This window comes from Leisingera sp. CC-HEC096, assembly GCF_059429235.1.
In genome coordinates this window covers 1778956-1835000 of sequence record NZ_JCAIJS010000001.1, presented here as the reverse complement: position 1 = coordinate 1835000, position 56045 = coordinate 1778956, and the positions used below count along the sequence as shown (strand labels likewise).

At 57.7% G+C, this 56045-nt stretch carries 55 protein-coding genes, 2 tRNA genes and 1 pseudogene (2 of these 58 only partly in view); 25 read left to right on the top strand and 33 right to left on the bottom strand.

All coding sequences use genetic code 11. The annotated features are described in order from the left end of the window. On the top strand, positions 1 to 750 hold the 3' end of the coding sequence (locus AC5STI_RS09015) for an alpha/beta hydrolase (RefSeq protein WP_495446429.1). It extends 936 nt beyond the left edge of the window; 750 of the gene's 1686 nt are visible here — the last part of the coding sequence; the start codon falls outside the window, past its left edge; it ends in the stop codon at positions 748 to 750. On the opposite strand, the gene lipB is transcribed toward AC5STI_RS09015, so the two are convergent. Next, on the bottom strand, positions 747 to 1442 hold the full coding sequence (gene lipB, locus AC5STI_RS09010) for a lipoyl(octanoyl) transferase LipB (RefSeq protein ID WP_495447749.1): 696 nt from the start codon (positions 1440 to 1442) through the stop codon (positions 747 to 749). The two genes, AC5STI_RS09015 and lipB, sit on opposite strands and share 4 nt — an antisense overlap. Positions 1443 to 1526: 84 nt before the next feature. Between lipB and AC5STI_RS09005 the strand changes: the two genes are divergently transcribed. Continuing rightward, entirely contained in the window at positions 1527 to 3143 is a 1617-nt protein-coding gene (locus tag AC5STI_RS09005) for a peptidoglycan-binding domain-containing protein (protein WP_495446428.1), read from the top strand. Positions 3144 to 3504: 361 nt separating this feature from the next. Continuing rightward, positions 3505 to 3591 (top strand) — tRNA-Leu (locus AC5STI_RS09000). Positions 3592 to 4085: 494 nt separating this feature from the next. Here AC5STI_RS09000 and AC5STI_RS08995 read toward each other — a convergent pair. Together AC5STI_RS08995 and AC5STI_RS08990 are read right to left on the bottom strand one after the other, a co-directional pair. Next, positions 4086 to 5114, bottom strand: a pseudogene (locus AC5STI_RS08995) (recombinase family protein); the annotation flags it as partial. Continuing rightward, a complete protein-coding gene (locus tag AC5STI_RS08990; protein ID WP_495446427.1) occupies positions 5111 to 5425 on the bottom strand; it encodes a hypothetical protein in 315 nt (104 codons plus the stop codon). The pseudogene AC5STI_RS08995 and the gene AC5STI_RS08990, both read right to left, overlap by 4 nt. Positions 5426 to 5643: 218 nt before the next feature. Between AC5STI_RS08990 and AC5STI_RS08985 the strand changes: the two genes are divergently transcribed. Beyond that, entirely contained in the window at positions 5644 to 6393 is a 750-nt protein-coding gene (locus AC5STI_RS08985) for a hypothetical protein (protein WP_495446426.1), read from the top strand. Between the two features lie 85 nt (positions 6394 to 6478). On the opposite strand, the gene AC5STI_RS08980 is transcribed toward AC5STI_RS08985, so the two are convergent. From AC5STI_RS08980 to AC5STI_RS08955, 6 genes are all read right to left on the bottom strand, one after another. Next, complete coding sequence (locus AC5STI_RS08980) at positions 6479 to 7396, bottom strand: Kiwa anti-phage protein KwaB-like domain-containing protein (protein ID WP_495446425.1); 918 nt, start codon at positions 7394 to 7396, stop codon at positions 6479 to 6481. A gap of 8 nt (positions 7397 to 7404) precedes the next feature. Next, positions 7405 to 8007 (bottom strand): KwaA family protein, encoded by a 603-nt coding sequence (locus tag AC5STI_RS08975; protein ID WP_495447748.1) that lies wholly within the window; start codon positions 8005 to 8007, stop codon positions 7405 to 7407. A 187-nt stretch (positions 8008 to 8194) separates the two neighbouring features. After that, positions 8195 to 9154 (bottom strand): hypothetical protein, encoded by a 960-nt coding sequence (locus tag AC5STI_RS08970; protein WP_495446424.1) that lies wholly within the window; start codon positions 9152 to 9154, stop codon positions 8195 to 8197. A 412-nt stretch (positions 9155 to 9566) separates the two neighbouring features. After that, entirely contained in the window at positions 9567 to 10589 is a 1023-nt protein-coding gene (locus AC5STI_RS08965) for an RES family NAD+ phosphorylase (protein ID WP_495446423.1), read from the bottom strand. 9 nt (positions 10590 to 10598) lie between these two features. Continuing rightward, complete coding sequence (locus tag AC5STI_RS08960; protein ID WP_495446422.1) at positions 10599 to 11537, bottom strand: sce7725 family protein; 939 nt, start codon at positions 11535 to 11537, stop codon at positions 10599 to 10601. Then, entirely contained in the window at positions 11538 to 12545 is a 1008-nt protein-coding gene (locus AC5STI_RS08955) for a sce7726 family protein (protein ID WP_495446421.1), read from the bottom strand. A gap of 741 nt (positions 12546 to 13286) precedes the next feature. On the opposite strand from AC5STI_RS08955, the gene AC5STI_RS08950 reads away from it, so the two are divergent. From AC5STI_RS08950 to AC5STI_RS08915, 8 genes are all read left to right on the top strand, one after another. Further along, complete coding sequence (locus AC5STI_RS08950) at positions 13287 to 13565, top strand: hypothetical protein (RefSeq protein WP_495446420.1); 279 nt, start codon at positions 13287 to 13289, stop codon at positions 13563 to 13565. Between the two features lie 64 nt (positions 13566 to 13629). Further along, positions 13630 to 14789 (top strand): IS3 family transposase gene (locus AC5STI_RS08945; protein ID WP_495445279.1). Its coding sequence is split into 2 segments (ribosomal slippage): positions 13630 to 13888 and positions 13888 to 14789, totalling 1161 coding nucleotides; the frame shifts between segments, so codons are not numbered across the junction. An 81-nt stretch (positions 14790 to 14870) separates the two neighbouring features. Continuing rightward, complete coding sequence (locus AC5STI_RS08940) at positions 14871 to 15050, top strand: antirestriction protein ArdA (RefSeq protein ID WP_495447747.1); 180 nt, start codon at positions 14871 to 14873, stop codon at positions 15048 to 15050. Between the two features lie 119 nt (positions 15051 to 15169). Then, on the top strand, positions 15170 to 15493 hold the full coding sequence (locus AC5STI_RS08935) for an H-NS histone family protein (protein WP_495446419.1): 324 nt from the start codon (positions 15170 to 15172) through the stop codon (positions 15491 to 15493). 127 nt (positions 15494 to 15620) lie between these two features. Then, a complete protein-coding gene (locus AC5STI_RS08930) occupies positions 15621 to 15836 on the top strand; it encodes a hypothetical protein (protein WP_495446418.1) in 216 nt (71 codons plus the stop codon). Between the two features lie 75 nt (positions 15837 to 15911). Then, the gene (locus AC5STI_RS08925; RefSeq protein ID WP_495446417.1) at positions 15912 to 16490 is read left to right on the top strand and encodes an SH3 domain-containing protein; all 579 of its coding nucleotides are present in this window, start codon (positions 15912 to 15914) and stop codon (positions 16488 to 16490) included. A 124-nt stretch (positions 16491 to 16614) separates the two neighbouring features. Further along, entirely contained in the window at positions 16615 to 17985 is a 1371-nt protein-coding gene (locus AC5STI_RS08920) for a DUF4123 domain-containing protein (RefSeq protein ID WP_495446416.1), read from the top strand. Next, positions 17972 to 19165, top strand: coding sequence for a hypothetical protein (locus tag AC5STI_RS08915; protein ID WP_495446415.1), 1194 nt, complete (start codon positions 17972 to 17974; stop codon positions 19163 to 19165). Before AC5STI_RS08920 ends, AC5STI_RS08915 begins: the two co-directional genes overlap by 14 nt. Before the next feature lie 406 nt (positions 19166 to 19571). On the opposite strand, the gene AC5STI_RS08910 is transcribed toward AC5STI_RS08915, so the two are convergent. Both AC5STI_RS08910 and AC5STI_RS08905 read right to left on the bottom strand, forming a co-directional pair. Continuing rightward, positions 19572 to 19745 (bottom strand): hypothetical protein, encoded by a 174-nt coding sequence (locus AC5STI_RS08910; RefSeq protein WP_162559189.1) that lies wholly within the window; start codon positions 19743 to 19745, stop codon positions 19572 to 19574. A gap of 27 nt (positions 19746 to 19772) precedes the next feature. Next, on the bottom strand, positions 19773 to 21047 hold the full coding sequence (locus AC5STI_RS08905; RefSeq protein WP_495446414.1) for a hypothetical protein: 1275 nt from the start codon (positions 21045 to 21047) through the stop codon (positions 19773 to 19775). Between the two features lie 230 nt (positions 21048 to 21277). On the opposite strand from AC5STI_RS08905, the gene AC5STI_RS08900 reads away from it, so the two are divergent. From AC5STI_RS08900 to AC5STI_RS08890, 3 genes are all read left to right on the top strand, one after another. Beyond that, positions 21278 to 21736 carry a recombinase family protein gene (locus AC5STI_RS08900; RefSeq protein WP_495446413.1) on the top strand — a complete coding sequence of 153 codons (459 nt, stop codon included), beginning with the start codon at positions 21278 to 21280 and terminating at the stop codon, positions 21734 to 21736. A gap of 103 nt (positions 21737 to 21839) precedes the next feature. Next, positions 21840 to 22403, top strand: coding sequence for an ureidoglycolate lyase (locus tag AC5STI_RS08895; protein WP_495446412.1), 564 nt, complete (start codon positions 21840 to 21842; stop codon positions 22401 to 22403). Between the two features lie 3 nt (positions 22404 to 22406). After that, positions 22407 to 22874, top strand: a complete 468-nt coding sequence (locus tag AC5STI_RS08890; protein ID WP_495446411.1) for a nucleoside deaminase — start codon at positions 22407 to 22409, stop codon at positions 22872 to 22874. 89 nt (positions 22875 to 22963) lie between these two features. On the opposite strand, the gene AC5STI_RS08885 is transcribed toward AC5STI_RS08890, so the two are convergent. The 5 genes from AC5STI_RS08885 to mobC all read right to left on the bottom strand — a co-directional run bounded on the left by AC5STI_RS08885 (position 22964) and on the right by mobC (position 28018). After that, positions 22964 to 24037 carry a hypothetical protein gene (locus tag AC5STI_RS08885; RefSeq protein WP_495446410.1) on the bottom strand — a complete coding sequence of 358 codons (1074 nt, stop codon included), beginning with the start codon at positions 24035 to 24037 and terminating at the stop codon, positions 22964 to 22966. Between the two features lie 129 nt (positions 24038 to 24166). Continuing rightward, complete coding sequence (locus tag AC5STI_RS08880; RefSeq protein WP_495446409.1) at positions 24167 to 24427, bottom strand: hypothetical protein; 261 nt, start codon at positions 24425 to 24427, stop codon at positions 24167 to 24169. Between the two features lie 70 nt (positions 24428 to 24497). Next, positions 24498 to 26294, bottom strand: coding sequence for a type IV secretory system conjugative DNA transfer family protein (locus AC5STI_RS08875; protein ID WP_495446408.1), 1797 nt, complete (start codon positions 26292 to 26294; stop codon positions 24498 to 24500). A 96-nt stretch (positions 26295 to 26390) separates the two neighbouring features. After that, the gene (locus AC5STI_RS08870; protein ID WP_495446407.1) at positions 26391 to 27665 is read right to left on the bottom strand and encodes a relaxase/mobilization nuclease domain-containing protein; all 1275 of its coding nucleotides are present in this window, start codon (positions 27663 to 27665) and stop codon (positions 26391 to 26393) included. After that, on the bottom strand, positions 27662 to 28018 hold the full coding sequence (gene mobC, locus AC5STI_RS08865; protein ID WP_065328048.1) for a plasmid mobilization relaxosome protein MobC: 357 nt from the start codon (positions 28016 to 28018) through the stop codon (positions 27662 to 27664). The genes AC5STI_RS08870 and mobC overlap by 4 nt, the downstream gene beginning before the upstream one ends. A gap of 385 nt (positions 28019 to 28403) precedes the next feature. Between mobC and AC5STI_RS08860 the strand changes: the two genes are divergently transcribed. The 5 genes from AC5STI_RS08860 (at position 28404) to AC5STI_RS08840 (ending at position 35398) form a co-directional block, all read left to right on the top strand. Further along, on the top strand, positions 28404 to 30680 hold the full coding sequence (locus AC5STI_RS08860) for a glycosyltransferase family 2 protein (RefSeq protein ID WP_495446406.1): 2277 nt from the start codon (positions 28404 to 28406) through the stop codon (positions 30678 to 30680). A gap of 111 nt (positions 30681 to 30791) precedes the next feature. Further along, complete coding sequence (locus tag AC5STI_RS08855) at positions 30792 to 32360, top strand: class I SAM-dependent methyltransferase (RefSeq protein WP_495446405.1); 1569 nt, start codon at positions 30792 to 30794, stop codon at positions 32358 to 32360. Further along, positions 32357 to 33058 (top strand): FkbM family methyltransferase, encoded by a 702-nt coding sequence (locus AC5STI_RS08850; protein ID WP_495446404.1) that lies wholly within the window; start codon positions 32357 to 32359, stop codon positions 33056 to 33058. Before AC5STI_RS08855 ends, AC5STI_RS08850 begins: the two co-directional genes overlap by 4 nt. After that, positions 33048 to 34421, top strand: coding sequence for a hypothetical protein (locus tag AC5STI_RS08845; RefSeq protein ID WP_495446403.1), 1374 nt, complete (start codon positions 33048 to 33050; stop codon positions 34419 to 34421). The genes AC5STI_RS08850 and AC5STI_RS08845 overlap by 11 nt, the downstream gene beginning before the upstream one ends. A 74-nt stretch (positions 34422 to 34495) precedes the next feature. Continuing rightward, positions 34496 to 35398 (top strand): hypothetical protein, encoded by a 903-nt coding sequence (locus AC5STI_RS08840; protein WP_475046799.1) that lies wholly within the window; start codon positions 34496 to 34498, stop codon positions 35396 to 35398. On the opposite strand, the gene AC5STI_RS08835 is transcribed toward AC5STI_RS08840, so the two are convergent. From AC5STI_RS08835 to AC5STI_RS08810, 6 genes are all read right to left on the bottom strand, one after another. Continuing rightward, the gene (locus AC5STI_RS08835; RefSeq protein WP_495446402.1) at positions 35382 to 36320 is read right to left on the bottom strand and encodes a hypothetical protein; all 939 of its coding nucleotides are present in this window, start codon (positions 36318 to 36320) and stop codon (positions 35382 to 35384) included. The two genes, AC5STI_RS08840 and AC5STI_RS08835, sit on opposite strands and share 17 nt — an antisense overlap. A 4-nt stretch (positions 36321 to 36324) precedes the next feature. After that, positions 36325 to 37635 (bottom strand): TRAP transporter large permease, encoded by a 1311-nt coding sequence (locus AC5STI_RS08830; protein ID WP_495446401.1) that lies wholly within the window; start codon positions 37633 to 37635, stop codon positions 36325 to 36327. Between the two features lie 6 nt (positions 37636 to 37641). Further along, positions 37642 to 38175 carry a TRAP transporter small permease gene (locus tag AC5STI_RS08825; protein WP_475046794.1) on the bottom strand — a complete coding sequence of 178 codons (534 nt, stop codon included), beginning with the start codon at positions 38173 to 38175 and terminating at the stop codon, positions 37642 to 37644. A gap of 72 nt (positions 38176 to 38247) precedes the next feature. Next, positions 38248 to 39222: a TRAP transporter substrate-binding protein gene (locus AC5STI_RS08820; protein WP_495446400.1), complete on the bottom strand. Its 975-nt coding sequence runs from the start codon at positions 39220 to 39222 to the stop codon at positions 38248 to 38250. A 48-nt stretch (positions 39223 to 39270) separates the two neighbouring features. Further along, positions 39271 to 40524 (bottom strand): NAD(P)/FAD-dependent oxidoreductase, encoded by a 1254-nt coding sequence (locus tag AC5STI_RS08815; RefSeq protein WP_495446399.1) that lies wholly within the window; start codon positions 40522 to 40524, stop codon positions 39271 to 39273. Beyond that, entirely contained in the window at positions 40521 to 41699 is a 1179-nt protein-coding gene (locus AC5STI_RS08810) for an enolase C-terminal domain-like protein (RefSeq protein ID WP_495446398.1), read from the bottom strand. Before AC5STI_RS08810 ends, AC5STI_RS08815 begins: the two co-directional genes overlap by 4 nt. Before the next feature lie 50 nt (positions 41700 to 41749). Here AC5STI_RS08810 and AC5STI_RS08805 point away from each other — a divergent pair, with 50 nt between their 5' ends. The 3 genes from AC5STI_RS08805 (at position 41750) to AC5STI_RS08795 (ending at position 44184) form a co-directional block, all read left to right on the top strand. Then, positions 41750 to 42652, top strand: coding sequence for a LysR family transcriptional regulator (locus tag AC5STI_RS08805; protein WP_495447746.1), 903 nt, complete (start codon positions 41750 to 41752; stop codon positions 42650 to 42652). A 95-nt stretch (positions 42653 to 42747) separates the two neighbouring features. Then, positions 42748 to 43440, top strand: coding sequence for a GntR family transcriptional regulator (locus tag AC5STI_RS08800; RefSeq protein ID WP_495446397.1), 693 nt, complete (start codon positions 42748 to 42750; stop codon positions 43438 to 43440). Between the two features lie 9 nt (positions 43441 to 43449). Next, on the top strand, positions 43450 to 44184 hold the full coding sequence (locus tag AC5STI_RS08795; protein WP_495446396.1) for an aspartate/glutamate racemase family protein: 735 nt from the start codon (positions 43450 to 43452) through the stop codon (positions 44182 to 44184). 76 nt (positions 44185 to 44260) lie between these two features. Here AC5STI_RS08795 and AC5STI_RS08790 read toward each other — a convergent pair whose 3' ends face one another. From AC5STI_RS08790 to AC5STI_RS08760, 7 genes are read right to left on the bottom strand one after another with little or no spacing between them, the layout of a single operon-like run. Further along, complete coding sequence (locus tag AC5STI_RS08790; protein ID WP_495446395.1) at positions 44261 to 45193, bottom strand: AEC family transporter; 933 nt, start codon at positions 45191 to 45193, stop codon at positions 44261 to 44263. Between the two features lie 50 nt (positions 45194 to 45243). After that, the gene (locus AC5STI_RS08785) at positions 45244 to 46041 is read right to left on the bottom strand and encodes an MBL fold metallo-hydrolase (protein ID WP_495446394.1); all 798 of its coding nucleotides are present in this window, start codon (positions 46039 to 46041) and stop codon (positions 45244 to 45246) included. Next, positions 46041 to 46850: a TatD family hydrolase gene (locus AC5STI_RS08780; RefSeq protein ID WP_495446393.1), complete on the bottom strand. Its 810-nt coding sequence runs from the start codon at positions 46848 to 46850 to the stop codon at positions 46041 to 46043. Before AC5STI_RS08780 ends, AC5STI_RS08785 begins: the two co-directional genes overlap by 1 nt. Positions 46851 to 46885: 35 nt before the next feature. Continuing rightward, positions 46886 to 48004, bottom strand: a complete 1119-nt coding sequence (locus tag AC5STI_RS08775) for a DNA polymerase III subunit delta' (RefSeq protein ID WP_495446392.1) — start codon at positions 48002 to 48004, stop codon at positions 46886 to 46888. Further along, on the bottom strand, positions 48001 to 48648 hold the full coding sequence (gene tmk / locus AC5STI_RS08770) for a dTMP kinase (RefSeq protein ID WP_495446391.1): 648 nt from the start codon (positions 48646 to 48648) through the stop codon (positions 48001 to 48003). The genes AC5STI_RS08775 and tmk overlap by 4 nt, the downstream gene beginning before the upstream one ends. Further along, on the bottom strand, positions 48645 to 49832 hold the full coding sequence (locus AC5STI_RS08765; RefSeq protein WP_495446390.1) for a D-alanyl-D-alanine carboxypeptidase family protein: 1188 nt from the start codon (positions 49830 to 49832) through the stop codon (positions 48645 to 48647). Before AC5STI_RS08765 ends, tmk begins: the two co-directional genes overlap by 4 nt. A gap of 10 nt (positions 49833 to 49842) precedes the next feature. Further along, complete coding sequence (locus AC5STI_RS08760) at positions 49843 to 50757, bottom strand: SPOR domain-containing protein (protein WP_475046780.1); 915 nt, start codon at positions 50755 to 50757, stop codon at positions 49843 to 49845. Positions 50758 to 51010: 253 nt separating this feature from the next. Here AC5STI_RS08760 and AC5STI_RS08755 point away from each other — a divergent pair. Next, positions 51011 to 51100 (top strand) — tRNA-Ser (locus tag AC5STI_RS08755). Between the two features lie 131 nt (positions 51101 to 51231). After that, positions 51232 to 52716, top strand: a complete 1485-nt coding sequence (locus tag AC5STI_RS08750; RefSeq protein ID WP_495446389.1) for a CHAD domain-containing protein — start codon at positions 51232 to 51234, stop codon at positions 52714 to 52716. Positions 52717 to 52725: 9 nt separating this feature from the next. Here the strand turns inward: AC5STI_RS08750 and cobF are convergent, their stop codons facing one another. The 4 genes from cobF to cobM all read right to left on the bottom strand — a co-directional run. Next, positions 52726 to 53478 carry a precorrin-6A synthase (deacetylating) gene (cobF, locus tag AC5STI_RS08745; RefSeq protein ID WP_475046777.1) on the bottom strand — a complete coding sequence of 251 codons (753 nt, stop codon included), beginning with the start codon at positions 53476 to 53478 and terminating at the stop codon, positions 52726 to 52728. Positions 53479 to 53503: 25 nt separating this feature from the next. After that, positions 53504 to 54238 carry a uroporphyrinogen-III C-methyltransferase gene (gene cobA, locus AC5STI_RS08740; RefSeq protein ID WP_490399183.1) on the bottom strand — a complete coding sequence of 245 codons (735 nt, stop codon included), beginning with the start codon at positions 54236 to 54238 and terminating at the stop codon, positions 53504 to 53506. After that, positions 54235 to 55545: a cobyrinic acid a,c-diamide synthase CobB gene (locus tag AC5STI_RS08735; protein ID WP_495446388.1), complete on the bottom strand. Its 1311-nt coding sequence runs from the start codon at positions 55543 to 55545 to the stop codon at positions 54235 to 54237. The genes cobA and AC5STI_RS08735 overlap by 4 nt, the downstream gene beginning before the upstream one ends. A gap of 120 nt (positions 55546 to 55665) precedes the next feature. Then, positions 55666 to 56045, bottom strand: partial view of a precorrin-4 C(11)-methyltransferase gene (gene cobM / locus AC5STI_RS08730; RefSeq protein WP_495446387.1) — the final stretch only. It continues 415 nt past the right edge of the window; the window shows 380 of its 795 coding nt (coding positions 416-795); the start codon falls outside the window, past its right edge; the stop codon is at positions 55666 to 55668.

Sequence of the window (56045 nt, the reverse complement as noted above, 5' to 3'; positions counted from 1 at the left end):
ACGCTTGGATTCCGGGTCTACGCGCCGATGCGGGCCGGCTATGGCGGCTCAGCCCCGCTGCCGCGCGGGCAGGATCCGGCGGACGCCTTTGTGCGCCAGCTTGAGGCGCTGATCAGCCGCGAGAAGCTGCAGCGCCCAGTGCTGCTCAGCCACCGCGCCGGCGCGCTCTACGGCTGCAGCGCTGCCAGCCGCCTTCACAGCCGGATCAGCGGCTTGGTGGCGGTGGCCTCGAATTGCGTGCTCACGTCCCCGCGGCAGTTCTCCGGCCTCGGCGGCTATGCCTGGCTGGTCGCTTTCTGCGCCGCGCGGGCCGGCTGGCTGCTGCCGCTGCTGATGAAGGGCTGGCCCGGCGCCCTGCATTGGTACGGCCACAAGGCCCTGCTGCGGATCCAGACCGCCCGCGGCAGCCGGGAGCGGGACATGCTGGCACAGATGGAGCTTTTGCCGTTGCTGCAGCAGAGCCAGTCGCTGTTCCTGCAGCAGGGCGGGGCCGGGTTCCTGACGGATGTGCGGATGATGCGGCAGGGTGCGTCCAAACCGCCGCTGGCCCGCAATTCGCGTGCGGTATTCCTGCACGGCGGCGAGGATCATGTCGCGCCGCTGCAGGCGGTGCGGGAAACTTTGACCGGTCCGGGAAGCGCCCGGCTGTGCGTCAGCCAGGAGGCGGGGGCCTTGCTGTTTTACACCTTCCCGGAACTGGTTCTGACCGCGTTGCAGGATTGCGCTGCCGCAGCGCGGGAAGTGGCCTAGCTGCCGAACACCTGCCCGAAGCTGCGTTTGAGGGCGACATCCACATCCGCCATGGTGACTGGCAGCCCCAGATCCACCAGGCTGGTGACCCCGTGTTCGGTAATGCCGCAGGGCACGATGCCGGTGAAATGCTCCAGTTCCGGCTCGACGTTGATCGAGATGCCGTGAAAGCTCACCCATTTGCGCAGGCGGATGCCGATGGCCGCGATCTTGTCTTCTGCCATACCGCCCGAGACGGTTCGCGGCTTGTCAGGGCGTTCCACCCAGACGCCAACCCGGCCCTCGCGGATGTGGCCCTTGATGTTGAATTCGTCGAGTGCGGCGATCACCCAGCTTTCCAGCTGCTCCACGAACCGGCGCACATCGTGGCCGCGCTTGCCGACGTTCAGCATTACATAGACCACCCGCTGGCCCGGCCCGTGATAAGTGTACTGGCCGCCGCGCTTGCTCTCATAGACCGGGAAACGGTCCGGGTCGGTCAGGTCCTCGCGCTTGGCCGAGGTGCCGGCCGTATAAAGCGGCGGATGCTCGACCAGCCAGATGCACTCTTCCGCAGAGCCCGCAGCGATTGCCGCGGCGCGCTCTTCCATAAAGGCAACTGCTTGATCGTACTCGACAAGACTGTCCGATGTGATCCACTCAACCATGGCCGAAGCTGTCCTTTTCCATCCTTGCGCAAGGGGTGAGCCGATTAAACGGGCGTAAAACCCCTAGGTGCAAGCGCTGCCTGTGGAGTATCCTGATTCCGTAACGAGTATCCATAGGGGGCAAGTATCATGTTTACCAAGCCGCTCAAGCCGGCCTTGGCTGCCGCGTTTCTGGCAACCTCGGCCGCGGGCCCTGCAGCCGCGGACGATCTGGGCGCTGCAATTGTCGGGGGCGTCATTGGCGGCGTAATCGTCAATGAAATTCATAAGAACAAGCAGCGCCAGCGCAGCACCACCCGGACCTACCGCCGGGCGCCGGCATATTCCGCGGCCCGGGCTGAAAACCGTGAAACCCAGACTGCGCTAAACTATTTCGGCTTCAATGCAGGCTCCGCCGATGGGGTTCTGGGGCGGCGCTCACGCGCGGCCATCACCCAGTATCAGATCCACATGGGCTATCCGGCGACCGGCCATCTGGCTCCGTATGAGCGCAACTTTCTTGTCAGCTCCTATAACCGCGCGCAGATCGGCGGCCCGCAGGTCATCAAGGCTATGCAGGGCCCGCAGGGCGTGCGCGGCCTGCTGCACAGCTGGCGCGATGAGGCCGCGGGCCTGCGCACTGCCGGCAGCAGCTATGGCGGCAATACCTATGGCGGGCTGCCGCCCGAAGTCAGCCACGCGGTGGATGAGGTCGCCGCCAGCTCCGAGCCTTCCGGCGAACAGCTTTTGCAGCGCACCGGCTTCATGCAGCTGGCCGACCTCAATGGCGACGGCCGCAATGACTATGTGCTGGACACCTCGGTTTCCGGCAGCTCGTTCTGGTGCGGGGCCTCCAACTGTTCGGTGATGGTTTTTGCCTCCACCCCGCAGGGCTACCAGCGCAACGACTTTCTGGCGCGCGGCGTGACGCCCGCCAGCTTTGCCTGTCATCAGGGCACTTGCCGGATGACGGATGCCGGCGCCGAAGCCCCGGTGCAGGCTGCGCAGGAGACCCGAAGCACAGTGACCGCCGCTGCCGCACAGCCAAGCGCTTCGCTGGGCGGCATCACCCTGTTTGACCAGCCCAAGGAAAGCGCGTCGCTGACCAGCTATTGCAGCAAGGTGAGCCTGCTGACCAGCTCCAACGGCGGCTTCATGACGGCCGACAGCATGACCGACCCGGAACTGGCGCTGGGCGAGCAGTTCTGCCTGGCCCGCACATATGCCATCAACGCAGGCGAGACTCAGGCCGGCAAGGTCAAAGGGGCCACCCAGGCGCAGATCGACAGCCAGTGCGATGCCTTCGGCCCTGCGGTGCAGCCCTTCCTGGTCAAGCTCGGCACTGCTGGCAGCGGCGAAGTGATGGGCGATGTGCAGAAATTCGTGCTGCAATCCGGCATGTCGCTTGAGCAGCTGGCCAACACCGCCGGGATCTGCCTGTTCTCCGGCTACCGCCGCGATGACATGGATGTGGCGCTGGGCGCTGCGCTGATCCTGACCGGCATCGGCAAACGGCCCTATGCGGAGCTGATCGGCCACCACCTGGCGCTGGGCTTCGGTGCCCCGAACGCGGCCGAAAAAGCGCAGGAGTGGTACAGCATGGCGGTGATCTCACTGGAGAGCGGCACCGCGCCGGTGTTTGCCCCCGGACAGCCGGGACGTCCTGAGCTGATCAGGGCAGCCTCGGCCAAGCTGGCGGGCGGCCGGGTGCAGCCGGTGCAGGCCTCCGGCGGCGCATCGGCGCTGCCGTCCTTCTCATCTGATTGAGGGGAGCTTTGGAAAGGCATGGCCGGCATCGCTGCCGGCCATGTGATCGTGCCTTATGACTGTAGAAAGCTCTGACGGGGTGCGGCTGCCCTGGCGGGGCTTGCAGAGGCCGGAGAAGGAATCTGATTATTCCGGGGAAGTGGCCCGGGCGCTTTCTGCGTAAGAAATGCTCAGAAACCGCATCAGCCGGGCGCAAGGCAAAACCGCTGTGTGCCAGGGTGACAACCGGTTTATCCGCCTGTTCTCAGCGGCTTAGACGGTGGCGGCGGTGGTAGGGAACATTCTGCCTAAAAAAGGCGATTTTCGTCTTCACATCGCTTCCGCGCTGGTCTATACGCCCCTACACCAAGCCTAAGACAGTGCGGTCGTGGCGGAATTGGTAGACGCGCAGCGTTGAGGTCGCTGTTCCTTAACCGGAGTGGAAGTTCGAGTCTTCTCGACCGCACCATTTTTCAACTGACCCTGTTGAAACACCCCTAAAGCCTTGAATGGTAAGGCTATGGATGGTGTTCTAGCTCCCGCATTTCGATGATATGCAATCCGGTCCGTAAAGGCCAATCTAAGCAGTGTTCTGCGTAGCGTCATATCGCCGCTTTCCCATAGTTTCCAAGGGCTTGAGAGGAACTTGAGAGAGAGTTCTAGCATGTCTTCTAGCCTCCCCGCTGCTGGCACCCCATTTTGGGCGTTTTCCATCAAGCGAAGCTTGTCTTTTTCGAGGCCAGCAATCTTGGCCTCATAGGCTCCAATCACTGTATCATTGCTCGTGGCCATGATCCGTCCCAACAGTGATTCAATCTGTGTTTCAATTTGGGTGATTTGCCGCTTGGCAGAGGCAACCGCCTCCTCCGCCTGAGACAGGCGCGCTTGCCATGCGTGCTGGAACATCACCTTTGCCAATGCAAACAGCGAAGCGCTCGGCTGTAGCGTTTTCACAACCTCACCAAAATCAGCCTCCAAGCGATCACGCGGGATCGACTTGCCATAACTTGCACAGCCTTTGGTCTGACAGAGATAATAGGGATAGCGCTTGTACTTCCCCTTAGCCCAAGAGGAGCGCAAAGGCACACAACAATCCCCACAGGTCACAAAACCACGAAGCGCAAAATCCTCTCCGATATCTTTGCGAGCGGGCGCATAGGCCGTCTCACGACGCGCCTTCTGGATCTTATCGAATGTCTTGAGTGAGATCAGCGGTTCATGCTGCCCCTTGAGAAAACTCAGGCCGTAAGTTTCGCTGCAAATATACCCAGCATATAGAGGCTGTGTCAGCATATCAGAAATCCGTTGCTGGATGATCTGGCCATGCTTGTTGCGTGGAAAGTCGGGGCAAGTTTCAAAGAAGCGTTTGACCTCAACTTGTGTCTGGAACCGACCGGAGGCAAACCCCTCCAAACCTTCCTTGACCAAGCTTGCCAGTGGCTCATCTGGGATCAGAAGCTTCCCGTGCCCTTTGACCGTCTTGTAGCGATATCCAGTGGGCGCATTATGCACCCAATATCCCGACTGCATGCGAGCTTTCATTTTTTGAGAGACCTGACGCCCATTTTGTTTGCGCTCCAAGGCACCTTGGGCGGCCATAATGGTTTCGATAAACTCGCCTTCTGGCGTGTCTTCAAACTTGAAGTTCAGGCATTCGATTTCAGCTTTGCGTTTGCGGAAGGCTTCCCTCAGATCGAGATGGAAGCGCGTATCGCGAGCAAATCGTTTCAGATCATCAAAGATCACCACAAAGCGGGTATCGGGTTGCGCATCCAAGAATGACAGTAAAGCCACCATACCAGGGCGCTTCATAAAATCTCCCCCGCCTGTGAAGGTATCTGGAAAGACCGCAGAGACATGATAGCCCTTGCTCACGGCGTATTCCCGGCATCGTGTCTCTTGAGACTGCAACCCATGCCCGTCAGCCTCCTGCGCGCGCGATGAGACCCTGCAATAGATGATGGCTTGTTTGTCTTGTTGCGTTTCTTTCATCGGGACTCCTTTCTCGCGGCGGCACTCTTTGGGATGACCGTCTGGCTGTCTTGTGTGTGTTTGGGGTGATCACAGGATACCATATCGGCAATAGCATCAGCCAAAGCTTTCTCCTGTTCTCCACAGACCTGTTGGACAGGATGCAAGCCGAAGCCAAGGTCAACAAAACCAACCATGATGGCCCAAAGGGTTTTGATCAGCTCACGCTTTTGCTCTTCTGGGATATCCTCATTCTCAAGATATGGAAGATAGGCATCCCAATCGATAGATAGGGTTGGACGAGACGCATCAGCGTCTTTGAGGTGGCACATGGCGGGCTTCTCCTTTCTCCGGGGCCGGGTATGTTGGGATTGGGTCTATCTCTGTGCAAAAGGCACAATGAGAACAAATATAGAACACCATACCGCAAACCCGGCGATCTCCCAAGAGGTTTTTGTAAAAAACCTCTTGATGATAAGGAGATACCTTGCTGGGCTTTTAGCTGCTAAGGGTAGTACCAGTGCAAAACCGGGTAATGGGATCAGGGTGCATGATGGGCGATGCGTCAGAGTTCGATTGGCTAAACACATCAGTGAGGGACCGAGAAGAGCCGACCAAGGCCCTCTATCAGATTTTACGAGAGGTATCGCGACAAAGCGGCATCCAGTTTGAAACGCTTCTCGAACAGGCTCAAAACGCCCCAATGAGCCATGCAGAAGATGCGCTCCGAAATTTTCGGCGGGGCCGCATTGCAAAAGAGCGCGCCATGCTCATCCATGAATGGCTGGCCAAAGAGCATTTCGATCTCGCTCAGCAGATCACCCCGTACCTGTTTCAATATCGTCGTGTCTCAAACTGGGAGACCTTCCTCACCAAACACACTGTCGAAGGTGGCGTGAGTGCTAAGCCTGCCGCAGAATTTGGTCTTGCGCGGCGTGACCCACCCGCCGATGGCATTCCAACATTCCGCATCGGGCAAGAGTTTCTATTTGAGCTTCAATCATCTGCTCCGGCCTATGTTCTGGCCTTTGAGGGTTATCAAGGCAAATGGCATCCGCTGCCTTTAGGTCAGAATGAGCATGACCTGCGAGTCCGCATTCCCGAAGGCCTTAACCTTCTACCCTGTGATGGGGATGGCGTGGTCATACCATTAGCAGAATATGACGATACAGGTGAGCATCGCTTTGTTTTTGTGCTCTGCTTTGGGCCTAAACCTCTGCGGGATCAATTAAGTCTCATCACTTACGCCGAAGAACACCCGCTCACAGTTTACCAAACCAAGACACTGATCATTACGTAATATTCACGCACATGATCGCATCCGAATTTTCATATTACATAGACGCCCCTCGAGAAACTTAAAAAGCTAAAAGTCGCCACGGAATTTATACAACAGTTGCGTCGGGAACGTCGTATATATTACCAGAAAAAGCTGAGCTCAAACGATGATCTAGCAGTGCGGCTACAATATCACGGCAAGTTTCTTCAGTTGGAACTATTTTTCCTTCATCATTGAATATGATATTCAATCCATATTGCTGATGCTTCTCTCGCAGATTATTCATAAATTCAGCATTCGCATAAAAGGATTTTTGGCGAATAGCTGACATGCGGCGTAGTTGAATTTTATTATTACCGATAAAGCTAGTTAATGGTTGTAAGCTTTCAAAGACTTCGACGAATTCATCCTCTTGAATCATCTGCGCATAATCCTCTTCATGAGCTGCTTTGTAATTAAGAATGGACTCAAAGTTCATCTTATTTCGAACCGCAATCTTATCATTCACTCCAAAGAAATCAAATGTCTTTTGAATCCTGAAGCTCTCGTCGTCGATAAGCTCAAGTTGCGTGTCTGTGAAAAGTGCCGTTATGACGCTAGACGCTGTGCGCGATTTCCAAGTGCTGTCAGTTTTTCTAACTGCATACAGGACTCTGTCATCAGATGAAAACTTAGCGACATAAAATATGCAATTGAATATTGTCTTTACGTCTCGCACCTTTCTATTGGGGAGATCGTTTTCGAATTGATCTTTGATTAATCCAACGTGTGTCTCATCTTCGTTTATCGTAAGAACACTCTGTTCATTATTCTCAGAAAGCAAACCATACTCGATCTCCTCAACAATATCTTCAATTTGACGTTGGGCAATACTCTTCAGCTCTGCGTCCATGGCGATTGTAGTGTCAACCCAATGCCCATTAAACTTAGGTGGTTGCCCCTTCGGACTCTGTTTTTTAAAAGTCCATAATTTTGTGCTTGCGGCCTCTAGATCGAAGCTCTTAAGATCTTCTACTGTTGTCATTTAATACCCTATCCTTGCCTGGAAATCATAACGTCTTCAATCCAGTTGTGCTTTATTCTGCTCCCAAGCTCAACCTCTCCCTTTATTAGAGCGACAGTTGTTAATTTCGATGAGCTGCCTTCAAATCTATATTCGACCTCATGAAGTCTCCAGCCGAACGCTACTAGTACAGGATTCAGGATAATTTGACCGGACTTATAGGTTATCCAAAAAATCCAAATCATAAATATCGAGATCCCAATGAGCTTATCAGGTGTGGGTTCCCCAAATTTCGCCCCCATGCCCATAAAAGAAACCACATACGGAAGGGTGTAGTTCATGAGCTCAGCAGGTATATGCTTGGTGGAAAGGATAATTGATGTGGTATTCATCTTAACAACCTGCAAAGTGGATATTGTCACCAACAGGCACAACAGACAAATAATAAAAATTGAAATTGATGCGCGGGGATTCTTAAATGGCACTTTGCATTGTGTGTTTGCATCAAAGAAATTAAAACAAAACCCATTCGCAAAATAAGAATAGTCAAAATCTTGCGCGAGCAAAATAACCGAAAGAGGCAGGTATGAACCCAGGAAAATTGTAATTGCAGTCCAAACTCTAAGCTTCATCGCCACACATGTCCCCAAAAGTATAAATTACCAGCAATTTGCCCACGCCGCAACGCTTAAATCAAACATGCTAAACTCAAACGACCTTTACTACCGACGTCATAATTAATTTTCGCCTGCCCATTTGGGGGTGTGAATTAGAATGACAAGCTGCAAGAGAAGCAGCGCCAATTACATATACTACTGTCTACTTTAAGGGGTCACTGCTAGTTCGCGCAAGGTTTGACAGCACCTTGACTACATCATTAACAGAGAATAATTTACCCCACTCCCTAGCCCCAGAGGTTTTAAGCCGAGATAATTGATCAGAGGCAGCGAGCTTGGCAGTGGCGATATCTTGAAAGAAATCAGCCGGATCACCCAGATCGGCCCGGATCGTATCTGCCTCAACCACGCGTGCGAGATTCACTGCATCAAAGAAGCAAGGCAACGTCACCGCACGCCCAAAGGCTTGAATCTCATCGGCTGATGGGATGTCATCAGGATCAACGGCTTTCGCTCCAGCCCGCTTGGCCTTCACTTGCGCGCGGATCAAAGGCATCTCTGTGATATGTCCCAATAGCTGAAAGATACGTGTTGCAGCTTTTGGATGCGTCAAGCTTGCCTCGTTGTACTGGGCATCCGCACGCTCAATGAGCATCATCATCCCCGAAATTGCCGTGATCTTGCATCGCAGATCCTCCCAACCCTCTGTTGAGTAAGCCTCAAGCAACAGATCCGCCGCATCATGATCAGCTTGCAACTCAAGACATTGCGGCGTCGCAGCCCGCATATCTGCAGGTAATCTGAGCATAGGACCAAGCTGGCGATCTGCACGTCTGGCAATCCCAAAGACAGGTGTGTTCGGGGTTTCTGAGATTTGAAAATCACCGAGCAAGTCGAAGTGGTTCAGTTCAATATGTTGAAATTCATGCAAGAAGAGCCAAACGAGAGAGTTGTAGGCCATCTGCTCAGGCTCAACCGAAAACGGAACACCGATACCTGCGGTAAAGGATTCATCGTGCAAGGCGTCAGCCCAGAGGGCCTCAATGCGTTCGACCAAACCTTCACTGATCTGAATGATGTGCTGCGCACCACTGCGAGTGACACCAGCATAGAATGCATCACCAGTGATGACTTCGATCACAGTCCGATTGATTTGACTCATACTCGATCACTTGTGCTGGTTCCATTGCTTAGAAGGAATATAGATTCACTGGACGACCGCCAAGATCACCCCCCACATTGCCGTGAGGTAAATATCACCAGACTAAATATTGAGAAGCTAAAAAGACTTATAGCGAGAAATATTCTTTAGTATTAGTTTTAAAGGCACTTCAGGCTTAGGGAGCACAGAATCCATGAACTCATCAAAAACCCTCTGTTGATTTTCAAAAGTCTCGCGCGTTGACTTGCTTCCGGCGTATGTCTTCGGTTGACTTTGCCTTCCAGAAAGGGAATTGAATAAATGGCGAATATTCTCCAACTATCATTCGAAAAGATGAATTCAAACTTATGCTTTTGAAATCTCAATCTGCCACATGTCTTTTATTTGAGCGCTCCGCTTGCGATTAAATTTGTCAGGCGACAGACATGTCTAAAGTTATTCCCTTAATGTCGATTTCATGAACACTATCAATATCCGCTCTTTGTGGGTCAAATATAGCCAAGTTAATACCGCTACCCATGGAGCTATTGTAGATCACACCGTCGTACCCAAATTTCTTGATAAGTTCACAGAGATACTGAGTTGGAATATAGTTAAAGGCAACATCCATTGGAACTACAGGAGTGGAAAGCTCTTCACCTAGTATTTTGAGCAAATCAGTTTGGCCTCTTAACAACTCTAAATCCCCTTCTTCATCGAGGATAAAAGGGGAGATCGAAGATCTTGGATTTCGAAGGTCGATAAAGTCAAGATTCTCGTTAGTGTGAAACCTACCTACACACACGCGTTCCCCTGGGTGCGGGCGAACTTCGGCCGCAGCGGTTTCAGTTTCTGAAGCCAAATAAAGATATGGAATTCCGGCTGGATTTGCTCTCCCATGAGAGGCCTTTTTGGGAGGTGGAGCGCCCATCTCTGCGGCGGGAAACGGTGTGCCATTGGTTTCAATCCTGGCGCGAAACCAATCATGTGGCAACTCGTCTGACTTGACAACTAGGTAGCGAAGAATTTTCTCTAGCCAGTCTTTTCTGAAATCTGTTACCGGGAAAAAGCGATTCTGATGCATCAGTTCTAGTTTCAACTGCTCCCATCTTTCGGCACTTTCGGAGTTACATCTTGCCGAAATGGAGAATTTTTTCCTGACAATTTCACCATCGTTTAAGATTTCAGCAAGAATTTCTTTGGCGTGAGGGGCACTGATCTTTGTCTGATTAAAAATCCCCCAATCGTCGTTCAAGAGCTGAGACAACGGCGATCCATCTTCGCTCTGAACGTATATACCAATTAAGACTTCAAAATAGTTGGACAACTTATCCGCTGCTATAAGATGCTGATCTAGAGTCTCGCAAGTTGGACATGTTCCTTTTTCAGAAGAAAATTGAGGGATTATTTCGTTTCGCAATCCGATATCATCAAAACAATTGGGGCAAACAATCATGCTTGTTCTCTACGAGTTGAAGTACTCTGAAAAGGTTTCGATATGATGTTTCATTGCGAGTTTTTTCACATACCCTAAGCCAGGAAAGTGACCCTTCGCGTGTAATTCTCGAAACTCTTTGATAGAGTCAGTCTCATAAAATTTGTTATCGGTAGATGCTAAATGATTAATTAGTTTAGATAAGGCTTCAGAAAATTTACCAGCAGGGTCAGTTGGGGTATCTTGCTTGATTGATTTAAAGTGACTGATGTACATGATGTCATCATCGTCGGGATCAATAAACGTAAGGTGTAGGGCTACCGTGTAAGCTGGTCCGCCACTCTCTTGATAGTCGCTTCCGACCATCAAGAAATCAGAAAATCCCGTCGCTCCCTCCAAGTCGTAGGTAACATGCAAATCAGAAAACACCTCAAAGTCAGGGTGGTCGGCGTTTCTTCTTTTCTGAAAGCTATCTTTCAATAGAATTTTGTTTTCTGCTGTACTGAAATTTTTCTGATATAGTTTTCCAGCTTTTCCATCTGCGAAGATGTGCGTGGAATTTTTTTTCCCATCGAGGTAGGCTGACAAAGCTTTTGCTTCAGAAAACCCGTTGTGGATAAACGCTATGTCATATTCTTGAAGATTTTCGTATAAGGACTTGGCATAGGTGAAAGAAGTCTCTTCATTTAGAGCAATTCCTACTGTAAACGTTTTGTCTTCTTCGTGCTTAGTCGCGATCAGTTGCAAAAGCGATGAGTTGTCTTCTTCAAAGTCGCCAACGCTAGGGTTCGCAATTACAATGCAGTTTGCATTGTTTTCAATCACCGCATCGATGGCCTTGCTTAATCCGCTAAGCTGTTCTCTAACAGGCTCAATAATCGGAATGAAGTTTGACGAGCCAAATATACTCGCACATTCACGAATTGCGATGAGTTCATACTGCTTTCCCCTAAAGTAAGGATAATACATTTATTGCGCCCACTTCTTTGCTACCTCAACGGGAGTGCTCAGCGTCTCGGTGAGTTTAGTTAATTGTTTAGTGTTAAGTTTTGAACTTAATGCCACAGCCTGCAATGCCGCTGGAAGGTTTTCAATGTAGGGTTCTAGATCAGTTAGCTTTCTGGTCTTTTTCAAGGCCTTAACCATTTCTTGATGCGCTACATCAGATGGTATGGTCTCAAACACTTCTTTGTAAGCGGTAAACCTCTGTGTGTTTGGAACAACTGGAATATCGAGGCCCAATGACGCCATAATAATTTCGGCTTCTTTCGAAGTGATCGATGAAAAAATGGCGGCAGAACTTGTTCGACATGGGTCGTCAATTGCATCTCGTAAGGTGCTGATTTTATATCTTTTTCCTAGAGTCATAATACCAACATCGCTGGGGAGCCGCTTGAGAACCTCATCGACGTGGTTGTCTCCAACTATTACATTCACTTTGGCAAAAACCGTGCGGTAAGCTGAAATCTGTTTTTCCAGTCGACTTAGAGTGTCTCGCTCAGACTTAATTTCGTAAACACTGCCGGTTCCGTTCAGAATAACTACGTCAGCTTTACAGTCTCCCACCCTAAACTCAGTTAACATAGAAGCGGTTCTCAGTGAGTGGGTCCCAAGCAAGACTTTGTGTGTGAGTGCAGCCTTGTACGCATATTCGTGACGAAAGCCCTTTTGTTTTAAGTAGTGGAATGCCCGTTCGAAAACCGTAGCAATCGTATCTTCCGGGTTCAACGATACATCTAGTCCAGACTCCGCCACAAGCCGAGCAAGCAAAGGTGATTTGCCTTGTTTAGCTAAGTCTCTGATAAGGGACGAAGAAAAAAATCTGCTTACGGCAGCAGCTTGTATGTTTTGATCTGATTGCATGGTATATTTTTCCGCTCCTGACGATTGTAACTGAATCGTGCTAGAATGGAAGGGATACTGCATGATTTTATCCAGTAGTTCACAGCCTATTTGCTTGCAGTCGAGCGACAGCATTCAGTCGCATGCTATCCCCCTAAAGCGCTATTCCGTTGCTGAGATGACATCATACGCTGCGATCCTTGCGGGCACCTTACAGTACTAAGAGGCACGGCAAGATGTGGGTCAGTGACCCGTTTACGCTGCGACCCCTTCGGGCACCTTACAGTACTAAGAGGTACTGCAAGATGTGTGTGGTAGTACCACACAATCTTGGCAAGGGGGTCCGCTGCGCGCCCCCGTTGCATCCCCCTATGCGGATGGTCATGAGTTGGGATTGACCCATCGCAAGACCATGCAAACATATCGCCGTTTGATCTCTCGTCGGGGAGATGCCTCTCTCCCCAACACCCCATAGGTCAACCGTACGCCGATTGAATACCGCCAGCTTGATCGAAGCTGGACCCGACCACGGGGCTATCGCTGCCCCTTGGATCCCTCTCGCAGGTCTTGGAGATATGCCTCTCCACCTGCACCGAACCATGCACAATCATTTTGCATGATTGATCCGCAATCAGGGGCATAATCCATGCCCCCAATACCCCTTTGGACCAGTGGTTCCGCCCACTGGATAACGGTCTAGGGCTGCCGCCCCCGCGCAGATCAAACGGTGGGACCTCCCCATGCTCGCTTCATTGCATTGCAGCTGCGCGTGGCTCCGGTCCTGCTTGAGGCACCTTTGATCTTTGCACCCCCGCTCCTCGGCGGAAGCCAGACGGTTGCATGCGCAACCCGTCATATACGAGAGGAGACAGACCCATGCCGCAGCTATTCACACAACCCTACGACATGAACGCCAATGGCTTTTACTTTGAAAGCATTGAAGAATACACAGCCAAGGCTCAAGCTAACCGGAACATCTACGGTGATCCCGTCGAAGAATACGAGATCCAGTTCATTGATGGGGATGAGATTGATTGTGCCTTGGCTGAGGCGTGGGGCCTCTATCAAAACAGCATCAGCAGCTATTTCCGCGCAGCAGATGATTGGGACCTCTACGAAAAACAAATCTTTATCATTGCCGTTGGTGAGGTCTGACCTGCCCCCCGCAAAATCCCTCACCATGAAGTAGAGTCTGCCCAACCTATGTAGGAGCAGACGAATGCGTAAGAGCCGTTTCACCGAGGCGCAAATCATTGGGATGATCAAAGAGCAGGAAGCCGGGATGCCGACAGCAGAGGTGTGCCGACGGCACGGCCTGAGCCCGGCGACCTTTTACAAGCTGAAGTCCAAATATGGCGGCATGGAGGTTACGGAGGCCGCGCGGCTGAAGGCGCTGGAAGATGAGAATGCCAAGCTGAAGCGGCTGCTGGCAGACACGATGCTCGACAACGTGGTTTTGAAAGACCTGCTGGGAAAAAGCTGACGACACCGAAAGAGCGGCGAGAGGCAGCGCTCACTGCGATGCGGGATCACGGCATCTCGCAGCGCAGGGCCTGCCGGCTTGTCGGTGTCGACCCCAAGACGGTCCGGCGCGAACGCCCGCCCGACCATCCCGAGATCCGCCAGGAGATGAAAGAGATCGCTGGCAAACGCCGCCGGTTCGGCTACCGGCGGATCGGCGTGCTGCTTGAGCGCAAAGGCATGATCATGAACCACAAGAAACTCTACCGGCTCTACCGCGAAGAAGGCCTTGCGGTAAGGAGGCGGCGGGGCCGCAAGCGTGCCCGGGGCTCGCGAACGCCGATGCCTGAAGCCACGCAGCCCAACCAGCGCTGGTCCCTGGACTTCCTGGCGGATAGCTTCGGCGCGTCGCGGAAATTCCGCATCCTGGCCGTGAATGATGACTGCTGCCGGGAAAACCTGTGCCTGGCCGCGGACACCAGCATTTCAGGAGAGCGCGTTGCCCGGGAGCTGGACGCGCTCGTCCGGATCTACGGGAAACCCGCTTGCATTGTCAGCGACAACGGCACGGAATTCACCAGCCGGGCAATCCTGAAATGGGCCGACAGGAACGGCGTGGATTGGCATTACATCGACCCCGGAAAACCGCAGCAGAATGCCTTCATCGAGTCGTTCAACGGCAGCCTGCGGGACGAGCTTCTCAATGAAGAGCTGTTCGATACCCTGGACGATGCCCGCCGCAAGCTGGCGCTGTGGCGCTACGATTACAACAACGTCAGGCCCCACTCTTCGCTGGGGAACAGAACGCCAAAGCAAGCGCGGCAGGCGCTTGAGCTATTTGAGGGTTCCGCGCCCGCCGCGCTTGCCAAGCCCGAAACCGACGACTACCAAAATCAAACCCGCAGACTCTCCTCATGAGCGAGGGACCAGCGGGGGGCAGGTCAGGTCGGGTATCAATTTGACCCTGAGACCGTATCACCCGCAGATTTTGATGTAGACATCTACCACATCGAGACCATGAACGACCTCGCACAACAGTTTGTTGATGAGGGATTATTTGGAGAGATCCCCTCTCATCTTGCAGGCTACATTGATATGGAGGCTATCGCCCGTGATCTCGCCATGGATTACACAGAAACCCTCATTGCTGGAGAGCATCTTATCTATCGGGCGGCTTAATCGCCCGATACTCCCTCTCCTCCAATGAGGGAGCACGAATATAATGGATTTAACCTCAGCACTTGCTTTGAAACTCACTATCTGCTTTGAGCCAATCAATCTTAAAATGTGAGGACCAAATGGGAATAGATCTAACCGGAATGAGCGCGTCAGAGCTTGAAGCTCTGGCTAAAGACATTGAAGCTCGCAAAGCAGAAGTCGTAAAACAGGCCAAGCATAATGCTTATGCTGAAATGCTTGCCGTTGCCGAAAAACACGGTGTGTCTTTCGATGAGGTCATCGCACTGCACGGTGGCAAGGGGCGTAAAGCCACTGGCAAGGCCCCAGCTAAATACGCCAACCCCGCCGACCTCTCCCAAACGTGGTCTGGCAGAGGTCGTAAGCCTGCATGGGTTCACGAAGCGCTCGAAGCTGGCAAATCAATCGAAGATCTCGAAATCTAATATCCGGATTGGCAAGGCTGTTCGCCGGAGCATCCCGTCAGTATGCAACTGGCGGGATTTTTCTGGACTCCCCATGCGCTTGAAGCGAGAGTGGCTCATATCGATTGTTGAGTTATTGGAGAGTAAAATGCCGAACTTCTACGTGAACAAAAACACCCAAGCCAATGGTGACAACGAAGTCCACCGCACAGACGGACAGGACTGCCCGACACCTGCCGAGACTTGGAACCGTGTTGACCTTGGATTGCATTCTGATTGTCATGGTGCAGTCGCTGCTGCCAAGCGTATGGGGTATAATGCCAATGGCTGCTATTACTGCGCCAACGCCTGCCACACGTCCTGAGCCTATGGTGATCGCCCGGTAATTCTAACTGGGCGATCACACCGCGATCCTATCCCATACAGTTGAGAAGAACGAATGAAGCTCTGGCATTGGATTGGGCTGTTTCTGTTCGTGATATGGGTAGGATCATCATTTGCGCCTGACGATCCGCCCAAGCGCTCTTCCAGTTCCTCTGATCGCTCCAACGCCACCTCTCCCGTGAGTGATCCCACGCCCTCCACCTCTGCTTCACAGCCCGCTAAAATCAGGCTCTATGTCACGGGCAATGTCGTCAATGTGCGCAGCGGGCCCGGCACATCTTACGCACGCGTCACCCAGCTTAAACGCTCGGATGAAGCTCGGGAGATCTCCCGACGAAACGGCTGGGTTGAGATCAGCTTCCGTGACGGACGCGGTTGGATGTTCGGCAAGTATCTATCGCCTACCCGCCCCAGGGCACCATCACCGCCGCCTCCGCCACCACCAGTGAAAAAAGCCCCGCAACAAAGGCGCTGTCACCCGAGCTATTCAGGGGCGTGTGTCCCCATCGCCAGTGATGTGGATTGTGCAGGTGGTTCAGGCAATGGCCCCGCCTACGTGCGCGGCCCAGTTCGCGTGATTGGGCGCGATGTCTACCGCCTTGATCGCGATAAAGACGGGATTGGGTGCGAATAGCGTCACTCAGCAAGTACTTATGCAAGCATCACGGATTGAGAGGGTCGCTCCGCGCGCAAGCTATACTTGTATTGCCTTCCGGGCGGGCATAGTTTGCGCCCATTCGTTTTTGTAAAGGGTTTGCATGTCTGATTTTGAAGCATGGGTTGGCAAATGCCATATCCGAGACGGACAAAGTCCGGATCGGCGAGACTATCAGTGTTATGCGGCGGTTTGGACCAACACCCGCGAGGGCTTTGATATTGCCCTACACCAACACCTAAAACCGCACACACAAAGCCTGCTTTGGGCCGAAGATGTGCACCCTATGAGCCAATGGTTGCAACGCGGTGGCCATAATCAAGCCGTTATGGAGCTGGCGCGAGCCGTTCATGCAGGTCACGCCGTGATACTGGGGACGGTCACGGACATCGAGGAAGGCAGAAGGCCTACACCACTCCCTGCATACCTCACGATTACACAACATGAGATCCCCCCACAGCAGAACCAAACGCCGATACCCTTTGGGACAAAAGAGTGGATCGCCCTAGAGCTGAAAGAGCTGTTGTTCGGCCAGCCTGAAGACGGAGCAAAGCTTCGAACCTATCTCATCGTTGATGCGGCATTACGCAAGACTATTACTGGTGTTTTTGACCTTGAAAGCGACTTGATCGACGTGCCGATGCGATGTCTGTTCAAAGGTGAAAAGGCAGACCTGCTCAAGGAAGCTGCACCTTACCTGATCGATATGACTTTGCCTGATGGGGCATGGCAAGACGGGGACTTGGTGCCCAGCTTTCATAAGAGCTTTTTTGATAAGCATTGGGGACACAACACAGGACTATTTATCCGCACGCCCGCTAGCTTTGAAGACGTGTGGGGGCATTTTCGCAAGTTCCCTCGCATGCAAGTCGAGGACGATAGAAGGTGGATGTATTTTAGGTTCTGGGACCCACGCATCGCTCCAAGCTACTACGGTAGTATTAAAACCATTCCCGAAAAATCCGTGCAGTGGTTTGAGATGCGCAACAAGGCTCGCATTGTCTCCCTGATCGGCGATCAAACCGATAGTGGTAACGCGTTCAGCATCACTCCCGATTGGGACAACCTCAAAGGCTTTGCAAGCATCGGGCAACCCATCTTGTCTGATGCAGAAATGAAAGGGTTCGAGAGGTACAAGCTGGAGAAGTTTGATCGCGAGACAGCGAGCGAGTTTCATCAAAAGTATCCCAAGATGAAATTCTCGCTAAAAGACCTGACGCAGATATCGAAAGACATTCGTACTTGGTGCCAAAGACACAATGTTGAGGGTGAGCGCGATATCAAGCGCATCATGAACTCTTATCTATTCATTGGTGATGCATTTTTCTCAAACCCTGCCTGCGCCAGCAAAATACAGCATATTGTTACAGACAGCTCTCTGTCCCAAAAAATAAAAGCGGATCGCGTGGTTTCAGTTGTGAAAGAGTTTTTGTCTCATACCTCCAACAGGAGTATTGTTAATGAGTCCAAATGATGCCGTTGCAGAGCTAGAACGCACGGATGGGGAAATTGCAACTCAGGACAACCAACCTGTGTCGCAGACCTGCACCGTATGCCCCACACATGTCACAAAGATCAGTGGCCCAGACGAGGTGTATCTCGGTCAAACATATACTTTTAAAGTCGAAGAATATAGCCGTGAGGTTCAAGGCGACTATTGGCAAGAAAAAGTATCATGGGAAGTATCGTTGTACCGTGAGCCGGAAGTTTGGGGTCCCGATAGAAGGCAAAGCGTTGAAAAAATCGTCTTATCCAATCATGGCGAAGAGCTAAACCTCGCAATCAGAGAGGAGTGGGCATTCCTCGATATGCAAGTATTCGCGTATATCAACATGCCTGTTGACGACGTTAGCATTAAGCCAAAAGTACGAGGCGCATGGGCGGTCACGGGCACATGGTCTGCTCAAAAAATTTCTGAGTATCGAACATATGCCAAAACAACGGCGAATGTTTACTTTAGGGGTAACACTCGAAAATTCGTTTGCGAAGATTTTGCAATTAGCTTGGCAATGCAATTTGCCAGAGAAAATAACCTTCCCTTCAAAATCTCAAACGGGACAGGATTATACGACGCGAAGGAATACCACTACTCTGAGCATGAACATGGTGGTAAGCACATGCCATTCGACCAAGTTATGCTACGAACGACGGGAGCAAGAGATCTAAATCCCGACAATCAACCAAACACCGTTGCTATTATCGATAGCGTGAACGCACCATCTTACAATGCAGCCCTCCAAGCCAATATTGTAAAATCAGGCATGATCCATATAATGGATACCAGCAATAACGGGACGACAAATCATATTCAAGTTATTACTGATATTGATGTGCAGATGACGCCGCCATACGCCAACAAGCCCTTGACGGAATTAATTCCTCCATATCGCGGTGAGTACGTTATTGCGAAGATCGGCATTCATCAAGGGAATTTCCCGGATAACTTCGCAGCAGCAAGGCGTGGTTTAGCCGGATATTTCACCGGGGGCGACGAGGATATGTATTCGTATTGGTATCTGGGTGTAAGCCTGCAAACAGGAAGCTATGAGATGCCAAGTGGCAACTATACTAGGAATGGAAGTACTGCGGCAGGGCTTCTTTTCAACCAAGTACAAGCCGTCGCAGATTGGAACTTTTCATCATGGAACAGATAAAGCAGATTTCTCCACTAATCAGCATCTCAATGCTGTATATTTTCTCTATAATAAATATTTCTTGCGCCGCTTGGTTGGCGTACTGCCATCTATTTGGAGAACCTTTAAGAGAGTTACGAGATTTTCACCCCATAGTGTCATTTATACGTGAGTACACTCCCGTTGTGCTCGCGTATCTTCTACTGAATATTGTGATTGTGGCGGCATGCATATTCTTTCTTTTCACCGGAAAGCTTGCAGTTGGTAATTTCGCACTTGCTATGGTCGCGTTTTTAACTCCGGCCTGTATATTTTTGCTTGCTTACTAATTGAGGTCTATAGAGTAGAAAAGATATTCCCAAGGCAGGACCGTAGCCCCAATGCAAAAAGCGGCCCGTAGGCCGCTTTTCTTAGTTTGGACTGCTCGTTAGGACTTGTTGGAGCCGTATGATCCCATCCGTGTCTGGTAGGAGGTGTAGGATTCACCGGGCTGCTGCGCTGAGGGCTTTTGCCCTTTCAGTGCTTCGTCACGGCCTTGGTTGACCGATCCTTGGTAGGTATTCTGACCATTGTTCTTGTACGGATCATTCGTATTGGACATGGCATATCTCCTTTGCTGCCAGTGGGGTTAAAACTTGACGCCGCCGCTGCCTGTCACAGCGTTGTCGCCCTCAACTTTGTTGATCTGAACAATCACGGATTTGCGCTGTGGTGTCGGCTCCACCACATAGGCCTCAACCTGCCAGTGCTTGCGCCCCGAGATCTCGGTAAACCAATGGCCCTTGACCGCGCCATTACCCTCAAACGCGCCCCACACATACTGATCAACAGCATGCTTTTTCCAAAGATAGGCGTTGAACTTGTCCGAGGCCGGACCGTATTTGGCAAAGAGAGTTGTCACCAGATCTTGCTTGGATGTGCCTGTGACGTTTTGGACCATCACAATGCTCGTCGAAGCACCCGTTTCCGTATCAGCATAGACCACCCCGCAGCTATGAAGCTGGCTGCTATCCAAACAATCCAGATCCGGCCCCATATGGACCGCATAGGGGTAAGGGTTCTCCGACCCATCGAAGGTATAATAGCCCATCCCTGTATCCAGCCGATCTGGATTGCTGGAAAACCGCAGTCCCCCATCATAGGTCAGTACCGTATAGCCCTGATCCTCAAGCGCCTCTGCGATGTCTTCAAGGTCATCACCGATGGTCAAGCCCGCAACAGAAACCGCCTCATCATCCAAGAGCGTTGGGGCCGCATTGGCTCCCACCTGAACATCCCGCTTTTGATCGTCGGCAATCGCTGCTGAGTGGATCAGCTGCCCCGAGCGATCTTCAAACACTTTGACGTCTGTGATTTGTCCACGGACATGACGTTGATTGTTGGGCTTCACCCCAAAGGGCAAAAGCGTGACCTCTACGATCACATCCCCATAAGGGCTTTGCTCACGGATCTTGCGCGCCTCAGCGACAGGGATTTTCCATTCATGGAAATCTGCCGCATTGTCCATGACCAACGCATAGTTGCTATAGGGAAAATACATGCCCGGCGCGAAGATCGAAATGCGATACACGCCGTTTTCTGCATCATACTGCCCGATATTGGCATTCACACGAAGTGTGATCCCATCCACATCGGCAAAGCCCTCATATTCAGAGCGCAGTTGTGCCTCAACACGCTTGAGGATAGCTGGTTTATCGAATTCGTTGGCGTAGCGGTACTCTTTGCTTTTCAGCGCCCGCTCACGAAAGTTGGGTGTATTGCCCGCCAAGAAATCGGCCAGCAGAGCCATGGTTTTGACATCGGGATTAGTCAGGGTTCGGGCGTGAAGCGGTGCGCCGAAGCTGGCACACACAGCCGCAACACAAAGCGCGCCAGTGATCTTGGAGCCGAACTTTGGGAGCATGGGGCATGTCCTTATGGTCGCGTGGTGCGAATCCAAAAGGGTTCCCTTTTGCTAAGTCTATCAGCATCAGCAAAACCAATCACTGCCTGTTTCTTTTCCACAGTTAATTCAAGGGGAACAGGCTCTTCAAACCCTCAGTGCGTGCGGCTTGTGAAAGGGAACCCTTTTGCAAAGAGGAAATCGCCATGAAACCCGCTTGTTCTGCGCAGAAATTCGCTCACACTCAGAGCATGGATGATAACCATCTGAAATCACGAAAGATTGGCTATGTGCGCGTCTCTGACAAAGATCAGACCGAGGCCCTACAGCTTGATGCCCTCAACACTGCGGGCTGTGACAAGGTATTTGTGGATCACGGTGTCTCGGGAGCCAAGACCAAGCGTGACGGTCTTGATCAGCTATTTGAAGAACTCAAAGAGGGTGACACGCTTGTTGTATGGAAGCTGGATCGCTTAGGGCGCTCAACCATTCATCTCTTACAGATCCTCAATGACCTCAGAGATCGTGGCATAGAGTTTCTGGCAATCACCCAAGGGATCGACACACGCACCGCCGTTGGTCGCATGATCTATGGCCAATTGGCTGTGTTTGCCGAATATGAGCGCAGTCTCATCTCAGAGCGTACCAAGGCAGGTATGGCCGCTGCCAAAGCCCGTGGCGTGCATGTGGGAAGGCCGAAGCAAATTTAGCACTAGAAAGCCTGCCCGGAGTACAACTCAGTCAGAGGAAAGGCTTGAAAATTCCGCAACTCATGTCAAGGTTAATGCATAAGATTGAATGATGGAGGATGGTGTGACAATTTTTCCGGTAAAATTAGAAAAAGCTACTCCCAGAAATACCGAAAAGTTCGGATTCTTTATTGGTGAAGATATTCGGCAAGAGCGCATACCCATCCCTTTTTACGATCATGTTGATGAGGGGCAGAATATTCCGTTTGAGTATACAGGTAAAGCTGTACTCAGAACAGCGAGAATACACCCGACTAAAAAAAGTAACATCTGGCTAGAGCGGCATATGAATATGACCCAATTTTTTATCGGATTGGGGTCTAGTCAATTTGCCATGTTGTTAGCTACCCCAACACACAATCTAACAGAGGGAAAGAGAGACAAACCTGATCCTTTATCACTTAGATGTTTTTTGTTCGATAGCGGGACGGGCATTGTTTTAAAAAAGGGTGTGTGGCATGATTTCCCCATGGCTCTTGATAGACCTGTGACCTGCATCACAGGTAACTCAGATGAGGTAGTTCAAGCGCTTGTGGAAATGGATACACCTAGAGAAATGAATCATGGAGACGTTTACAAAGTGAACCTCCCTGATCGCCTTGGGATAGAAGTAATTGTGGAGATGTAAAATATGAATGAAAATCAACTTATGCAAAGAGCAATCGATCTCGCAAAAGAAAATGTTGATAAAGGAGGATGGCCGTTCTCAACGATCATAGTGAAGGAAGGTGAGATCATTGCGGAAGCAGTGAATTCGGTTCAATGTAGCCACGATCCATCAGATCATGCTGAAATTGCTGCAATAAGGATAGCAAGCAAAAAACTGCGCAGCCCGGACCTTTCTGGCTGCAAGATGTACGTGGTGGGCCTTCCGTGCCCCATGTGCCTTTCGTGTATGATACTTGCAAAATTAACCGATGTGGTATTTGCAGTAGATGTAGAAAGAAAGGATGCTGCTCTTTCCAAACTGCCGCTTACTGACTCACTGTATAATTTAGTGTCTGATGGGTACGGCGATAAAGTTGTGAAGTATACTCACCTTTCAGAGTTTTCTGAGCAAGGTGAAACTTTATTCAGAGAGTGGAATGAGGATTTTTAAATAAGCGACAGTAATTCAGCCATGCTCTAGGAGAATCTTTATTGGCTCTCCTAGAGTTAAAAAAATAATTAAATGCACTATAGAGAGAGCTATGATTTTCTGCTTCTTCTAGTGGTTTTTCGGCGTGTTGATTTGGATTTGTCAGGGTTTGTTTTTATAGGTATTTCTTTCTCATCGTTTTTGCGCCTGTACCAGATGGCTATTAGACCACTTTTTGGGAGAAGCCAGCCTGTGTGGGACATCTCAGCAATGCCGTCTTTATTTCCCCTATCGGCAGAAAATCCAAGTTCGTAACCTAAAAACTCGACTCTGTGGAAATATATATCATCCTTTATTTCTGAATAGTCAAAAATAACCCTAATGTCCTTTGCTGGATATTCATACAGTATGAATATATAATCATCCCAATCTATAGGGTACTTTACCGTATAGTGCAAAAGTCGCTCTGAAGATTTATTTGCAGAATCTGGTAAGTTCGCAATATATGTATCATTGAACCCATGTTCACCTTCTACGGTGACAGGTTGTCCATCCACTCGAAAATCTGATACGCCGTAGTGCTCATCAATTTCCTCCTTCGATATACCATTGTCATAAAACTGGGCATCGTTTAGCTTGAAGAAAAATTCATATCTTTTGTAATCCTCACTTAATAGGTTTGGTTCGGCTGAAAGCTGATTGTTTTCATCCTCACTAGAGAGCCTTTTAAATCTAAAGCGAACAGTTCGAGCGCCGGGAAGAATTTTTTTATACTCATACTCTTGCGTTACTTGAATGTATTTCCTGCAAGGCGATGGGGTCATCTTGATTCGCAATCTGTAGTGTGGAAAACAAACGCCACCATAATTGTAAACCTGATTCAGAATGGATCTCACCAGATCTCCATGTCCAGCTTCATGAATATTGTCTAGAACTCTTTGCGCTTCGCGGTTGTTAACTAACCCATATACTGCTGTTGCTAGAAGGCCAACAGCGATAGAAACAAATAAACCCGTGACGAACCTAAGTGTATCAGAAGTAAGAAGCGCATCTCCGATTTTCTTAACGTCAAACTCGACGCTTTCGAGCGCGAATCCTAATATTATCACTATCAAGCAAACTGCAAAAATCCACAATATTTTCCAAGTTAGCCTATTGTCGGTATTGGTTTTGAAATTTTTCATTTTTTCACCTCATGAAGAAAACAACCAACAAAATAGATAGTTAGTGGTATGGCCTGCTACGCAATCAGTCATATTATACGTTATGGGTAGTATCGTTTCTTATCAAGGCGGCAATACTAGTTTCGGTTCCTATCGCTCTCGTGATTGATCTGGCGTCTTTCCGGCACGCTGATTGAACACATGCTTGAGCGCTTCCCGTGGCTCAGCGCCTTTGGATTGATTATTGCTGGGCAGATTGCGCCGTATCCCCAGCATGCCACCGGGCGCTAAGTTTGGCGCAGGCTTGCGCTCTATCTGCGGCTCAAGACGCGGATCAGCATTATCCTTGTCTCTGATCGTCTCTTCTTGTGACGCATGAAGATTGAAGCGTTTGCTCAGGCGCTCGGTCATAGCTGCCTCCATGAAGTAAAAACAAAAAAACAGGCAGCGGAGTTTGCCGCTGCCTGTGATTACATCTGGATTATTTCAGGTGAAGATTGACGCCCTTGAGTTTGAGTGCTGGGTGCTCATACCATTTTGCGCGCTTGGCAATGATGGGCGGCATGTTGTCGATGAAGAGCAACTGCTTGCCTTTATTCATGCGCCGCAACTCATCAGGATAGGCCAGCTTGCGCTGTGATGCTGCGCGCGTGTCCGTATCGGTTTCAGAATTGTTGCTCGTGACCCCACCTTTACCCGTACTGCTGCCAAAGGCGCGGGCGACCGCCGATGAAAAGTTCCACACAGTGGTCTCCCCACACATGGAAGAGAAGTATTTGGTGGTCATATCATCCGCAGATCCGCCATAGGAAATCATCCCGGAGTTGGAGATAAAGCTCTGCCAACCTTTCCCATAGACTTTCTCCATCTGGGCCAGATCCTGCACAAAGCCCCAAAGCTGCATGCCGTACCCCGCCATCAGCCCATAGGCTTGCTCAATAGCATTCAATCGTCCAAGGGCTGCCATCTCATCGAGGATGAAGAGCACAGGCCTTTTCGGCTGGACGCTAATGTTGCGAGCATTCACCGTGATTGCCATCTGCACCATGATCCGCAGCAACGGTGCAAAGGTATGGAGACGATCAGCAGGCATCGCCAGATAGACGCTCATCTGTTTGGATTTCAGATCCTCAAACTTAAAATCCGAACGTGAGAGCGCTTCTTGCACACGAGGGCTATCCAAGAAATGGGTCTGTGCTTGTGCAGAGGCGATCACGTTGGATAGCAGCTTGTCGTCCTTTTGCAGACACCGTGCACCCGTGCTGGCCACCACATGATGGGGGGCATTGAGCATGCGCTCGAACAATGTTTGCTGATCTTCACCATCAAGCAAGGTCAGCTCTCGAACGCGCCCCAGATGGCGATGCCCAGCCTCCATCGGGTCTGTTGCCACATAGAGGATCAGCCCTTGCAGGAATGCCATGCTCTCCTGTGACCAGAAAGGGTCAACATCCCGGTCTTTGGTCACAAGAGCATCCGCAAGGATCATGGCATTCTCGGTGATATCAACATCACCAGCCTGTAGCCAATCCATGGGATTAAAGCATGCGGCATCCTCATTTTGGTTTGTAACGATATGCCATGGATCGAAGATATGAACGTCATGCCCCATCGCTCGGCGTGCATCGGCTGTGATCATCGCATTTTCCCCTTTGGGATCAATCACCAGCGTTGAGTTTGGCAATGTCAGAAGATTAGGGATGATTTGCGATGTACCCTTGCCATCGCGCGTGATCATGGACGTGAACAGATGCCGATCACCGTGATAATGGATCGTCCGCTCATGATCCCCATCGGTGGCCGTACCAAGGCGGATACCACCGGGTTCAAACAGACCCTTCTCCTGAATGTCCTGTGTGGTGGCCCAATAGCTAGATCCAAAGGTGGTTGGCGGCTCAGCCAAGGCGCGCAACCCGCGACCCAGCCAATAACCAATCGCCATGCTGAAACCAACGACACTCAATAGAGCGGCTAGGCTCCAACCCAGTGCATCATTGCTGAATATCGCGATCATTGTGAGCACGGACCCTGCACAGGTGAAAAGCATCATGCGGATCTTGGCGGCTTGTGGTGACAACAACCACCCCATGCCAAAACCAATAATGCAAGCGCTGCCAATGATACCTGCACGGATCAGAGGAGCCATCACGAGATAGTCCGAAAGGCCAAACCCATATTGCATATAGTTGACTGTGCGGAAGAACAGGAAAAACGAAGTGATGCCAGCAGCGGCTGCCATCACCTGTTTGGGTGTTACGTGGATAGGATTAGGTTTCATAGGTCACTCCAATTTCGAATTGAACGTGCCTAAGCCGTAGCGAAACCACACAGATTTCAGACGGGGCCATACCAAGGTATTTGAGGGTATCAATCCCTAGCGGATGCGCGGGCTGCGGTTCTTTTCTCGCCGATGTTGCGTGTCCCGCACTTGTGCCTGATCCACTCGGCGCAAATAACCCACCAGATCCCTTATCAGGATTTTGCGATCTTCTTTTTGTTTCTTGCGGGTTGTCACGATCTCATGTTGTAAATCGCGTCGTTCTCGCCAGTGATGTTCAATCAGGTCCTGACGCTGATCACGGTCACGCTTCGCGCATGCCAACGCATCACGTTCGTTCTCATCACGGATTGCACGAGATTTCCCTGTTACCCGATCCCACAATCCCCGCAGGCCTTTGTTCAATCGCGCAGATCTTGCTTTTGCTTCCTCTGCCCAGCGAGCCTCTTGCCGGATATTCAACTCTTCTCGGTCTTTGCGCTGCTCTTCAATCAGGGCTTCACGTTTATCCAGCAACGGTCTTTGTTCACTCTGATGTCGATCCCGCACTTGGCGCGCGTATTCTCTTGCTTGCCCAGCCATGCGGTGAAGCAAAATATGTTTCACATCACGCACAGGCCGAAGCTGCTCAGGATCACCCAGCTTCACCTTTACATCTTTTGTCCTCACACCCGACCACCGAGGCAGAGAATAGATCTGCCCGTTGGTGTCGAGCACAACAAAGCCACGCCTATCTCCTTTGGCGAGAAAGTAGCCTCGCTCTTCCAAAGCGTGTGTCAAAGACTGCAAATTGTCAGAGGCTTCCAACGCTTGGCGAAAAGTTTGTTTGATTTCGCGTGGATCAAGATCTTGGCGTTTGGCCTGCTGCCATTCCTGCAAAGTGAAGTTCAGAGGATTTTTACCGCCATGGCGTTTCAGTCCCTCGGGCAGATCCCAGCCATGCTCTAGAAACAGATCACGCGACAAAGACTTCAGCTTGTTTTTGAAGTGCGGAAGGTTGATCGCCTTAAGCGCTTCCCCATCGATCCGCGACCACACCACATGCGCGTGTCGACGACCTTCCTTTTCGTGGATCACAATCGCACGCGGCTGGTTTTCCAAACCGAGCTTCGCCTCAGCCAGATCTGCTGCTTTTTGAAACATCTCCTCATCCGCCACATGGTCTTGTGGAGGGTTCAAGCTCAGCGAAAACATAAACTGCTTGCAGCGCGTGGCCTTGGACACGGCATGAGCTTCATTGAGCGCCCCATGCAGATCTTGCGCCATGAAGCCCCGAATATCCAGAAGGCGCACATGGTCATTGTCACGATCATTCATCAGGTGATTAGCCAGTGCGGTTGCCCCACCTCTTTGTGAACCAACCAAAATCATGAGGATTTCCCCAGCGCATCCATAAGGGTCGCCCGCATCCAAGACACTTCGGCAATGGCACGTTTGAGATCCTCTTCTAAATCAGGATCGACCACCAGCGTGCCCAGATTCAGATGTTTGGCAATCTGGTTGAGGTTATTGGCCTGACGAGATTGACCAAGGCGGGCGAGTATCTCTGCCAGCAACCGTTGTTCCTCAACAGGTGTTTTACGGCGCTTGCGATAGCGCGGCGCATCCTCCGCAAAGATCACAGATTTGATATAGGAAGACAGGGGCATCGCCCCAGCTTGGGCTTCCAACTTTGCGCGCTCATCATCATTCAGGCGCAATGAAAATGGGGCAGGACGGCTCATGGCTTTGACCCTCCTGTAAGCGGTGATGATGGTGGCGATATGCTCGTGTCATCAGTTGCATGAAGCAAGAAAAGCTTGCGAGATACAACCGGATCAGATTGCAGATAAGTCTCCCAATCCTGCAAGGACTCGATCAATTCTTCAGCCGACAACTGTTCTAGATCAAAACGCGCAGGTGCACCAACTTTCCCGAAAATTAAGCCTGAACAAGCAGCCGCTTGCTGCAGCGAGCCTTGGCGGCGTGTTGCGGGAATATCAGCTGCGGGCTGTATTGCGGGCGGGGCACGGTGTTTCCCGGTTCCGGCAGGTCGGCGGGGCGGTTATAAGCGCAGATGCTCCAGGCGCGTCTGCCGGGGCCAAGAGCGCCATAACGTAAAGCAGCAGTATGCCCAGCCCAACAAACGGGAAACGCGACAGCAAGATCCTTGAACGCGAGCTTTCTGCACTGTCCTTGGGGCAGTCCGTCCTGCTGGACGCAGTGGAAATACCAAGCGGCACTGGCCGCTTGGCCCGCCTGTTCTTCAAATCCGGCACCCGGCGGGAGGGGCTTGATACAGTTTCGCAGTCCGGCAAGACGAACTTGCACAACTATGGCGGCGCGCCTGTCCTGGACGCAGAAATCGACGGCGGGCACCGCACTGTTGCGGTCCGCGTTGATGGCTCGCAGTTCGACATCAGTCTCCACCCGGACGAGACGGAACTGTTCGCAGGCCTCAATGTTCTAGCGGCGGTGCGCAATGGCGAAACGGTCCAGACCGCAGCCGAATGGCTGCGGTTTCATGCCGAACAGCATGGACTGCAAGGGGCAGTGATCCTGGACCGGGCCCCGCCGCAGGAAAGCCGCCGCTTCATCAAAGAGCTGCAGGAGCAGGCGGAAAGCATCGAGGGGCTGCGGCAGGTTGTGGTGGTGCATTCCAAACTGCCTCTGGGCAAGGATGGCCTGCCGGAGGAGGCGCATCCCTTCAACGTGCCGGGCGCTCCGGGCAAGGACCGTATGGAGATCCCGCCTGCCGACCCGTGGCGCGCGCCGCTGGGCGAGTTTCTGATCTACGAGATTCTGCGCGCGCGCTTCCTTGCGCGGGCGAGGGCGGTGGCCAACATCGACCTGTTCGATCTGCTGGCGCCCGGCGATGGCCCGGGTGCCTTTGACCGGGCTGCGGCGGCGCCCTCCGGCTTTGTGCGGCTGGGCGGGGTGCAGGCCTACCCCTGGCGGGTGCGCAAGGAGAACGAGGCCTCCTTTGCCGATCACATCTGCACCCAGTTCGACGCCACCGGTTTGCGTCCGCGCTGGTGCCTTTCACCGGCCAGGGCCGGAGTGAACTGTATCTGGCGCCTGATCCGCGTGGTGGGGGCAGAACCTGATCCGGCGGATGAGCTGCGTTTTTACCGCTGCATGGCCTTGCGCCACCCAACTGACACCGTTTCAAAAATCGTGCCGAAAACCAGCCTCGTGGAGACCCCGGCGCTGCTGGACCTGGCCACCGGGTATTTCGGCGCCAACCCCGTGCGCATTCCCGGGGAGCAGGCCGTCCGGCGCAGTGGAGGCACGCCCAGAACCGCCATTGTCACGACGATGAAGAACGAAGGGCCGTTCATCCTGGAATGGCTGGCCTATCACCGGGTGATTGGGGTCGACGATTTCCTCGTCTACACCAACGATTGCACCGATGGCACCGACACCATGCTGCAGATGCTGCAGGAAAAGGGCCTTGTGCAGCACCGCGAAAACCCGTTCCGGGGAACTGATTTGAAACCGCAGCACGCAGCCTTGCAGGCGGCGGAGGAAGAGCCGGTCATCCGGGATGCTGAGTGGCTGGTCTGCATGGATGTGGATGAGTTCATCAACATCAAATGCGGGGAAGGGCGGCTGGCGGACCTGTTTGAGGCGGTGGGCGAAGCCAACATGATCTCGATGACCTGGCGGCTGTTCGGCAACAACGACGTGCGCGATTTCACTGGCGATCTGATCACCCGGGAATTCACCCGCTGTGCCTTTGAGGTGACCCGCAAGCCGCATCAGGCCTGGGGCTTCAAGACGCTGTTCCGCAACACGGGCATTTTCAAGAAACTCGGGGTCCACCGCCCCAAGGGGCTGAAGCCGCAGCTGTGGCAGGACATCCGCTGGGTCAACGGCTCAGGCCGGGACATGCCGCGGGAGATGTTCCGCAACGGCTGGCGCTCGTCGATGAGCACCTATGGCTATGACCTGGTGCAGCTGAACCACTACGCGGTGCGCAGCGCCGAAAGCTTCCTGGTCAAGCGCGACCGCGGCCGGGTGAACCACGTGGACCGGGACCAGGGTCTGTCCTACTGGTTCCGCATGAACAACAACGCCGAGGAGGAACGGTCGATCCAGCGGATGATCCCGGCGCTGGAGGCGGAGATGGCGCGGCTGCTGGCGGATCCGGATATCGCCGCTGCGCATGAATACTCCTGCCGCAAGCACCGCGAGAAGATCGAGGAGCTGAAGACCCGCGACGATATGCTGGAACTGTTCCGCGAACTCACCGGGGACAAACTGCGCAAGCTGTCGCGGATGCACGCGCACTTCGGCGCCAATGTCTTCCTCAGCGGCCCCGGTGTGATCCCTGACGGGATTGCCGAAAAAGACCCGGGCAGCGACTTCTGGTTCACTGTGGCGCGCGGGGAAACCACACATTGAACCTTCCAAAGCCCGCCAGATTGACAGGGCTTCAGGTGCCGGAGTAATTTTCGGTAACAAAAAGGCGCGGTTAGACGGCCAGTGCGTTGGGTTTGATAAGGGGCAGGTATCATGGCACTTCCGGCGATTGCGTCGCTATGGGTGGGCGCTGAGCTCAGCTGGCTGGAGCAGCTTTGCCTGCAGTCCTTTCTGGACAATGGCCATGAGGTGGTCCTTTTCACCTATGACGAGGTCAAGGGCGTGCCCGATGGCGTGCACGTGGCTGATGCCAATGAAATCCTGCCTGCTGAGCGCATCATCCGCCACGCGAAAACCGGCAGCCCGGCGTATCACGCAGATATCTTCCGGCTGCATATGCTGCGCCAGACCGACTATATCTGGGCCGATACCGATGCCTACTGCTGCCAGCCTTGGGACATCAGGGGCAAACACTTCCACGGGTGGATTTCGGACGACAAGCCGATGGTCAACAACGGCGTGCTGCGGCTGCCCAAGACCTCCAAGACGCTCAAGGCGATGCTGCGGTTCACCAGCGACGAATATCCCATCCCGCCCTGGTATAGCGCGCAGAAACAGGCGGAGCTGCGGGCGCTCAAGGAGGCCGGGCAGGGGGTTCACGTCTCGCTGCTGCCTTGGGGCGTCTGGGGGCCTGATGCGCTGACCTGGTTTTTGCAGGAAACCGGCGAGGTCTCGCACTCCCGTCCGGGCCATGTGATCTATCCCGTGCCGTTCAAGCGGGCAGGGGTGGTGCTGAACCCGAACCGCCCGAGCCAGGCGCGCGGCCATATCCGCAGCGATACCCTGTCGATTCACTTCTGGGGCCGCCGCTTCCGTAATATCGCGGCCAAATACGGCGGCGTGCCGGCCGAAGGGTGTTATGTGCACGAACTGCTGGCCAAGCACGGGATCAACGCGGAGAAAACCCGCCATCTGCTGCAGGCCGACCCCGGACCGGAAGAGGCCGCTTCGGAAATGATGGACCCGTCCGCGTTGGATTTTTCGATGTTCAGCGACCGGGACGTGGCCAATATTCTTTTGCAGCGCTCAGAGCTGGCTCGCTCCGGTCAGACGATCAGGGATTGGATGGCGGGCGACGAGGCGCTCCTGCTGGCGGAAGCCCGGGCGCAGCGGGACCATATCCTGCAGGAGTCGATCCGGATTGCGGAACGGGAATGCAATTTCTTCTTTGGCTCCACCGATGCCATCGCGCCCAAGCGGGCCGCCGACATCGGCTGCGGCTATGCCTTTGCCAGCCTGTTGCTGTACCGCCGCTATGGATGCGGCATTGTGCTGATCGACATCGAAGAGGGCAATGGCCGCCATTTCGGCTTCCAGGGCGAAGGGGCAGGCTACACCAGTCTGCAGACCGCCCGCGCGTTCCTTGAGAAGAACGGCGTTCCGGCTGAGAAGATCACCACCATCAACCCCAAAGCCGAAGACACCGCGGCGCTGGGCGGTTTTGACTTGGTCATCAGCCTGGCGTCCTGCGGGTTTCATTATCCCGTGGGCACTTACGAGGATCTGTTCCGCAATCAGATCAACAAGGGCGGCGGTATCGTGCTGGACATCCGCAAGGGGTCCGGCGGTATCGGCGCGATGAAAAGCTTCGGTACTGTCGATGTGCTGGCCAAGCACGGCAAATACTCCACCGTTCTGACCCGCGAGGCCCAGCAGAAATGACGGAAATTCTTGAAACGCACGGGGTGAAAATCCCGCTGGACCCGAACGTCATCACCTCAAAGATCGAACGCGCAATCCGCAAGGACCGTTATGAGCTCGACGAGGTCTCCGGCACCCCGAAGTTTCTGGAGAAGGACGATCGGGTGATTGAGCTGGGAGCCGGGATCGGATTCATTTCTTCTTTCCTGGGCGTCCGTCTCGGCGTCCAAAACGTGCTCTGCGTCGAGGCTGATCCGACGCTTTGTGCCTTCATCCGCAGCGTCCACGAACTGAACGGCCTGCAGGCAGCGCAGGTGCGTAACTGCGTTGCCCTGAACGATGCGGCAGCCGAAGCCCCGGTTCCCTTCTATGTCCGCGAACAATTCTGGTCGTCTTCGCTGGACGGGGAGGAGCCTTACCAGAAGGCAATCGAAGTTCCGGGCATCCGCCTGTCGAAACTGATCCGGGACTTCAAGGCCAACACGCTGATTGTGGACATCGAAGGCGGCGAGCGGGATTTGTTCGCGCCGGCGGATCTGAGCGGGATCGACAAGATATTCCTGGAGATCCATACGCGAAAAATTAAGAGAATTGGGATAAAGCATTGTTTTGACGCGCTGTCGCAGAGCGGCTTTTGCTACGATCAGCAGGTCAGCCGTGGCGGATCGGTCCTGTTCCGGCGCATCCCAAGATGGCAGCTGAAAAAATATGCTGGATAACGGTTTCGACTTCCAAACGGTTCTGCCCGCACTGGATGCGGATGACGTCGAAAGTATTGCGGATGTGAATGGCCAGGCCCCCGGTTTGGCCGTCTTGCTGCACCAGCGCTATGGCTGCTGTATTGATCTTGTCAGCCTCGACAGCAGCGGCACCTTTGTTCCCCTTCCTAAGGAGCAGCTGGCTGACTATCTCTCCCGGCTGGAACAGGGCGGGGTCGACCGCGAGGCCGTCCGGGTGGCCGACCAGCCGCACAGCCTGAAGCAGTACGATGTCCTGATTTCGCTGAACGGCTTTGGCGCTGTTCACGCGCCCCGGAGGCTGAAATACGTCCTGGACCGGGCGCTGCATCCGCTCAGCCGCGCAGTCTTTGAAATCCGTAAGGGCTCGGGCAGCTACCCGTTCTTAAACTCCTATGGCGGCTGCAATACGCTGAAACTGCCGGAGGACGGTTCCAACGGGCTTGCGGTGCTCTCTGTTGAGCCGCAGGACGATGCAGAGCCGGTCGAAGGCTGGGCGCAGACCGCGCAGGCGCTGGCGGGCAAGGAAGGTTTCTTTGACGAGCTGGAGGAGCATTCGTTTCTGTTCGTTCCCCGCGGCAAGACGCTGGTGGTCACCTTCGACAACCTCGACATCGCAATGACCAAGCGGGCGGACCGGCGGCCGTGGGGCTTCAGCTTCATAGAGGCGCAGGGCTGGTCGATGCTGGGGGTGATGGCCAATGGCTGGACCTGGTTCCGCCACCAGGAAGTCAGCCGGAAGTTTGAGGCGCTGCGCGACAGCGGTTTTTTCAAGCAGTTTTCCCGGGTGGTGTTCTATGGCGCCTCGATGGGCGGGTATGCGGCGGCGGCCTATGCCGCAGCGGCGCCGGGGTCTACGGTGTTTGCGATCAGCCCGCAATCCACCCTCGACAAGACAATTGTGCCCTGGGAGATGCGCTACAAGAAGGTCTGGGACAGGGACTTTTCCGGTCCCTTCGGCGATGCCGCGCTGGCCAGCCGGGCTGCGGGCGATGTGCATATCATGTTCGACCCTTATGTGGCGCCGGATGCCGCCCATGCCGCCCGGTTCACCGGCGCAAATGTCACCTTCTGGCGCTGCCCGCTGCTGGGGCACCGGCTCGGATCCTCGCTGCAGCAGATGGGTGTTTTGCAGGACGTTGCGCGCGGTGCCATTTCCGGCGAGCTGACCCCGCACCAGTTCCACCGCCTGTTGCGCAAGCGGCATGGCTTCCCGCGCTTTCAGCGGGAGCTGGCCAGTCTGGCCTTGGACCGCGGCCATCCCCGGCTTGCGCAGCGGGTCTGCGACTATATTCTGCGCCAGCGGGACGACCGGTTCTTCCGCCGGATGAAGGCGCGGCTGTAGCCCGCGCTGGCAGCGGCGCGGCGGGCAGGCAGCGGCACCGCGGACAGAATACCGGGCAGCGGCCGGACACGACAATGAACCAGGCAGACAGCACCATGCGGGACATAACCCTCGCCTTCCACATCGGGGCCCCCAATACCGACAACGGCCAGCTGACCTGGTCGCTGCGCAAGGATGCGCAGCCGCTGCTGGAGCGCGGTGTCATGATCCGCCGTCCCGGGACCTATATGCCCGCGGTTACCAGCCTGATGCGCAAGCAGCACAAGGGACTGTTGACGGATCAGGAACGCGAAGCGCTTCTGGCTTCCATCGTCAAAGACCAAGACGTGTCGCGTCTCATTCTGACCAATTCGGGCTTTCTGGGGGTGCCCGGGTGGATGCTCAGCGGCGGACGGCTGTTCCGCAACGCAGGCAGCAACGCCGCGGCTCTGCGGCGTGTGTTTCCAGGCAATCCTTGCGAATTTTTCCTCGGCCTGCGCGATCCGGCAGCCCTGATCGGACCGGTGTTCCGGTCGCAGTCAGGCAGAACATGGGAGCAATTCGCCGGACGCACGGATTTTTTGAACCTTCGCTGGTCCGATGTTGTTGCGGACATTCAGGAGCACAACCCGGGCTGCCGCCTGACCGTCTGGTGCAATGAGGAGACGCCGGTCATCTGGCCCGGTATCCTGGGGCATGTGACCGGTCTGGGCAGCAGCTTCCGCTTCAGCGGTGAGTTCGACATCACCCGCGGCATCATCTCCGAGCAGGGATATGAGCGGCTGGAGGCCTATCTGTCCAGCCGCCCCGGCTTGTCGGAGGACCAGCGCGAACGGGTGCATGAACTGTTCCTGACCTATTTCCATTCCGAGGCGGCGGTGGAGGAGGAAATCGACCTGCCGGGCTGGTCGCAGCCGCTGGTGGATGCAATGGGTGAAACCTACCTGGCCGATACCGAGCTGATCCGCAGGATGCCCGGGGTCACGTTTCTGTCCTGAGATCCTGGCGGCCGTAAAGCGGCTTCATCAGGATTGCGGTCAGATACATCGGGATCTGATAGCAGCCGAGGAAGATCAGCAGCGGGTCGGTCGTGGCTGCGGGCAGGGCGATCAGGAAGAGGGCGAAGTTCCGGTTGCCGGCGACAACGGAGACTGGCACCGCGCCACTGCCCGCGCGGCGGCGCAATACGGCAAACACAAGCATTTGCAGGCCCAGGTTGGCCGCCAGGGCAAAACCCAGCCATTGCAGAACCAGCAGCGGGTTCGTGCGCAGTGCCGGCCCCAGCGCGGCCATCAGCCCGACCACAATCACTGCCAGCGCTATCATGGTCAGGCCGTCTATGGCTCTGGCCTGATCCTGGCGCAGCTCCGGCAGCGTCACGCGGCGCAGCAGGAAGGCTGCGGCCACGGTAAGGCCAATGGCGGCGATCAACCGCCCGGCGGCGCGCAGCACCTCGCCCAGATCGCCCAGGCCGGGCGCCAGCAGGAACACCGGGATCACCGTCAGCGGCATCAGCGCAGTGCCGGTGATCAGCAGGCGGAAGGCAGGTTCCGGCGCGTGACCCATCAGCGCGGTGATATTGGGGCTGCCAGTTACGGATGGTGCGCTCAGCATCAGGATCAGCGCCACCGCGGCAGGGGTGTGCGCGACGCCGAACAGTGACGCTGCTCCCAGCGCCAGGAGCGGCAGGCCCATCTGCAGCAGGGCAATCGCCTTGAGCGTGCCAATGCCGTCCGCCAGACCGCCTGCTGCCTTGCGCAACCCGATGCGGTAGGCGTTCAGAAACAACAGCCCGGCCACCATTTCCGGCAGCCAGGGCTGGAGGGCTGCGGCCAGGCCGGGCAGCAGCAGCCCGGCCATGAGCCCCAGGACCAAGGCGGCCCGCCCGTGCCGGGCGGCAAAGGCGAGCGCGCGCAGCATGTGCCTAGACCGGTCCCGGCCTGAGGTTGTTGGGCAGGTAGGTCGCCAGCTCCGGGAAGGCGATCAGCACAAACACCATCAGCACCATGATCAGGAACATCGGGATCGCGGCCCGGGCGATATAGCTCATCTCGTGGTGGGTCATGCCCTGCATCACAAACAGGTTGAAGCCGATCGGCGGGGTGATCTGCGCCATCTCGACCACCACCACGATGAAGATGCCGAACCAAATCAGGTCAATGCCCGCCTGCCGGATCATCGGCTCCACCACCGCCATCGTCAGCACCACCGAGGAGATACCGTCGAGGAAACAGCCGAGCACGATGTAGAACACCAGCAGCACCATCAAGAGCTCAAACCGCGTCAGCTCCCAGCCAGCGATCAGATCCGCCAGCCCGCGCGGCAGCCCGGTAAAGCCCATCGACAAGGACAGAAACGCCGCGCCCGCCAGGATCAGCGCAATCATCGCGCTGGTGCGGGTAGCACCCATCAGGCTCTCAGAGAAGGTCTTCCAATTCAGCGAGCCCTGACCCAGTGCCAGCAGCAGCGAACCGATAACCCCGAACGCCGCCGCCTCGGTTGCGGTGGCAAAGCCCAGGTACATCGAGCCGATCACCACGACGATCAGCGCAATCACCGGTGCCAGGAAACGGGAGTTCTTCACCTTCTCGGCAAAGCTCAGCTTGCTTTCCTGATCCGGGTTCCAGTCCTTGCCGACCTTGGAGTAAATCGCCACGTACCCCATGAACATCGCCGCCAGCACCAGACCCGGCAGGATGCCCGCAAAAAACAGCTTGGTGATCGATTCATTGATGGTGACACCATAGACGATCAGCGTCAGCGACGGCGGGATCATCAGGCCCAGCGTGGCCGCACCGGTCAGCGTCCCGATCACCATGCGCTCCGGATAGTTGCGCTTGCGCAGCTCGGGGATCGACATCTTGCCCACCGTGGTCAGCGTCGCGGCAGAGGAGCCGGAGACCGCGGCAAAGACCGTGCAGCCGACAATGTTGGTGTGCACCAGCCCGCCGGGCAGCGGCGCCATCCAGGGCGACAGGCCCTTGAACATGTCCTCCGATAATCGGGTCCGATAAAGGATCTCCCCCATCCAGATGAACATCGGCAGCGCAGTCAGGGTCCAGCTGGAGGAGGCCGACCAGACCGTGGTCAGCATCACGTCGCCAACCGGCCTTGTGGTAAACAGCTCCATGCCGACCCAGGCCACGCCCATCAGCGCCAGACCAACCCAGACGCCGGTGCCCAGAAGCGTGAATAGCACGAAGAGGAACAGGATGATGACTGAGATATTTTCCATGGGCGCTTACTCCGCGTGGCTCTGATCTTCGAGATCCCGGGTGATGCGGTGATCGCCGCGGAAAATCACGTGGAACAAATGGTCGGTGAGGGCGATGGCCAGAATGACCGCGCCGATCAGCATGGCGCTTTGCGGCATCCACAGCGGCGTGCGGTCCTGGCCCTGGCTCACGTCGTTGAACTTCCAGCTCCAGTAGACAAAGCGGTAGGCGTAGAAGCAGAAGTACCACATCACCGCGGTGCCGATGCCAAAACACCAGATCTCCAGCACCCGGCGGAAACCTTCGGGCACGGCGTTGAGCAGGATCGACACCCGGATATGGCTGCCGCGGTTCAGCGCATTGGCAAAGGCCAGGAAGGACGCCGCCGCCATCGCATAGCCAGCGTAATCCGGCGCGCCGGGGAAGACCTCGCCGGTCCAGCGGGCCAGCATCTGAACCACGATCAGCCCCAGAATGGCAATCAGGCAGAGGGCGGCCAGCACCCCCGCCGCCAGGTACAGAAAATCGAGACCGGAGCGCAGCCCCCTGAGCACAGTCATGGCATCCCCATCGGCTTTATCTTTATGAGAAAACGGGCGGCACTTCAGCGCCGCCCGTATCAAGCAGTCTGATTACTCGGCGTTGAAGGCGTCGACGATGGCCTTGCCTTCTTCACCAGCCGCTTCCAGCCATTCATTGGTCATGGTGACGCCGATTTCCTTCAGCTCACCCACCATCTGGTCAGAGGCCGGACCTACGGTCATGCCGCCGTCGCGCAGACCTTGCAGGGTAAAGCCGGTGTACTCCTTGGCGCGCCAGTTGCCCGCGTATTCAGCCAGCTTGGCGCAGCCCCTGATCACGTTCTGATTGGCTTCCGAGGTGCCGCTCCAGATATCGGAGTTCACGAACACGTAGTTGCGCGGCAGCCAGGCATCCACTTCGTAGAAATAATTCAGGCTCTCCCAGACCTTGCGGTCATAGCCGGTGGAGCCGGAGGAGACCATCGAGTCCGCTACGCCGGTGGCAAAGGCCTGGCTGATCTCAGCCGCCTCGATGGTCACCGGCAGCATGCCGGTCAGCTCTGCCAGGCGCGAGGTGGCGTTGTTGTAGGAGCGGAACTTGATGCCCTTCATGTCGGCGACCGAGTTCACCTCGTTCTTGAAATAAAGCCCCTGCGGCGGCCACGGCACGGCATAAAGCAGGGTCAGGTTCTGCTCGGCCAGCAGGTTTTCGATGGTGGGCTTGGCGGCCTTCCACAGCTTGTCGCTGTCATCAAAGGACGTCGCCAGGAACGGGATCGAGTCAAAGCCGAACAGCGCGTTTTCGTTCTGGTGGCCGGAGAGCAAGCGCTCGCCAATCGGCGCCTGGCCGGTCTGCACCGCGCGCTTGATATCGGCTCCCTTGAACAGCGAGCCGGACGGGTGGGTTTTGATCTCTATCTCGCCGCCGGTGCCGGTGGTCACGCATTCGGCGAACTCAGCACCGGTGGCGGAGTGGAAGTTGGAGGCCGAATAGGCCATCGGCATATCCCAGACTTCCGCGGCGGCGGGCAGGGCGGCAGCCGCGGTCAGCGCGGTGGCGGCCAGCAGTTTGGTCAGTTTCTTCATTGTGTTCTCCCTGTTTGCTTGCGGCCCCTTGAGGGGCACTGGTTAATTTCAAATCGCGTAACGTGCCGGATCATAGGCGCTCATGTCGATGTTCGGGGCGCGCCCCGAAATCATCTGCGCCAAAAGGCGCCCGGTCTTCGGCCCGCCGGTCAGGCCGACGTGATGGTGGCCAAAGCCGGCAAAGGCACCGGACAGGCCCGGCAGCTCGCCGATGACCGGGATCGAATCCGCCGGTGCCGGACGGTAGCCCAGCCATTCCTCTTCGTGTTTCCAGGTGACACCGGGCAGAATGCGCCGGGCGTTCTTGCGCAACAGCTCAAGCGGGCCTTTCGACGGCCCGGCCTCCAGCCCGCCGAACTCCACAATGCCCGCAATCCGGATCCGTCCCTCCATCGGGGTCACCACGCATTTGGCCGCTGCCACCATGACTGGCGCTTTCGGCATCGCCGAAGGCTCCCATAATTCAAGATGATAGCCGCGTTCTGCCTCCAGTGGTACGGAAATTCCCAGCTTCTCTGCCAGAGGTTTGGACCAGACGCCGGTGGCCACAAGCACGGCATCGCAGGGGATGGTTTCCCCGCCGGCACGCACGCCGGTCACCTTGCCGTTTTGGCGGGCCACATCCTCGGCAATGGCCTGGATCAGCCGGCCGCCATTGGCCGTCACATGGGCGGCCAGGTCCTTCACATACCGGCCCGGGTCCAGGATAAGCCCGTGATCCTTCAGCCGCGCGGCAAAGCCGAACTCCTCGGCATAGATACCGTCATAGGCCCGGACATCCGCGCCCTCCAGCTCATCCCAGCGGAACCCATGCTTCCTGCGCAGGCCCCAGCCGAATGCGTCCTCGCCGAAATGCGCCCGGTCATTGTAGAGGAACAGGTAGTCCGATGGTTTCAGATGCCGCTCCGCCCCGGTGCCCGCCGCAAGCGCCTGATGATCCGCCAGCGAGTCCCCGACAATGGGCGCCAGCGCAGCCGCGATGCGGGCGGTGTCCTCTGCATTTGCATGGCTCATGTACTTCATCAGCCAAGGCGCCAGCTTGGGCAGGTATCCCCAGCGCATGAACAGCGGCTGGCTGGGGTCCAGCAGCATCTTCGGTGCCTTCTTCCACAACCCCGGACCTGTCACCGGCACGATAGAGCAGGAGGCCAGAATGCCGCCGTTGCCATGGCTGGTGCCTTCGCCCGGCCCCTTGCCGTCGATCAGGATCACCTGATGCCCGTCGCGCTGCAGCTCAATCGCGGCGGAGACGCCGACAATGCCGGCACCGATGATGGCAACGGTTTTCTTCTCCGCCGTCATGCCGCAACCTTCTTGGCGACCGCGAAACGGCTCAGCTTTTCAACATCCGGCCTGATGCCCAGCCCCGGCCCGTCCGGGACCACCACCTGGCCGTCCTTGACCTGGAAGGGCGTCTCCAGAATGTCCTCTTTCAGGAAATAGCTCGCCTGGTAGAACTCGCAGCCCAGCCGGATCTCGGGAGTGGCGGCAATCATGTGGGTGCCCGCCAGATGCGCCAGCCCAGCCTCGAACATGTCGCCCCCATAGGCAGACAGTCCGTTGGCCGCCGCAATCCGCGCCACCGTCTGCCCGCGGGTCAGCCCGCCCGACTTCATGATCTTGACCGAGACACCGTCACAGATGCCTTCACGCGCGGCCCTTACCATGTCCTCGGGGCCAAAGACGCTTTCGTCTGCCAGCAGCGGCACGTCGATCATCTCCCTCAGCTTTGCCATCATGCCGAAATGATGAAACCGCACTGGCTGCTCGATGAAATCCGGCTTGAACTGCGCCACGTCGCGCACCTGGGCAGGCGCAACCTCAATGCTCAGGCCTTGGTTATAGTCCACCCGCACCCGGAATTCGGGGAAGTCCTTGGCGATCCGCTCCAGCCGCATGATGTCAAAGGCATGATCCTTGAAGCCGGTCTTCAATTTGATCAGCCCCACATTGTCCGCCCGCAGCCGGTGCAAGAGGTCCACGTCCTTCCCGAAATCCGGATCGGCAATCGAGCAGCTCAGCGGAATGGTATCGCGGCACTTGCCGCCCAGCAGCGCCCAGACCGGCGCGCCGGTGATCCGCCCGGTCAGGTCCAGCAAAGCGCTTTCCAGCGCCGCCTTGGCCTCTGTGCAATGGGCCACTGCCTTGGCCGCATCCTCCATGATCGCCGCCCTGTCCGCCACCCGGCGGCCTTCCACCAGCGGCCGGATGTAGCGGTCCAGCGCCGCCAGGCTGGCTTCCGGGGTGCCGGTGAACACCGACCACGTCGAGGCTTCGCCAAACCCTTCGGCGCCGCCTTCGCTGCGCAGCCGTACAATCACAACTTCGCAGGAGCCCTCAACAGACCCGATCCCGTGGTCGCGGCGCGACAAGACGGGCAGCGCGAGATGCCAAAGGTCCATCCCGGCAATCTTTTGTTCCAGCACTTCGCTTTCCTCCCAGAAGCTTGGAAAAGCCTGCCTTGACTGGATCATCATTGCCAATACAAAGAATTCGAAAGAGTATCATGAAAAGTGATAGGCTGCCGATGTCTCTCCGCTTCCGCCAGCTGCAGGCTTTCCACGCCATCGTCGAAACCGGCACCGTTACCGGCGCGGCCGAGCAGCTGGGCATTTCCCAGCCTGGCATCTCCAATCTGCTCTACCAGCTGGAGCGCCAGACCCGCCTCAAGCTGTTCGAACGCAGCAAGGGCCGGCTGATCCCGACGCCCGAGGCCGGGGTGCTGTTCCAGGAAGTCGATACCGTGGTGCGCGGACTGGACCACGTGGCGCAGGCGGTGACGGACCTTCAAAACAAGCAGGCGGGCCAGTTGCAGGTTGCTTCTCAGCACTCGCTGTCCTTCGGCTTCATGCCCGCGCTGATCGCCCGCTTCGCCCGCACACGCCCGGACATGTCGATATCATTTCAGGCACAGTATTCGCTGAAGATCCAGGAGTGGGTGATCTCCGGCCTTTTCGAAATCGGCGTCTGCGAAATGCCCCTGATCCATGACGGGCTGGAGGCGCATCCGATCACCGTCGAAACTCGGCTGGCGATCCCGGCGGACAGCCCCTTGGCCGAACACGAGGTGCTGACACCGGAACAGCTGGAGGGTGTGCCCTTCATCGTCATGGGGCCGGAGCACATGACCCACCGCCGCACCCGGGAAGTCTTTCAGCAGGCTGGAATCCCGCTGAAAACCCGGGTGCATTCGCATATGTTCAAGAACCTCCTGAGTTTTGTGCAGGAGGGAATGGGGGTCTCGATCCTCGACCCCTTTGTGCTGAGCTTCGAGACCGGCGGCGGGTTCGTCTCCCGTCCGTTCCGGCCCAGGATCATGATGGAAATGGCGGTGATCACCTCCAAGTCGCGCCCGCTGTCAGTGGTAGGGCAGGAGTTCCTGGCGCTGTTGAAGCAGGAGCTGGCGACGTACTGCGTGGCAGAAACCTGACCTTCTCCCGGAATTGTATGCAGTACGGAATTCAATCTTGCGCAGGGCCGGGCGCTCCCCTAATCTGCACCGCGGATTGAACGAACGGCGGGAACATGGCCAAACGCGAAAGCAATGTGGACCGGGTCTATGAGGCGCTGCGCCGGATGGCGGCGGATTTTGCCTTCAAGCCTGACCAACGGATCAACGAAAGCGCGCTGTCTGAGGTGCTGGGCGCCAGCCGCACGCCGCTGCGCGAGGCGCTGAACCGGCTGGTGGCCGAGGGGTTCCTGACCTTCCAGAACAACCGCGGCTTCTTCTGCCGCCCGCTGACGCCCAGCTACATCATGGATCTGTACGAGGCCAGGGTGGCAGTGGAATGCGAAGCTGTGCGGCTGGCCTGCACCCGTGCCACTGATGAGGATATCGCGGCGCTGGCGGACTACCTGAACCGGATGGAGCCGGAATACGAAAGCGCCACCGATCCGGAGGCGCTGCTGGCAATGGACGAAAGCTTCCACGCCCGCTTGGCGCAGCTCTCCGGCAACAGCGAGCTGCAGCGCATCCTGAACAACCTGAATGGCCGCATCCGCTATATCCGGCTGATCGACCTCAAACGCCTTCGCGACCGGGCCGGGGGCAAGGCTCCGGGCGACATCTCGGCCCACCGCCAGATTGTCGAGGGAATCGCCGCCCGCGATGCGCAGGCCGCGACAGCAGCCATGCGCAGCCATATCGAGAAACGCCGGGAGGAGGCGACGGAGGCTGTTCGCATCGCCTTCTCCCAGCTTTACGTGCCGGACGAGTAGGGGAGCCACATGGAACACGGCGGCAAGACAGTTTACGGCGCAGCAGTTGGCATCCTGATGCTGGAAACCCGCTTTCCCCGCATCCATGGCGACATGGGCAACGCGATGACCTGGGACTTCCCGGTGCACTACAAGGTGGTGCGCGGTGCCAACCCTGAGAACGTCGTGCGCGGCAATCCCAAAGAGCTGGCGGACCTGTTTGTCGAGGCCGGGCGCGACCTGGTGGCAATGGGGGCCGATGGCATCACCACCAACTGCGGTTTCCTGGCACTGATCCAGGACGAGGTGAAACAGGCGCTGGGCGTGCCGGTGGCGACATCCTCGCTGATGCAGGTGCCGATGGTGCAGAATCTGCTGCCTGCGGGCAAGCGCTGCGGCATCCTGACGATCTCCAAGGCCACGCTGACACCTGCGCATCTTGTTGCCGCAGGTGTTGCGCCGGATACGCCCATTGCCGGCACAGACGGCCTCCGCGCCTTTACCCGCGACATCCTGGGCGACGCGGCCTCGATCGACTTCGAGGCCTGCCGCCTGGACATGATCGACGCTGCCCGTGCAATGGTGGCGGAGATACCGGACCTGGGCGCTATCGTGCTGGAATGCACAAATATGGTGCCCTACGCCCGTGATGTGCGCAAAGCGACCGGGCTGCCGGTGTTTTCGATCCATTCCTTCATCAACTGGTTTCAGGCCGGTCTGCTGCCCAAAGGATTTCCGCTGGAGCTGGAAGATCCTCGCTGGTGAGGCCGGACGGTGGGCGAAATCGCCCACCCTACGCTGAATGGCCCGTAGGGTGGGCGATTCCGCCCACCGCCATCTATCAGCTCAAAACCAGCAGCCAGAACCACACTGTCAGGATGCTGGCGCCGGTGGCAATCAGCACCGAGGACGCTGCCACCCGCTTGGCCCGCCCGTACATATTGGCAAAGATATAGCCATTGAACCCGGTCGCCATCGCCGCGTTCAGCACGGCGGAGCGGAACAAGTCCAGCGGCAGCGCCAAGGCCGAGCCCAGCGTCCAGACGATCGCCGGGTGGATCATCAGCGAGGTGAAACAGACAAACAGGATCGCCCGCATGTCGCCCTCTGGCCGGTATTTGACCAGCACCCCGCCCAAGGCAAACAGCGCGCAGGGCAGGGCGGCGCGGATAATCAGCGACAGCGCCTCATCCAACACCAGCGGAATGGCAAACCCGGAGAGGTTCACAGCAAACCCCAGCGCAATGCCGAGGATCAGCACGTTGCGGAACATCGCGTTCAGCACGGATGTGACAGTCTTGACGCCGCCCGCCCCGCGGTTGCGTACAAACTCCATCGCGGTAATGCCCACGCCGTAGCAGAACGGCGAATGAAACGCGATGATCGCGTAGTTGCCGGTCAGGTTCTCAGGTCCGAACGCGCGCTCTGTGATCGGCAGCCCCAGCAGGACCGAGTTCGAGAACAGGCAGCAGAACCCGATGGCGATACAGTCTTCCCAGTCCCGCTTGAACAAGGTCCGGGCACCGAAGACGCCAATCAGAAAGCAGGTGAATGCGCCGGTATAGAAGCTCGCCAGCAGCCGCGGATCGAAACTGGCGGAAAGATCCAGCTCTGCCATCGCCTTGAACAGCAGGCATGGAATGGCAAAGCCCTGGGCGAACTTCATCACCCCTTCGATGTGATCCTGGCTCAGCACGCGCCTGGCGGTGGCGGCGTAGCCTGCGCCGACAACCAGAAACACCGGCAGAATGACGTCAATCAGGCTCTGAAACACGGTGCTTCCTCAAATTCCTCAAAAGAAAAGGGGCGCTGCGTTGCGCCCCTTCAGACCTCCATCCGGATCACCATCCCATCAAAGGCGGGGGTGATATGGTCAGGGGTCTCGGCCTCGACCGTGTCGTAATCCATGTCGATATGCATGTTGGTGATCACACCGCGTTTGGGGGCCATCTTTTCGAACCACTCCAGCGCCTCCTGGTAGCTGAAATGGGTCGGGTGCGGGGTGCGGCGCAGCCCGTCCAGGATCCACACATCCAGCCCCTCCAGTTCCGGCAGGGCGCTGTCGGGGATGGTCGACACATCCGGCAGATAGGCCAGCCCGCCGATGCGGAACCCCAGCGAGTCAATGGAACCGTGGCTGACCTCGAACGGGCGGAAGGTGATTCCGCCGCCGGGCCCGCTGATGGAGAACGGGCCGCCGATGGTCTGCAGGTCCAGGATCGGCGGATAGGGGGAGTTGTCGGGCTGCGCAAAGGCGTAGCCAAAGCGGTTCAGAAGGTCGTTCTGGGTCGCCCCGTCGGCATAGACCGGGATGCGCTGGCGCATGTTGAAATAGACCATGCGCAGATCGTCGATCCCGTGCAGATGGTCGGCATGGGAATGGGTGTAGACCACCGCGTCCAGGCGGCTCACCTCTGCATCCAGCAGCTGGCTGCGCATGTCCGGCGTGGTGTCGATCAGCACCGACGTGGTGCCGTCAGGCCCGTCGCGCTCCACCAGCATCGAGCAGCGGCGGCGCCGGTTCTTCGGGTTCTTGGGGTCGCAATCGCCCCAGTGGCCGCCAATCCGCGGCACCCCGCCCGACGAGCCCGAGCCGAGGATGGTAAAACGCATCTCTGCCATCAGGCGGCGGCCTCATACTGGGCAGCTTTCCAGAACAGCCGGTCGAAATTCGCCTGCGTCTGCGCGGCAAAACCGGCGTAGTCCATGCCGAACACTTCTGCGCCCACCTTGGCGGTAAAGGCGGTATAGGCAGGCTCGTTGCGCTTGCCGCGGTAGGGCGGCGGCGCCAGGTAGGGGGCGTCGGTCTCCACCAGGATGCGCTCCACCGGCGCGGCGGCAAAGATATCGCGCAGCTCCTGGCTCTTGGGGAAGGCGGCAATACCGGACATCGACAGGTAGAACCCCAAGTCCAGCGCTGCCTTGGCCAGCTCTGCGGAGGAGGAGAAACAGTGCATCACGCAGCTGTATGCGCCGTTGTTCATCTCTTCGCTCAGGATACGCGCCATGTCGTCGTCGGCCGCCCGGGCGTGGATGATCAGCGGCAGGCCGGTTTCGCGGGCCGCGGCAATGTGGATGCGCAGCGACTCCTGCTGCACGGCAGCGCTGTCGGCGGTGTAGTGGTAGTCCAGCCCGGTCTCGCCGATGCCGACGAACTTCGGGTGTTTGGCCAGCGCCACCAGCTCATCCACCGAGACCAGCGGCTCATCTGCCGCGCTCATCGGGTGGGTGCCCGCGGCGTAGAAGACCGGCGCGTGAGTCTCGGCAATCGCGCGCACAGCCGGCTCGTTTTTCATTTTGGTGCAGATCGTCACCATCCGGGTCACGCCAGCCTCAGCGGCGCTGGCAATCACCTCATCCAGGCGGCCCTCAAAGTCCGGGAAGTCCAGATGGCAGTGGCTGTCGGTAATCTGGGGGGGCGTCTCGGTCATGGATCCTCTGGTGCCGCTTGCGCCGCGCCGGAAGCCTAGCGCGACGCGGTTTCCTGCATCTTGAAAACCGTATCTAGGACAAGCGCCGCGGGGTCAAGGTTCACCGCCTGGCCGTGGCGGGCACGGGCGGTCACTTCTGCTGCAAGGTCGGCCCAGGCGCGCGCTTTGCGGGGATCAGGCGACAACCGCGACAGCATCGCTGCTTCCTGCGGTGCCGCTTCCGGCGCTGGCGGAGTCCCCGTCGCGCCGGTGCGCGCCAGCCGGGCCAGCGCCATCTCCGTCAGTGACAGCAGCAGCTCGAAACGTTCCGCCGCGCCCCGCTGTGCGGCGGCCTCAGCCAGCGCCATCGCGCGCTGCCGGTCCAGCCGCGGCATAGAATCGAGGATCTGCACCAGCTCGGCATAGATCTTGAGCCCGCCCAGGTTGATCAGCCGCAGCGCGGCCCCGACAGAGCCGCCAGCGAGTGCTGCGAGATTGTCCATGTTCTGGGGCAGTTCAACACCCGATTGCGCCAGCGCGGCTTCCATGTCCGGTGCAGACAGCGGCCCCAGCCGCAGGGTGCGGCAGCGGGAGCGGATCGTCGGCAAGAGGCGCGAGGGCTGATGAGAGATCAGCAGGATCGTGGTCCGTGCCGGTGGCTCCTCCAGCATCTTCAACAACGCATTGGCGGCGCTCACATTCATATCGTCGGCGGCATCGACAATCACCACCCGCCGCCCGCCGTCGGTGGCGGACAGGCCAAAGAAGCGGTTGAGCTTGCGGATATCGTCCACGACAATCTGGCTGCGCAGCTTGCCCTTGTCGTCATAAGAGCGGGTGATTGGTGCCAGCCCCGGTTCCGCCAGCGCCTGAATGCGGTGCGAGACCGGATGGTCCGGGTCAACGTCCAAGGTCTGCGGCGGGGGCGGGGCGCCGAACAGGCCCTCTTCTGCCGGCGGCGTGGCCAGCAGAAACCGCGCGATCCGCCAGGCCAGCGTTGCCTTGCCCACGCCCTGCGGGCCGGTCAGCAGCCAGCCGTGATGCAGGCGGTCGGAATTGTAGGCGGTCAGGAAGTCCTGCTCCGCTGCCTCCTGGCCGATCAGCCGCAGGGTTTCGCGCGGATGCGGCGCGCCCTCGGCCTGGTCGGCGCGCGGCAGGTCGTCGTCAGCGCTCATACCCCGCTTCCTTCCAGCGCATCTTCCGCCAGTCTGCGCACATCGGCGGCCACCTCTTCGACAGGGCGGGCGCCATCGACCACCCGGAACCGGTCCGCAAACTCTTTCGCCAGCGCCAGGAAGCCGGCGCGCATCTTCTCCTGCAGCCCGACCCCGAAATCCTCGAAACGTTCCTCCTTGCCCTGCCGCCCCTTGGCGCGGGCCAGGCCCTCGGCCGGGTCCATGTCAATCAGCAGGGTCAGGTCCGGCTCGCGCCCGATCATCAGCTTGTGCATCTGGTCGACAGCCGCGCGCAGATCGCCGCGCGACAGGCCCTGATACATCCGCGTGCTGTCTGCAAAGCGGTCGCAGATCACCACCTTGCCCGCGGCCAGAGCGGGTTCGATGGTGCGCTCCAGATGATCGCGCCGCGCCGCCATGAACAGCAAAAGCTCGGTCTCCGCCGACCAGCGGTCGGGATCGCCCTCCAGCACCAGCCTGCGGATCTCTTCAGCCCCGGGGGAGCCGCCGGGCTCCCGCGTCAGCACCACATCGCGGCCCGCGGCGCGCAGGGCTTCTGCCAGCAGCTGGCATTGCGTCGATTTCCCGGAGCCGTCGATGCCTTCAAAGGTGATGAACAACCCGCGCTTGCCGCCCGCCGTCACAGTGCCCCCTCGGGACCGGTCAGGAATTGCTTGATCAGAACCTGCGCCGCGGTCTTGACCCGCACCACAAAGCCGCCCGCGGGCACGTCGCTTTCCGCCACCAGCGGCAGCCGCACCTCCGGCAGCTCCTCGGGCTGCAGAACCAGCTCCGCCAGCCGCTGGCCTTTCGCCACCGGCGCCTCGATCGGACCGTTATAGACGACTTCGCCCTGGATGGTGTTGGCTGCCAGGGACGGCAGCAGGATCTCCAGGTCCTTGGCCGGCACCAGCCCTACCGATTGCTCGGCCCCCCGCCAAATCTCGGCTTCGGCGATGGCGATACCCTCTTTGGCGACGGTTTTCTTGGCAAATTGGCGAAACGACCAGTTAACAATGGCTTCCGCCTCCTCTGCGCGACCGCGCTCGGTGTCGAGCCCGGAAACCACAAAGATCACCCGCCGGTCGCCTTGTTTGGCAGAGCCGACCAGGCCATAGCCCGCTTCCTCGGTGTGGCCTGTCTTCAGCCCGTCAGCGCCGATCCCCAGCTTCAGCAGCGGGTTGCGGTTGCGGATGTTGGAGGGCGCGCGGCCATCGAATTCAAACGTGGTCTCGGCAAACAGCGGGTAGTATTCCGGGAAGTCCTCGATCAGCCGCTCGGCCAGGACCGCCAGGTCATGCACCGACATCCGGTGACCGGCCGCAGGCCAGCCGTTCGAGTTGGCGAAGGTCGAGGCGGTCATGCCCAGATCCTCGGCCCGCTTGGTCATGTAGCGGGCGAAACCGGCCTCGGTGCCATCGGGGCTCAGTGCTTCGGCAATCACCACGCAGGCGTCATTGCCCGACAGCACGATGATGCCGCGCAGCAGGTCCTCGACCCGCACCCGGTCGGTGGTGTCCAGGAACATGGTGGAGCCGCCATAGCTCATCGCGTGCTCGCTCACCGGCAGCCGCTCATCCAGCGTCAGCCGCCCGTCGCGCAGGGCTTCAAACGCCACATACAGCGTCATCAGCTTGGACATGGAGGCCGGTGGCAGCGGCACATCCGAATTCTTGGACAAAAGCACCGTGTCGGTGCCCGCGTCCAGCACATAGGCCGCGCGCGCGCTGGTATCAAAGGCCGCAGCCGGCAGCGCCGGCAGGCTGACCGCCAGGCCCGCCGCCAGCGCCAGCCGCAGGGAGGATTTCAGGGCTCGGCCCAGGTGCATGGTGTTTCGCTTAATTGGTGACAGCATAGGCATCCGCAAATCCGGTTTCCTTTACGCTTTTCAACAGCTGGCTGCGTTCGGTCTTGTTCTGTGCCGGGCCGACCAGCACGCGCCAGAACGTCTTGCCGCTGGAGGACTGTTCCCGCACCACCGGCACCATGCCCGCGCTGCGCATCATGTTGGCGGTCCGCTTGGCGTTCGCCTCGACGCTGAAGATGCCAATCTGGATAAAGGGCTTGCTCAGCGCGGATTTCTGCGGTGCGGGGGCAGGGGCCGCGGCGGGTTCTGCCTTGGCAGGCACGGCCTGCGCCGGGGCAGAGGCGTCAATTGCAGCAGCCGCACCGGCAATCGGGTCGAGCGCGGTTTCGGTAATCTCGCCGCTGCCCGCCAGCGCGGCCTCGCTCACGTCTGCGGCCTCCGGCAGGGCAGCATCAGCGCCAGGCTGGTCTTCCGGCTGCGGTTCCGGCCCGGCTTCCTCGCGCCGCAGGGCGGTCACGTTCAGTTCCGACGGCGCACCGGCCAGCATGCCCAGGGCCGCTGCCGCATCAGACGAGACCTGCAGCCGCGGTCCCGGGATCTCCCGCTCGCGGCGGAACAGCGCGCCGATCACGAACTGGCCGTTGGCATTGTTGCGGATGATCACCCGTTCCGGGTCCTTGGTGTCGGGATGCGCCACCCAGACGCCGCCGATCGAGGGGCGGCCGTCCCACAGGCCCGCCTCGGTCACCTGGAACACATCCGGCGCTTCCACGTCGCGCTCCACCAGCTTGGTGCTGCTGGAGGCCTCAACGGCCCCCTCCGCCTTGGGTTTGGGTTGCAGAAAGCCCAGTTTCGGCCCGTCCTCGCAGCCTGCCAGAACCAGCAGGCCCAAGGCCGCCGCGGCGGCACGCGGGGCCGTCCTTGCTTTCGACATGGTGTCTTTCATGCTTTCATCCTTGCCTGTGCCCGCGGCGCTTCTGCGCCTCCGCCGGAATTGCCGGTCTTCTTGGTTTGGCGGCATGATAGCCTGCACTTTCAGCCATGAAAACCCTGACGGGGCGCGGCACAGGGGAAAGCCGGGGCGGCGGCATGAATCCGCGCGTCCGGGCGTGCTGCGGAAATTTCCCTTGCGCGCTGTCCGCCGGGCCAGGATTTCCCCTTGCCTCGCCCTGCGTTGCATCCTAAACCGCTGACGGACCGGGGAGGTGGCAGAGTGGTCGAATGCGGCGGTCTTGAAAACCGTTGAACGTGAGAGCGTTCCCAGGGTTCGAATCCCTGTCTCCCCGCCACTCCGCAAAGTGCCACCGTTTTGGCCGCTCCGGTTTCCCCTGCAAACGGCACGGCTCCGGCCTAGGTTGATGGTATCGCCGCATGTGCGCCCGATCCGCTTTCGACAGAAGCCCAACCGGACCCTGATCACATGGCCAAAGCCGGACAGCTTTACCTGCTGAAGCCTTCTGTGAAAGGCACGCCCAAGCTGGGCGGGCGCCGGGGCAAACTGCAGTTCCGCAAGAAGAAGACGGCGAAACCTGCAGATTTCACCGCCTGGGATTGCTTTGACGGCTCCATCCGGTCCAGCGGCTGCCTGCTGGTTGAGCGCGGCAGGAAACTGCACCTGCTGAGACAGGGGGGTGTTCTGACCCAATCTGCCAAGCGTTCAGGGGATTTCCTGCACGACCTGCCCGCCGGGCCGGTGAAGGAGGCCCTGCGCGGTCTGTTCCCGCTGCGCCGGCTGCTGCCTGTGGCCTCGGGCCGGCTGGAACGCAAACGGTACGGGATAACCTGGAAACGGGCGGGCAGCGGCGCCTTGGTCCGCTGGCAATTCACTGGCGCCTTCGGCTCCGTTTCGCTGTTCAGCGTGCAGGCCGGCCCGGGAAAGCCGCGGGATGCAGCAATGCAATTCCTGACCGGCCAAGGGGCCGTGCCTGCCGCTCCGGCTGACCTCTACGCGCTGCTGGCGCCTGACCGGCCTGCTTACAGTGTGAAACCGCCGGTGCCGCTGGCCCCGGGTCAGCGGTCCCTGGACGCGGCAGCCGCTATCATCCGTTCGTGCCTTAGCGTTGCGCGGCAGAACGAGCCGGGCATCATCTCTGACCTCGACACCGAATTCCTTCACGACTACCGGATCTCCCTGCGCCGGATCCGGTCGGTGCTGAGCCTGTTCAAGGGCGTATTCACCGCCCGGGACACCGCGCGGTTGAAACAGGTGTTCTCCGGCCTGATGGACACCACCGGGCGGCTGCGGGATCTGGATGTCTGCCTGCTGCAGCGCGAACAGTATTACGCGCAGGTCCCGGAGCCGCTGCATCCGGGGCTGGATGCGATGTTTGCAGCCTTCGAGGCGGAGCGGCAGCATTGCCGCAAGCAGCTTGCCCGCCACCTGACCGGAACCCGGTACAACCGGCAGATCACCGCGCTGCAATCAGAATTCGCTGAAGAGGCTGTGATTGTGCCAGGCCTCAAGGCCGGGCGCCCGGCCCTGAAGCTGGCGCAAAGGCTGATCTGGAAGCGCTACTGCAAAGTCTGCGGCATTGCGGAGCGCATCACCGCAGAGACGCCGGACAGCGAAGTGCATGAACTGCGCATCAACTGCAAGAAGCTGCGCTATCTTACGGAGCTGTTTGAGCCGCTGTTTGAGAGCAAAGACCTGAAGGTGCTGTTGAAGCCGCTGAAAAAACTTCAGAATACGCTCGGGGATTTCAACGATTGCTCCGTCCAGCAGGCGGCGCTGCTGGCATTCGCAGCCAGCCCCGCGGCCACACGGGACATCGCGCTGAGCGCCGGCGCGCTGATTGCGGTGCTGCACCAGAACCAGCTGGACGCGCGCGCTCAGGTCGAGCAGAAATTCCAAGCCTTCAACAGCCCGGAGACGCAAAGGCGGTTCCGGGCCTTGTTCCGCGGCTGAGGCTGCGGCTTATTTCCGCCGCAGCAGGTAGATATCCATAATCCACCCATGTTCAGCCCGGGCCCCGGCGCGGGTTGCGATGATCTTTTCCGACACCTCTCCCAGAGGGCCTGCGACGGAAATCTGGTTCTCCATCCCGGCATAGGCGGTCCAGAAAATCTCCACCCCCTGCGGGTCGATAGACTGAAAGGAGCATTCCCCGTCCAGCATGATCACCAGTGTATCCGCACTGTCCGGCCAGCCGTTTTCACGCAGCTGGCGTCCGGTGGTGATGGTGAACGGCGCGCCGATTTCGTTGACCGGGATGGCGTGGGCCGCAGTCAGCGCCTGGATCGAGGTGATGCCGGGAATGACCGTCAGCTTGATCTCGGCCAGCTTCTGCAGCCGGTCGGCAATCCGCATGGTGCTGTCATAAAGCGACGGGTCGCCCCAGACCAGGAACCCGGCTTTGCCGCCCGCGGGCAGGTTGGCGGAGATAGTCTGCCACCAGATGTCCGCGATCGCGTCGTGCCAGTCATCCACCCGCTTACGGTAGTTCCTGGTGGCCTCGTCCCGCACCGGCAGGGAAAACTCGACGATCTTGGGGCCATTGCCCCTGATCGCCCGGTTGCAGATCTCGCGCCGCAGGCCCGCCAGATCGTCCTTGCCTGCACCCTTGTTGGGGATCAGGATCAGGTCCTGCGCGTTCAGCGCCTCAATCGCCTGCAGCGTCATGTGCTGCGGGTTACCGGTGCCGATGCCGATCAGGGAAAGCTCAATCATAAGGGGGTCTTTCTGAATTGCAGGCTTATGCGCCCGGCAGGTCCTGATCCGCCAGCGGCCCGTACAGGATCAGCACAGGTGCCTTGGTTTCCATCGCGCGCAGCACCGCCGGCAGCTCGCCCACTGTGTGGCAGAACAGTTGCTGCTGCGGGGTGGAGACCCCCAGCGCCACCAGCGCGTGAGTTTCTTCGGGCAGTCCGGCCTCCATCAGCTTCTCTGCCAGCGCGGCAAAGGTGCTCTTGCCCATATAAACCACGGTGGTGGCATGCGGATCGGCCAGCGCTGCCATGTTCAGGTCGTCCGGCAGCCCGCCGGTCACGTCATGGCCGGTGATGAACTGCAGCCGCCGGGCGGTCAGCCGCCGGGTCAGCGGAATGTTCGCTGCCGCCGCCGCCGCCGAGGCCGCGGTGACGCCGGGCACGATCTCAAACCCGATCCCCGCCGCGCGCAGCGCCGTCATCTCTTCCTCCAGCCGCCCGAAGACGCCGGAATCGCCGGACTTCAGCCGCACCACATTGAGGCCTGAGGACGCGTAGTCGACCAGCAGCTGGCTCACATGGTCCTGCTTGGGGGAAGGGCGGCCAGCCCGTTTGCCGACGCCTACCAGGTCAGCGTCCGCACGCGCATGGCTCAGGATCGGCCCGGACGAGAGGTCATCGAACAGGATCGCATCCGCCGTCTCCAGCCGCTTGACCGCTTTGACGGTCAGCAGTTCCGGATCGCCGGGGCCGGAGGAGACAAAGCTTACAAAACCACTCATGCCTGCTCTCCCGTGATGAGGTGGAAGAAGGTGCCCGTGACGTTGCCCTTGATGGAGCCGGTCTCCGGCACCGGGTTGCCGTCGGCGTCCATGACATTGGCCAGCGGTGCGTCAGGCTCTTCCAGGATGGTGGAATAGTGGAATTCATGCCCGCGCAGGGCGTTGCCTGCGCCAAATCCAGGCATTCCCGCCTGCAGGATGGCGCGGCGGTAACCTAGGTGGAACTTGCGCTTTTCGTAGGAGGTCACAAGTCCCAGAAGCCCCAGCATCGCATGCCGGTTGCCTTCCTTGTCGATCAGCGCCTCGCCCAGGGCCATGTAGCCGCCGCATTCGCCGTGCACCGGCTTGGTTTCGGCATGCTTGCGCACGCCCGCGCGGAAGGTCTCCGCCGTGGCCAGCGTGCCGCCATGCAGTTCAGGATAGCCGCCGGGCAGCCAGACCAGATCGGCATCCGCCGCCGGGGCCTCATCGGCCAGCGGCGAGAACGGCAGGATCTCAGCCCCCGCCGCGCGCCAGCCTTCCAGCAGATGCGGATAGGTGAAGGAGAACGCCGCATCGCGGGCCAGTGCAATCCGCTGCGCGGGCGGTTCCGGCAGGCTGGATTGGGCGGGCGCCTGGCCCGCGAGGGCCGCTGCCTTGATTGCCTCCAGATCGACATGCTCACGCAGGAAGGCCGCATAGCCTACGATGGCAGCTTCCAGATCGGGGTGCTCCACCGCCTGGATCAGGCCCAGATGCCGCTCCGGCAGGGTCAGGTCACCGCGGCGGGGCAGGGAGCCCAGCACCTTGATGCCTGCCTTCTCCATGCCGAGGCGCGTCAGCCGCTCATGCCGCGGGCTGGCGACGCGGTTCAGGATGACGCCTGCAAAGGGCAGTTCCGGGTCGTAGTTCTTGAACCCCAGCGCGGTGGCCGCGGCTGACTGCGCCTGGCCGCCCACATCGACGACCAGCACCACCGGCCAGCCCATCCGCTTGGCGGTCTCGGCGGAGGAGCCAAAGCCCGACTGCCCGCGCGTTGCAACGCCGTCGTAAAGCCCCATCGAGCCCTCGCCGACGCAGATTTCCGCGCCCGCCGACTGGCCCGCCACCGCATCCAGCAGCCCGCCGTCCATTGCCCAGGTATCAAGGTTGAAACTGGGCCGCTTGGCAGCCGCCAGGTGGAAGGCGGGGTCGATATAGTCCGGCCCGCTCTTGTAGGGCTGCACGGTCAGCCCGTCCTCGGCCAGCGCCCGCAACAGGCCCAGCATCACGGTGGTCTTGCCGGTGCCCGAGGAGGGCGCCGAGATCATCAGTCCGGGAGGTGTCATAGCGCGTTCTCCTCAAGTTCCGCCTGTGCCGCTTGCGGCACGGGCAGCGCCCGCCCCGCCCCATGTGCGGGCGCTTCACGCCCACCCCGGGTCAGGCGCTGCCCTCGTGTTGGATGAAATTCAATCATCGCCATGGCTCCAGCTCGACCACGGGCTGTCCGCACTCTGCGGGCGGTAACGGCGGTCGTAGTCGGCGGAATAGAGGCAGCTTTCGTCAAAGCCCTCGCCCTTCAGCACCGGCCCCACCAGGATCAGCGCGGTGCGGGAGATCTTCTCGTCCAGCGAGTCCTTGAGCGTCTCCAAGGTGGCGCGGATGATCTGCTGGTCCGGCCAGCTGGCACGGTAGACCACCGCGACCGGGCAATCCGCGCCATAGTGCGGCGTCAGGCTGTCGACCACATGGTCCAGATTGCCGATCGACAGGTGGATCGCCAGCGTGGTGCCGGTTTTGGCAAAGTTCTCCAGCGACTCGCCTTCGGGCATCGAGGACGCGCGGCCCG

Bases quoted from the DNA above. Each gene is read 5' to 3' on its own strand.
- AC5STI_RS09005 (WP_495446428.1), top strand. From the start codon at position 1,527: ATGTTTACCAAGCCGCTCAAGCCGGCCTTGGCTGCCGCGTTTCTGGCA.
- AC5STI_RS08990 (WP_495446427.1), bottom strand. From the start codon at position 5,425: ATGTGCCACCTCAAAGACGCTGATGCGTCTCGTCCAACCCTATCTATC.
- AC5STI_RS08985 (WP_495446426.1), top strand. From the start codon at position 5,644: ATGATGGGCGATGCGTCAGAGTTCGATTGGCTAAACACATCAGTGAGG.
- AC5STI_RS08980 (WP_495446425.1), bottom strand. From the start codon at position 7,396: ATGACAACAGTAGAAGATCTTAAGAGCTTCGATCTAGAGGCCGCAAGC.
- AC5STI_RS08975 (WP_495447748.1), bottom strand. From the start codon at position 8,007: ATGAAGCTTAGAGTTTGGACTGCAATTACAATTTTCCTGGGTTCATAC.
- AC5STI_RS08970 (WP_495446424.1), bottom strand. From the start codon at position 9,154: ATGAGTCAAATCAATCGGACTGTGATCGAAGTCATCACTGGTGATGCA.
- AC5STI_RS08965 (WP_495446423.1), bottom strand. From the start codon at position 10,589: ATGATTGTTTGCCCCAATTGTTTTGATGATATCGGATTGCGAAACGAA.
- AC5STI_RS08960 (WP_495446422.1), bottom strand. From the start codon at position 11,537: ATGTATTATCCTTACTTTAGGGGAAAGCAGTATGAACTCATCGCAATT.
- AC5STI_RS08955 (WP_495446421.1), bottom strand. From the start codon at position 12,545: ATGCTGTCGCTCGACTGCAAGCAAATAGGCTGTGAACTACTGGATAAA.
- AC5STI_RS08950 (WP_495446420.1), top strand. From the start codon at position 13,287: ATGCCGCAGCTATTCACACAACCCTACGACATGAACGCCAATGGCTTT.
- AC5STI_RS08935 (WP_495446419.1), top strand. From the start codon at position 15,170: ATGGGAATAGATCTAACCGGAATGAGCGCGTCAGAGCTTGAAGCTCTG.
- AC5STI_RS08930 (WP_495446418.1), top strand. From the start codon at position 15,621: ATGCCGAACTTCTACGTGAACAAAAACACCCAAGCCAATGGTGACAAC.
- AC5STI_RS08925 (WP_495446417.1), top strand. From the start codon at position 15,912: ATGAAGCTCTGGCATTGGATTGGGCTGTTTCTGTTCGTGATATGGGTA.
- AC5STI_RS08920 (WP_495446416.1), top strand. From the start codon at position 16,615: ATGTCTGATTTTGAAGCATGGGTTGGCAAATGCCATATCCGAGACGGA.
- AC5STI_RS08915 (WP_495446415.1), top strand. From the start codon at position 17,972: ATGAGTCCAAATGATGCCGTTGCAGAGCTAGAACGCACGGATGGGGAA.
- AC5STI_RS08910 (WP_162559189.1), bottom strand. From the start codon at position 19,745: ATGTCCAATACGAATGATCCGTACAAGAACAATGGTCAGAATACCTAC.
- AC5STI_RS08905 (WP_495446414.1), bottom strand. From the start codon at position 21,047: ATGCTCCCAAAGTTCGGCTCCAAGATCACTGGCGCGCTTTGTGTTGCG.
- AC5STI_RS08900 (WP_495446413.1), top strand. From the start codon at position 21,278: ATGGATGATAACCATCTGAAATCACGAAAGATTGGCTATGTGCGCGTC.
- AC5STI_RS08890 (WP_495446411.1), top strand. From the start codon at position 22,407: ATGAATGAAAATCAACTTATGCAAAGAGCAATCGATCTCGCAAAAGAA.
- AC5STI_RS08885 (WP_495446410.1), bottom strand. From the start codon at position 24,037: ATGAAAAATTTCAAAACCAATACCGACAATAGGCTAACTTGGAAAATA.
- AC5STI_RS08880 (WP_495446409.1), bottom strand. From the start codon at position 24,427: ATGACCGAGCGCCTGAGCAAACGCTTCAATCTTCATGCGTCACAAGAA.
- AC5STI_RS08875 (WP_495446408.1), bottom strand. From the start codon at position 26,294: ATGAAACCTAATCCTATCCACGTAACACCCAAACAGGTGATGGCAGCC.
- AC5STI_RS08870 (WP_495446407.1), bottom strand. From the start codon at position 27,665: ATGATTTTGGTTGGTTCACAAAGAGGTGGGGCAACCGCACTGGCTAAT.
- mobC (WP_065328048.1), bottom strand. From the start codon at position 28,018: ATGAGCCGTCCTGCCCCATTTTCATTGCGCCTGAATGATGATGAGCGC.
- AC5STI_RS08860 (WP_495446406.1), top strand. From the start codon at position 28,404: ATGCCCAGCCCAACAAACGGGAAACGCGACAGCAAGATCCTTGAACGC.
- AC5STI_RS08855 (WP_495446405.1), top strand. From the start codon at position 30,792: ATGGCACTTCCGGCGATTGCGTCGCTATGGGTGGGCGCTGAGCTCAGC.
- AC5STI_RS08850 (WP_495446404.1), top strand. From the start codon at position 32,357: ATGACGGAAATTCTTGAAACGCACGGGGTGAAAATCCCGCTGGACCCG.
- AC5STI_RS08845 (WP_495446403.1), top strand. From the start codon at position 33,048: ATGCTGGATAACGGTTTCGACTTCCAAACGGTTCTGCCCGCACTGGAT.
- AC5STI_RS08840 (WP_475046799.1), top strand. From the start codon at position 34,496: ATGAACCAGGCAGACAGCACCATGCGGGACATAACCCTCGCCTTCCAC.
- AC5STI_RS08835 (WP_495446402.1), bottom strand. From the start codon at position 36,320: ATGCTGCGCGCGCTCGCCTTTGCCGCCCGGCACGGGCGGGCCGCCTTG.
- AC5STI_RS08830 (WP_495446401.1), bottom strand. From the start codon at position 37,635: ATGGAAAATATCTCAGTCATCATCCTGTTCCTCTTCGTGCTATTCACG.
- AC5STI_RS08825 (WP_475046794.1), bottom strand. From the start codon at position 38,175: ATGACTGTGCTCAGGGGGCTGCGCTCCGGTCTCGATTTTCTGTACCTG.
- AC5STI_RS08820 (WP_495446400.1), bottom strand. From the start codon at position 39,222: ATGAAGAAACTGACCAAACTGCTGGCCGCCACCGCGCTGACCGCGGCT.
- AC5STI_RS08815 (WP_495446399.1), bottom strand. From the start codon at position 40,524: ATGACGGCGGAGAAGAAAACCGTTGCCATCATCGGTGCCGGCATTGTC.
- AC5STI_RS08810 (WP_495446398.1), bottom strand. From the start codon at position 41,699: ATGATGATCCAGTCAAGGCAGGCTTTTCCAAGCTTCTGGGAGGAAAGC.
- AC5STI_RS08805 (WP_495447746.1), top strand. From the start codon at position 41,750: ATGTCTCTCCGCTTCCGCCAGCTGCAGGCTTTCCACGCCATCGTCGAA.
- AC5STI_RS08800 (WP_495446397.1), top strand. From the start codon at position 42,748: ATGGCCAAACGCGAAAGCAATGTGGACCGGGTCTATGAGGCGCTGCGC.
- AC5STI_RS08795 (WP_495446396.1), top strand. From the start codon at position 43,450: ATGGAACACGGCGGCAAGACAGTTTACGGCGCAGCAGTTGGCATCCTG.
- AC5STI_RS08785 (WP_495446394.1), bottom strand. From the start codon at position 46,041: ATGGCAGAGATGCGTTTTACCATCCTCGGCTCGGGCTCGTCGGGCGGG.
- AC5STI_RS08780 (WP_495446393.1), bottom strand. From the start codon at position 46,850: ATGACCGAGACGCCCCCCCAGATTACCGACAGCCACTGCCATCTGGAC.
- AC5STI_RS08775 (WP_495446392.1), bottom strand. From the start codon at position 48,004: ATGAGCGCTGACGACGACCTGCCGCGCGCCGACCAGGCCGAGGGCGCG.
- AC5STI_RS08765 (WP_495446390.1), bottom strand. From the start codon at position 49,832: ATGCACCTGGGCCGAGCCCTGAAATCCTCCCTGCGGCTGGCGCTGGCG.
- AC5STI_RS08760 (WP_475046780.1), bottom strand. From the start codon at position 50,757: ATGAAAGACACCATGTCGAAAGCAAGGACGGCCCCGCGTGCCGCCGCG.
- AC5STI_RS08750 (WP_495446389.1), top strand. From the start codon at position 51,232: ATGGCCAAAGCCGGACAGCTTTACCTGCTGAAGCCTTCTGTGAAAGGC.
- cobF (WP_475046777.1), bottom strand. From the start codon at position 53,478: ATGATTGAGCTTTCCCTGATCGGCATCGGCACCGGTAACCCGCAGCAC.
- cobA (WP_490399183.1), bottom strand. From the start codon at position 54,238: ATGAGTGGTTTTGTAAGCTTTGTCTCCTCCGGCCCCGGCGATCCGGAA.
- AC5STI_RS08735 (WP_495446388.1), bottom strand. From the start codon at position 55,545: ATGACACCTCCCGGACTGATGATCTCGGCGCCCTCCTCGGGCACCGGC.